The 57671-nt window shown below is 71.2% G+C and carries 49 protein-coding genes (2 of these 49 only partly in view); 17 read left to right on the top strand and 32 right to left on the bottom strand.

All coding sequences use genetic code 11. The annotated features are described in order from the left end of the window. From AB0I32_RS05025 to AB0I32_RS04980, 10 genes are all read right to left on the bottom strand, one after another. Positions 1–640, bottom strand: partial view of an L-ribulose-5-phosphate 4-epimerase gene (locus AB0I32_RS05025; RefSeq protein ID WP_357503486.1) — the 5' portion only. Its footprint begins 131 nt before the window's first position; only the first 640 of its 771 coding nucleotides appear in the window; it begins with the start codon at positions 638–640; its stop codon lies beyond the left edge, outside the window. Next, positions 637–2304 carry an FGGY-family carbohydrate kinase gene (locus tag AB0I32_RS05020; RefSeq protein WP_357503484.1) on the bottom strand — a complete coding sequence of 556 codons (1668 nt, stop codon included), beginning with the start codon at positions 2302–2304 and terminating at the stop codon, positions 637–639. The genes AB0I32_RS05025 and AB0I32_RS05020 overlap by 4 nt, the downstream gene beginning before the upstream one ends. Before the next feature lie 231 nt (positions 2305–2535). Further along, positions 2536–3939 carry an RICIN domain-containing protein gene (locus AB0I32_RS05015; protein WP_357503482.1) on the bottom strand — a complete coding sequence of 468 codons (1404 nt, stop codon included), beginning with the start codon at positions 3937–3939 and terminating at the stop codon, positions 2536–2538. 138 nt (positions 3940–4077) lie between these two features. Further along, complete coding sequence (locus tag AB0I32_RS05010; RefSeq protein WP_357503480.1) at positions 4078–5427, bottom strand: sugar ABC transporter substrate-binding protein; 1350 nt, start codon at positions 5425–5427, stop codon at positions 4078–4080. A 58-nt stretch (positions 5428–5485) separates the two neighbouring features. Further along, positions 5486–6349 carry a carbohydrate ABC transporter permease gene (locus AB0I32_RS05005; protein WP_357503477.1) on the bottom strand — a complete coding sequence of 288 codons (864 nt, stop codon included), beginning with the start codon at positions 6347–6349 and terminating at the stop codon, positions 5486–5488. Continuing rightward, positions 6349–7152, bottom strand: a complete 804-nt coding sequence (locus tag AB0I32_RS05000) for a sugar ABC transporter permease (protein ID WP_357503537.1) — start codon at positions 7150–7152, stop codon at positions 6349–6351. Before AB0I32_RS05000 ends, AB0I32_RS05005 begins: the two co-directional genes overlap by 1 nt. A gap of 430 nt (positions 7153–7582) precedes the next feature. Continuing rightward, the gene (locus tag AB0I32_RS04995) at positions 7583–8584 is read right to left on the bottom strand and encodes a LacI family DNA-binding transcriptional regulator (protein ID WP_357503535.1); all 1002 of its coding nucleotides are present in this window, start codon (positions 8582–8584) and stop codon (positions 7583–7585) included. 46 nt (positions 8585–8630) lie between these two features. Continuing rightward, a complete protein-coding gene (proC, locus tag AB0I32_RS04990) occupies positions 8631–9434 on the bottom strand; it encodes a pyrroline-5-carboxylate reductase (protein WP_357503475.1) in 804 nt (267 codons plus the stop codon). A gap of 22 nt (positions 9435–9456) precedes the next feature. Then, complete coding sequence (locus AB0I32_RS04985; protein ID WP_357503473.1) at positions 9457–10110, bottom strand: hypothetical protein; 654 nt, start codon at positions 10108–10110, stop codon at positions 9457–9459. 115 nt (positions 10111–10225) lie between these two features. Next, positions 10226–11185: a phosphatase PAP2 family protein gene (locus AB0I32_RS04980; RefSeq protein ID WP_357503471.1), complete on the bottom strand. Its 960-nt coding sequence runs from the start codon at positions 11183–11185 to the stop codon at positions 10226–10228. Between the two features lie 110 nt (positions 11186–11295). Between AB0I32_RS04980 and radA the strand changes: the two genes are divergently transcribed. Together radA and disA are read left to right on the top strand one after the other, a co-directional pair. Further along, positions 11296–12753, top strand: a complete 1458-nt coding sequence (gene radA / locus AB0I32_RS04975; RefSeq protein ID WP_357503469.1) for a DNA repair protein RadA — start codon at positions 11296–11298, stop codon at positions 12751–12753. Between the two features lie 59 nt (positions 12754–12812). Further along, a complete protein-coding gene (gene disA, locus AB0I32_RS04970) occupies positions 12813–13889 on the top strand; it encodes a DNA integrity scanning diadenylate cyclase DisA (RefSeq protein WP_357452367.1) in 1077 nt (358 codons plus the stop codon). 34 nt (positions 13890–13923) lie between these two features. Here the strand turns inward: disA and AB0I32_RS04965 are convergent, their stop codons facing one another. Beyond that, positions 13924–14673 (bottom strand): hypothetical protein, encoded by a 750-nt coding sequence (locus AB0I32_RS04965; RefSeq protein WP_357503467.1) that lies wholly within the window; start codon positions 14671–14673, stop codon positions 13924–13926. A 215-nt stretch (positions 14674–14888) separates the two neighbouring features. Here AB0I32_RS04965 and AB0I32_RS04960 point away from each other — a divergent pair, with 215 nt between their 5' ends. Beyond that, the gene (locus tag AB0I32_RS04960; protein WP_357503465.1) at positions 14889–15785 is read left to right on the top strand and encodes an A/G-specific adenine glycosylase; all 897 of its coding nucleotides are present in this window, start codon (positions 14889–14891) and stop codon (positions 15783–15785) included. A 61-nt stretch (positions 15786–15846) separates the two neighbouring features. Here AB0I32_RS04960 and AB0I32_RS04955 read toward each other — a convergent pair whose 3' ends face one another. Continuing rightward, the gene (locus AB0I32_RS04955) at positions 15847–16380 is read right to left on the bottom strand and encodes an amino-acid N-acetyltransferase (protein ID WP_357452267.1); all 534 of its coding nucleotides are present in this window, start codon (positions 16378–16380) and stop codon (positions 15847–15849) included. 195 nt (positions 16381–16575) lie between these two features. Here AB0I32_RS04955 and AB0I32_RS04950 point away from each other — a divergent pair, with 195 nt between their 5' ends. From AB0I32_RS04950 to glpK, 3 genes are all read left to right on the top strand, one after another. Beyond that, a complete protein-coding gene (locus tag AB0I32_RS04950; RefSeq protein ID WP_357503463.1) occupies positions 16576–18321 on the top strand; it encodes a glycerol-3-phosphate dehydrogenase/oxidase in 1746 nt (581 codons plus the stop codon). Between the two features lie 103 nt (positions 18322–18424). Next, a complete protein-coding gene (locus AB0I32_RS04945) occupies positions 18425–19156 on the top strand; it encodes an MIP/aquaporin family protein (protein WP_357503461.1) in 732 nt (243 codons plus the stop codon). 49 nt (positions 19157–19205) lie between these two features. Further along, positions 19206–20720, top strand: a complete 1515-nt coding sequence (glpK, locus tag AB0I32_RS04940) for a glycerol kinase GlpK (RefSeq protein ID WP_357503459.1) — start codon at positions 19206–19208, stop codon at positions 20718–20720. A gap of 198 nt (positions 20721–20918) precedes the next feature. Here the strand turns inward: glpK and AB0I32_RS04935 are convergent, their stop codons facing one another. Further along, positions 20919–21512 carry a helix-turn-helix domain-containing protein gene (locus AB0I32_RS04935; RefSeq protein ID WP_357503457.1) on the bottom strand — a complete coding sequence of 198 codons (594 nt, stop codon included), beginning with the start codon at positions 21510–21512 and terminating at the stop codon, positions 20919–20921. After that, positions 21496–22206, bottom strand: a complete 711-nt coding sequence (locus AB0I32_RS04930; protein WP_357503455.1) for a hypothetical protein — start codon at positions 22204–22206, stop codon at positions 21496–21498. Before AB0I32_RS04930 ends, AB0I32_RS04935 begins: the two co-directional genes overlap by 17 nt. Before the next feature lie 104 nt (positions 22207–22310). On the opposite strand from AB0I32_RS04930, the gene AB0I32_RS04925 reads away from it, so the two are divergent. Next, on the top strand, positions 22311–23606 hold the full coding sequence (locus AB0I32_RS04925) for an alpha/beta fold hydrolase (RefSeq protein ID WP_357503453.1): 1296 nt from the start codon (positions 22311–22313) through the stop codon (positions 23604–23606). A 7-nt stretch (positions 23607–23613) separates the two neighbouring features. On the opposite strand, the gene AB0I32_RS04920 is transcribed toward AB0I32_RS04925, so the two are convergent. Then, positions 23614–24228, bottom strand: a complete 615-nt coding sequence (locus AB0I32_RS04920; RefSeq protein ID WP_357503451.1) for a hypothetical protein — start codon at positions 24226–24228, stop codon at positions 23614–23616. Between the two features lie 144 nt (positions 24229–24372). Next, positions 24373–25872: a helix-turn-helix domain-containing protein gene (locus AB0I32_RS04915; RefSeq protein WP_357503449.1), complete on the bottom strand. Its 1500-nt coding sequence runs from the start codon at positions 25870–25872 to the stop codon at positions 24373–24375. Positions 25873–26048: 176 nt separating this feature from the next. Here AB0I32_RS04915 and AB0I32_RS04910 point away from each other — a divergent pair, with 176 nt between their 5' ends. Continuing rightward, entirely contained in the window at positions 26049–27962 is a 1914-nt protein-coding gene (locus AB0I32_RS04910) for a phosphoenolpyruvate carboxykinase (GTP) (RefSeq protein WP_357503447.1), read from the top strand. Positions 27963–28093: 131 nt separating this feature from the next. Here AB0I32_RS04910 and AB0I32_RS04905 read toward each other — a convergent pair whose 3' ends face one another. Then, positions 28094–28576 carry a hypothetical protein gene (locus AB0I32_RS04905; protein ID WP_357503445.1) on the bottom strand — a complete coding sequence of 161 codons (483 nt, stop codon included), beginning with the start codon at positions 28574–28576 and terminating at the stop codon, positions 28094–28096. Positions 28577–28695: 119 nt separating this feature from the next. Beyond that, positions 28696–29829: a tryptophan--tRNA ligase gene (gene trpS, locus AB0I32_RS04900; RefSeq protein ID WP_357503443.1), complete on the bottom strand. Its 1134-nt coding sequence runs from the start codon at positions 29827–29829 to the stop codon at positions 28696–28698. Between the two features lie 243 nt (positions 29830–30072). Here trpS and AB0I32_RS04895 point away from each other — a divergent pair, with 243 nt between their 5' ends. Then, positions 30073–30579, top strand: a complete 507-nt coding sequence (locus AB0I32_RS04895) for a tRNA (cytidine(34)-2'-O)-methyltransferase (protein WP_357503441.1) — start codon at positions 30073–30075, stop codon at positions 30577–30579. A gap of 22 nt (positions 30580–30601) precedes the next feature. Here the strand turns inward: AB0I32_RS04895 and AB0I32_RS04890 are convergent, their stop codons facing one another. From AB0I32_RS04890 to AB0I32_RS04865, 6 genes are all read right to left on the bottom strand, one after another. Continuing rightward, the gene (locus AB0I32_RS04890; RefSeq protein WP_357503439.1) at positions 30602–31345 is read right to left on the bottom strand and encodes a hypothetical protein; all 744 of its coding nucleotides are present in this window, start codon (positions 31343–31345) and stop codon (positions 30602–30604) included. Positions 31346–31388: 43 nt separating this feature from the next. Beyond that, a complete protein-coding gene (locus AB0I32_RS04885; protein ID WP_357503437.1) occupies positions 31389–32057 on the bottom strand; it encodes a ThuA domain-containing protein in 669 nt (222 codons plus the stop codon). A 32-nt stretch (positions 32058–32089) separates the two neighbouring features. Then, the gene (locus tag AB0I32_RS04880; RefSeq protein ID WP_357503532.1) at positions 32090–32425 is read right to left on the bottom strand and encodes a ribbon-helix-helix protein, CopG family; all 336 of its coding nucleotides are present in this window, start codon (positions 32423–32425) and stop codon (positions 32090–32092) included. Between the two features lie 5 nt (positions 32426–32430). After that, entirely contained in the window at positions 32431–32709 is a 279-nt protein-coding gene (locus tag AB0I32_RS04875; protein WP_357452215.1) for a hypothetical protein, read from the bottom strand. An 85-nt stretch (positions 32710–32794) separates the two neighbouring features. Next, positions 32795–33676, bottom strand: a complete 882-nt coding sequence (locus AB0I32_RS04870; RefSeq protein ID WP_357503530.1) for an NAD(P)-dependent alcohol dehydrogenase — start codon at positions 33674–33676, stop codon at positions 32795–32797. 86 nt (positions 33677–33762) lie between these two features. Further along, positions 33763–34260: a nitroreductase family deazaflavin-dependent oxidoreductase gene (locus AB0I32_RS04865; RefSeq protein WP_357503435.1), complete on the bottom strand. Its 498-nt coding sequence runs from the start codon at positions 34258–34260 to the stop codon at positions 33763–33765. A gap of 104 nt (positions 34261–34364) precedes the next feature. Between AB0I32_RS04865 and AB0I32_RS04860 the strand changes: the two genes are divergently transcribed. Next, the gene (locus AB0I32_RS04860; RefSeq protein WP_357503433.1) at positions 34365–35117 is read left to right on the top strand and encodes a TetR/AcrR family transcriptional regulator C-terminal domain-containing protein; all 753 of its coding nucleotides are present in this window, start codon (positions 34365–34367) and stop codon (positions 35115–35117) included. Positions 35118–35122: 5 nt separating this feature from the next. Here AB0I32_RS04860 and AB0I32_RS04855 read toward each other — a convergent pair whose 3' ends face one another. Both AB0I32_RS04855 and AB0I32_RS04850 read right to left on the bottom strand, forming a co-directional pair. Continuing rightward, positions 35123–36349: an FAD-dependent oxidoreductase gene (locus tag AB0I32_RS04855; RefSeq protein ID WP_357503528.1), complete on the bottom strand. Its 1227-nt coding sequence runs from the start codon at positions 36347–36349 to the stop codon at positions 35123–35125. A gap of 221 nt (positions 36350–36570) precedes the next feature. After that, positions 36571–37626 carry an aldo/keto reductase gene (locus AB0I32_RS04850; protein WP_357503431.1) on the bottom strand — a complete coding sequence of 352 codons (1056 nt, stop codon included), beginning with the start codon at positions 37624–37626 and terminating at the stop codon, positions 36571–36573. Between the two features lie 70 nt (positions 37627–37696). On the opposite strand from AB0I32_RS04850, the gene AB0I32_RS04845 reads away from it, so the two are divergent. Further along, positions 37697–39895, top strand: a complete 2199-nt coding sequence (locus AB0I32_RS04845; RefSeq protein WP_357503429.1) for a hypothetical protein — start codon at positions 37697–37699, stop codon at positions 39893–39895. Positions 39896–40099: 204 nt separating this feature from the next. On the opposite strand, the gene AB0I32_RS04840 is transcribed toward AB0I32_RS04845, so the two are convergent. After that, positions 40100–41020, bottom strand: coding sequence for a glycoside hydrolase family 19 protein (locus AB0I32_RS04840; RefSeq protein ID WP_357503427.1), 921 nt, complete (start codon positions 41018–41020; stop codon positions 40100–40102). Between the two features lie 146 nt (positions 41021–41166). Beyond that, positions 41167–42213 (bottom strand): LacI family DNA-binding transcriptional regulator, encoded by a 1047-nt coding sequence (locus AB0I32_RS04835; protein ID WP_357503425.1) that lies wholly within the window; start codon positions 42211–42213, stop codon positions 41167–41169. A 308-nt stretch (positions 42214–42521) separates the two neighbouring features. On the opposite strand from AB0I32_RS04835, the gene AB0I32_RS04830 reads away from it, so the two are divergent. From AB0I32_RS04830 to AB0I32_RS04820, 3 genes are read left to right on the top strand one after another with little or no spacing between them, the layout of a single operon-like run. Next, positions 42522–44774: a discoidin domain-containing protein gene (locus AB0I32_RS04830; RefSeq protein ID WP_357503423.1), complete on the top strand. Its 2253-nt coding sequence runs from the start codon at positions 42522–42524 to the stop codon at positions 44772–44774. Between the two features lie 46 nt (positions 44775–44820). Next, positions 44821–46230 carry a DUF1996 domain-containing protein gene (locus AB0I32_RS04825; protein ID WP_357503421.1) on the top strand — a complete coding sequence of 470 codons (1410 nt, stop codon included), beginning with the start codon at positions 44821–44823 and terminating at the stop codon, positions 46228–46230. Beyond that, the gene (locus tag AB0I32_RS04820; protein WP_357503419.1) at positions 46227–48452 is read left to right on the top strand and encodes a discoidin domain-containing protein; all 2226 of its coding nucleotides are present in this window, start codon (positions 46227–46229) and stop codon (positions 48450–48452) included. Before AB0I32_RS04825 ends, AB0I32_RS04820 begins: the two co-directional genes overlap by 4 nt. Before the next feature lie 220 nt (positions 48453–48672). Here AB0I32_RS04820 and AB0I32_RS04815 read toward each other — a convergent pair whose 3' ends face one another. The 4 genes from AB0I32_RS04815 to AB0I32_RS04800 all read right to left on the bottom strand — a co-directional run bounded on the left by AB0I32_RS04815 (position 48673) and on the right by AB0I32_RS04800 (position 53670). Next, complete coding sequence (locus AB0I32_RS04815; RefSeq protein WP_357503417.1) at positions 48673–50271, bottom strand: altronate dehydratase family protein; 1599 nt, start codon at positions 50269–50271, stop codon at positions 48673–48675. A gap of 168 nt (positions 50272–50439) precedes the next feature. Continuing rightward, complete coding sequence (locus AB0I32_RS04810; RefSeq protein ID WP_357503416.1) at positions 50440–51792, bottom strand: extracellular solute-binding protein; 1353 nt, start codon at positions 51790–51792, stop codon at positions 50440–50442. 50 nt (positions 51793–51842) lie between these two features. Continuing rightward, positions 51843–52793, bottom strand: a complete 951-nt coding sequence (locus AB0I32_RS04805; protein ID WP_357503414.1) for a carbohydrate ABC transporter permease — start codon at positions 52791–52793, stop codon at positions 51843–51845. Continuing rightward, complete coding sequence (locus tag AB0I32_RS04800; RefSeq protein ID WP_357503526.1) at positions 52786–53670, bottom strand: sugar ABC transporter permease; 885 nt, start codon at positions 53668–53670, stop codon at positions 52786–52788. The genes AB0I32_RS04805 and AB0I32_RS04800 overlap by 8 nt, the downstream gene beginning before the upstream one ends. Positions 53671–53979: 309 nt before the next feature. On the opposite strand from AB0I32_RS04800, the gene AB0I32_RS04795 reads away from it, so the two are divergent. The 3 genes in view from AB0I32_RS04795 to AB0I32_RS04785 are tightly spaced (at most 27 nt apart) and all read left to right on the top strand, a layout consistent with a single transcriptional unit that may run on beyond the window. Continuing rightward, positions 53980–56040, top strand: a complete 2061-nt coding sequence (locus tag AB0I32_RS04795) for a DUF6807 family protein (protein ID WP_357503412.1) — start codon at positions 53980–53982, stop codon at positions 56038–56040. After that, positions 56037–57194 (top strand): Gfo/Idh/MocA family oxidoreductase, encoded by a 1158-nt coding sequence (locus AB0I32_RS04790; protein ID WP_357503410.1) that lies wholly within the window; start codon positions 56037–56039, stop codon positions 57192–57194. The genes AB0I32_RS04795 and AB0I32_RS04790 overlap by 4 nt, the downstream gene beginning before the upstream one ends. Positions 57195–57221: 27 nt before the next feature. Next, positions 57222–57671, top strand: the beginning of a protein-coding gene (locus AB0I32_RS04785; protein WP_357503408.1) for an AEC family transporter. The gene runs 714 nt beyond the window's last position; only the first 450 of its 1164 coding nucleotides appear in the window; the start codon lies at positions 57222–57224; its stop codon lies beyond the right edge, outside the window.

Here is a 57671-nt window from a genome sequence, read left to right as displayed (position 1 = left end):
CGCCGAGCTGGCGGGAGATGTGCACCGTACGGGCGACCTCCTCGACCATCACGGCGGCCTTCACGGCTGCCTTGGCGTCGCGACCGATGGTGAACGGCCCGTGGTTGCGCATCAGGACGGCGGGGCTGCGGTGGCCGCTGAGCGTCTCCACGATGCCCCGGCCGATCGAGTCGTCGCCGATGATCGCGAACGGCCCGATCGGCACGGGGCCGCCGAACTCGTCGGCCATCATCGTGAGCACGCAGGGCACCTCCTCGCCGCGCGCGGCCCAGGCGGTCGCGTACGTCGAGTGCGTGTGCACCACACCCCCCACCTCGGCCATGTGCTGGTACACGTAGGCGTGCGCTGCGGTGTCCGACGACGGCGATCGCGTCCCGTCCACGAGGTTGCCCTCGAGGTCGCACACGACCATGCCTGCGGGGGTGAGGTCGTCGTAGGAGACGCCGGAGGGCTTGATGACGAACAGGTCGGCGCTGCCGTCCGGCACGTCGGGGTTCGGCACGCGCTGCGACACGTTGCCCGCCGTCCAGACCACGAGGTCCCAGCGCGGCAGCTCGGCGTGCAGGTCGGAGACGACCACGCGGACGCGCGCCACCTCTTCCTGGACTGCCTGCGAGTAGTCGGTCAGTGCCTTGCTCATCGGTCGCTCTCCTGCGTCGTGTCTCGGGTCCGGAGCGTCTCGACGGCGGCGCGCTCGATCGCGAGGCCCGCGCTGTAGCGCTCCAGGTAGGCGGAGAAGCCCGCCACGTCGTCGGCATCCGGCTCGACGACGTCGAGCGCGGCGTCCGCGAAGACCTCGGCGCCGAGGTAGGCGCCAAGGCTCTGCTCGGGGGCGGCCGCACCGTGCGCGGACGCCCGGTACGCGGCGAGCACCGCGATGCCCCAGGCACCGCCCTCGCCCGCCGTATGCCCCACGGCCACCGGCGCGCCGAGCGCGGCGGCCAGCAGGCGCTGAGCCACCCCCTCGGTCCGGAACAGGCCGCCGTGCGCGAACATGGAGTCCAGCCCCACCTGCTCCTCGTCCAGCACGCGCATGCCGAGGCTCAGGGTGCCGAACACGCTGTAGACCTGCGTGCGCGCGAAGTTGCCGAGGGTGAGCCGGCTGTCGGGCGTACGCGTGAACAGCGGGCGGCCGGCCTCGAGGCCGGTGATGGGCTCGCCGGACAGGTAGTTGTAGGCGAGCAGGCCGCCGCCGTCGGCGTCGCCGTCCAGGGCGGACCGCAGCAGCGCCCCGAACACGGCGTCCGGGGCGGCAGGCTGCCCGAGAGCCGTGGCGAACTGGCCGAACAGCTCGGCCCAGGCGCCGAGCTCACTGGCCCCGTTGTTGCAGTGCACCATCGCGACGAGGTCGCCGGCCGGGGTGGTCACGAGATCCAGCTCCTCGTGCACGCGCTCCAGCGGCTTCTCCAGGACGACCATCGCGAAGATGCTGGTCCCGGCGCTCACGTTGCCCGTGCGGGGCGCCACGGAGTTGGTGGCGACCATGCCGGTCCCTGCGTCGCCCTCGGGCGGGCACAGAGGGATCCCGGGCCGCAGCGTTCCCGTGGGGTCCAGCAGCGCTGCGCCCTCCGGGGTCAGCGCGCCCGCGTCGGCTCCGGCGGGGAGGACGCGGGGCAGCAGCTCGGTGATGCCGAGGCCCGGGCCGCGGTCGCCCACCAGCTCGTCGAGCTGGGCCAGCATCCGCTGGTCGTAGTCCTTGGTCGCGGGGTCGATCGGGAACATGCCGGAGGCATCGCCGACGCCGAGGACCTGCTGCCCGGTCAGGCGCCAGTGCACGTAGCCGGCCAGCGTGGTGAAGTGCCGCACCTGCGCCACGTGCGGCTCGTCGTCGAGGATCGCCTGGTACAGGTGGGCGACCGACCAGCGCTGCGGGATGTTGTATCCGAACAGGCCGGTCAGCTCGGTAGCTGCGCGTTCGGTGCTGGTGTTGCGCCAGGTCCGGAACGGCACGAGCAGCTCGTCGGCCTCGTCGAACGCGAGGTAGCCGTGCATCATCGCCGAGACGCCCAGTGCGCCGACGGTGGTGAGCCGCACGCCGTACTGCCGCTCGACGTCGGACAACAGCGCTGTCACCGACTCCTGCAGACCCGACCACACGGCGTCCAGCGAGTAGGTCCACACGCCGTCGACGAGCTGGTTCTCCCAGTCGTGGCTGCCGCTCGCGAGCGGCACGCCCGCCGGCCCGACGAGGCATGCCTTGATCCTGGTGGAGCCGAGCTCGATGCCGAGAGCGGTCCGCCCCTGCTCGATCGCCTCCCGGAGGCCGGCGAGCCGTTCCACTCCTTCGTCCTGCCGCTCCACCATCGTGGGCCGCTCCGTCCTGCCCGCATCGTCGCGTGGCGTCGTTCGTGTAGCCGTCGGTCGACCGTCACGGTAAGCCGTGGCCTGACCGCCCACGGCGATGTTAGCGCTCACACGATACGTTACGACAACCGGGTAAGGACAGGTCCGTCTTGAGAACGACCTGGGGCGCCGAACCGTGCCCGGTTCGGCGCCCCACGTTATCTCGGAACAGGCTTCAGGACCGGTGCGCCGTCAGCCGCGGGTCCACTGCTGGTTGTTCGCACCGTTGCAGGTGTACGTGATCAGTGCCGCACCGTTCGCGGTCGAGCCGCCGTTGACGTCCAGGCACTCGCCGGTCGCGCGCGACCGGATCGTCACATAGCTGCCCGACGCCGCGACCACCGACCACTGCTGGTTCGTCCCCGTGCCGCAGCCCTGCTGGGTCACCGTCGTGGCGTTCTCCTGCACGCACAGCGCGCTGTGCCGGGCCACGAGGTTGTAGTAGCCGCTGCCCGCACTCCGGAACCAGAAGCGCTGGTTGCCCCCGCTGTTGCAGTCGTACTGCTTGATCTCGGCACCCGCGGCGTACGACTGGCTCGTCACGTCGGCGCACTTGCCGGAGTGCCGTGCGGTGAGCGACTCGAACGGACCGCCCTGCCCGGTGATCGTGCCCGCCGCCGCGTCTATCGAGAGCTCCGGGAAGTAGCCGAACGACATGGAGGTCGACGTCGGGAAGGTGATCGGCGCCCACACGTACCGGGAGCCGTTGACGTTGGTGCCTATCGAGTTGCCCCAGCGGTCACCCATGTACAGGTAGGACGTGCCGGACGTGCCCTGCACCGGCAGGACGAACGTGGTCTGCGAGCCGTACGCGGTGGCGTCACCGGCGTTCTGCATCGCCGACCAGCCGGACGCCAGGTTGCTGGTCGTCGCGTACTTCTGCTGGTTCGGGTTCCAGCCCGTGGCGCCGGAGGTCAGCATGAAGTACGTGCTGCCCCGCTTGAACAGTGCCGGTGCCTCGCGGTGACCGCCCGGCCACGGGTTGGCGACCAGGCTGGCAATGTCCGTGTAGTCGCTGGTGAGGCGGTAGATGTGCAGGTCGTAGTTCTCGTTGGCGGCCGAGTACATGTAGCCGTCGCCGTTCGTGTCGACGAAGACACCGATGTCCCTTGACATGTGCCCGAGCGGCCGGAAGCTGCGCTGGTAGGTGTAGTGGCCGTCCACGGTGTCGCTCACGGCGACCGCTGCCCGGGCCTCCGAGTAGTCGGTGCCGTTCTCCTTGTGCATCCACATCACGAACTTGCCCGTGGCCTGGTTGTACATCACCTTGGGTCGCTCGATGTTGGCCATGCCGAGCTCCGGGTGGCTCGCCTCGGTGAGCACGTGGTTACGGAACTCCCAGTGGACGAGGTCCGTCGACCGGTACGCGGAGACGTACCGGAACGTGTTGTCCGCGTTCCGGTTCTCGCCGAACCAGTAGTAGTACTGACCGACCTTGACCACACCGCCGCCGTGGGCGTGCAGCGGGTTGCCCGACGTGTCGGTGAACTGGGTCGCGTTGACGACCGTCTCGGGCTGGGCCTGGGCGGAGACCGCGCCGACAGCGGTCGCCAGTACGCAGGCCAGGGCGGCGAGGGCAGCATAAAGACGCCTCACGGGTACCACACTCCTTCATCGCAGTGCAGGGATCGGGGGTAGTGCAGGGCGGTGCGGTGGTGCGGTCTCGCAGAGCGGGGATCCCGTTGCCGGGATCCCCGCCCGCTCAGAACTTCGGTGTGTCCGACGCCGGTGGCGTCAGCCGTTCACCGTGAATCCCTGCCCGGTGCCGTAGGAGACGTTCTCCTCCTGCCAGGCGGCCAGCCCGTCGAGGAGCGACGACTTGTCGAGCCAGGCCTGGCCCACCGTGTCCGCGAAGATGCTGTTCGCGTACGACTGCCACGGCAGGTACTGCCAGCCCTCGTTGACGTCGGCAGCACCGGCGCCGAGCACCTCGTTGATCTTCTGCCCGCCGAAGTACTCGGACTCGTAGCCCAGGAACTCCTCGGACTCGAGGTGCTCGACGGTCGCAGGGAAGCCACCGGTCTCCATGAAGGCCTTGATCGACTCGTCGCTCGAGTTGAGCCACTTCAGGAACCCTGCGGCGAGCAGCTTGTTCTCCGACGCCTCGGGGACGGACTCCGTGCTGCCGCCGTTCTCGGCGTTGGTCGGGGTCCCGTCGTACGTCGGCATGGGGGCCACGCGCCACTTGCCCTTGCCGTCGGGCACGCCGTCCTCGAGGATGCCGGGCATCCACGCGCCGAGCGCGACCGACGCGATGGTGCCGTCGCCCAGCGCCTGGTACCACTCGTCGCTCCAGCCGGGCAGCTGGCAGATCAGCTCGTCGTCGATGAGCGGCTGGTACATCTCGGCGAACCGGGTGGTGCCCTCGTCGGCCAGGTCGATGGTGACGTTCTCGCCGTCGTTCTGGAACGGGGTGCCGCCGGCCTGCCAGATCATGCTGGTCGTGAAGCCCGGGTCACCGGAGTCGTTGGCCAGGCAGCGGTCGGGGTTGTCCGCCTTGATGGCCCGCGCGACCTCGATGTACTCGTCCCAGGTGGTGGGGACCTCGACACCGGCCTCGTCGAACACCTCCTGGTTGTAGAAGAACGCCATGGGGCCGGAGTCCTGCGGCAGGCCCCAGATCCCGCCGTTCTGCGACACCGAACCCCAGGTCGACGCCGTGTACAGGCTCTCGAGCTCGTCGAACCCGTACGCGGTGAGGTCGGTCAGCTGGCCGGGGAGCTGGAACTGCGGGACGGACTGGTACTCGATCTGGACGACGTCGGGCACGCCCTTGCCCGCGGCGATGGCGTTCTGCAGCTTGGTGTTGGCCTCGCCGGCCCCGACCGTGTCGACGAGCTTCACGTCGACCTCGGGGTACGCCTTCTCGAACTCCTCGATCTGCTTCTCGGCCTGCGGGGTCCACGTCCAGTAGGTGACGCTGCCGCCCTCCTGGAGCGCTGCCTCGATCTCCTCGGCGCTGGCGCCCTCGCTCCCGCCACCACCACCGCCGCCTTCCTCGCCGCCCGAGCAGGCGGTGAGAGAAGCGGCCAGCAGGGTGGCCAGGGCCCCGAGCGCGACACGTCGGTTGCGGGTGATGGTCATGGTCTTCCTTCTTCCACGTCGTCGTAGTTCAGGTCTTTCGATGTTTCCGGCACATCGGTCATGCCTTCACGCCGCCAGCGCTCAAGCCCGACTGCCAGTACCGCTGGAGCACCAGGAACACGATCACGATCGGCACGATCGTCAGGAACGAACCGGTGATGACCAGGTTGAACACCGGCTGGGCCCCGATACCCGACGCATCGGCCAGCCACTGGTACAGGCCGAGCGTCAGGGGGTACAGGTCCGGGTCGTTGAGCATGATCAGGGGCAGGAAGTAGTTGTTCCAGGTGGCGACGATCGCGAACAGCGCCACCGTCACGATGCCCGGCGCGAGCAGGCGGAGCGAGATCGTGAAGAAGGTGCGCCACTCACCCGCGCCGTCGACCCGAGCGGCCTCCAGGATCTCCGTTGGCACCGCCTCCGCGGCGAACACCCACATGAGGTAGAGGCCGAACGGTGAGACCAGCGAGGGCAGGATGATCGCCCACATGGTGTTGGTGAGGCCCCACTGGCTGAACAGCAGGAATGTGGGCACGGCGAGGGCGGTGCCCGGCACGGCTATCGACCCGAGGATCGTCGCGAACACCGCGTTGCGGCCGCGGAACCGGTACTTGGCCAGGCCGTATCCGGCCGCCGTCGCGAGGATCGTCGCGCCGCCGGCGCCGACGACCACGTAGACCAGCGTGTTCCCGAACCACTTGAGGAACACACCGTCGTCGTGGGTCACGACCTGCTGCAGGTTGTCGAACAGCGCGAACGGACCCGAGAACCAGAGGCCGAACGAGCTGAGCAGCTCGGGCTGCGTCTTGGTGATGCTGAAGAGCATCCACGCCAGCGGCAGCACCGAGTAGACGAGCAGCACCCCCAGCAGGACCGTCAGCGTGACCGACCTGCGCGGCCGAAGGTAGGAGTAGCCGGCCATCACACGTCCCTCCGTGTCCCACGAAGCTGCACGACGTACGCGATGATCGCCGTCACGACGCCCATCACGATCGCGACGGTTGCCGCGTAGCTCACCTGGTTGCCCTCGAAGCTCAGGTTGTACGCGTAGATGTTGGGTGTGTAGTACGACGAGATCAGTGCGGGCTGGATCTCCTTGAGGATGGTCGGCTCGTTGAAGAGCTGGAAGCTGCCAAGGATCGAGAAGATCGTCGCGATGACGAGCGCCCCCCGGACCGCCGGCAGCTTGATCGCCTGCACGATGCGGAACTGGCCCGCTCCGTCGATGGCGGCGGCCTCGTAGACCTCTGTGGGCACCGTCTTGAGCGCCGCGTACAGGATCAGCATGTTGTAGCCCACGAACTCCCACGTCACGATGTTGCCGATCGCCGTGAGGATCCACTGCTTCGTGTACGGGTCGATGAGGGCGAAGCCCACCAGGTCGTTGACGCTCCCGGTGAGGCCGAGGCGGTCGTCGTACATGAAGCCCCACATCAGCACCGCGACGACGCCGGGCACCGCGTACGGCAGGAACAGCGCGACCCGGAAGATCTCCTTGCCGTGCAGGCGGCCGCTGTCGATCGCGAGCGCCGCGATCAGCGAGAGCGCCAGCATGATCGGGACCTGGACCAGGAGGAACAGCCCGACGCGGCCGGCGCCGTCCCAGAGCTTGGGGTCGGAGAACGCGGTCACGTAGTTGTCGAGCCCCGCGAAGGTCGTACCGCCCATGAGCTGGTTGCGGAACAGGCTCAGGTACATGGAGTAGACCAGCGGGGTCACGATCATCAGCGCGAACACGACAAGGAACGGCGCGACGAAGCTCCAGCCTGCCGCGGACACGCGGAGACTCGGGGAACGACGGCGACCTAGCAGAGGTTGGCGACGATCTGGCGCCAATGGGCGGCTGCCTGGCACGGGCGGCACCCCTTTCCCCGGACAGCAGCGTCCGGACTCACCTGGACGTCAATGTCCTTGGCACGCGTCGGGCAACAATGTTGCTCCACGACGGAATGTGAACGTAAACATCCTCGTGCGCGGTGACTCTGCCACTGCGCTGCGGACGTGTCAACGCCTCACTCAGCGGTGGGCCGACGACGTTGCGCAACCGCAACTTTGGGGTCCGGTCCAAACGATTTCGTCCGCGCACGTCCAGTTCTAGACGTCAGATTCCGCGCGACCGCACGCGCCCCCGGTCTCTCCCTGGGGCGCCGTGCCCTTACGCGCGCGGAGCCGCCGCGCTCCTGCGCACGACGAGCTCTGGTGCGATCAGCTCTGCCGCGGGCTTGGCGCCGTCCATCGCCGCGAGGAGCAGCGCGACGCTCCGCCGGCCCAGGTCGACGAACGGCTGGCGCACGGTGGTCAGGGGCGGGATGAAGTGGCCGGAGCCGTCGACGTCGTCGAAGCCCACCACCGAGACGTCGTCGGGCACGGAGACGCCGCACTCCCAGAACGCCCGCAGCAGGCCGAGGGCGAGCTGGTCGTTGGCGGCGAAGACCGCCGTCGGGCCGGTTCCTGCCTTGACCCGCTGCGCCAGGTCCAGGCCCACCATGTAGCCACGGTCCGCGCTCCAGCCCGCGATCACGGGCTCGGGCACCGGCAGACCGTGCTCGGTCAGGGCGGCCCGCCAGGCCTCCTCACGCTCGACGGCGTCCAGCCAGTCCGGCGGACCCGCGACGTGCAGGATGCGCTTGTGCCCCAGCTCGATCAGGTGCTCGACGGCGAGCCGGGCCCCGGCCCGCTGGTCCACCGCCAGCGGGATCGTCGGCACATCCGGATCCAGCTCCCTGGCGGCGATGAGGACCACCGGCACGGGGGCGCGGAAGGACTCCACCGCGTCGGCCACGTCGGTGTGCGGCGCGATGACGACGATGCCCTCGACCGCCTGGTCCATGAAGTGCTCCATGGCGTTGTGCATGGTCGCGGCGTCGTACCGGCGCAGCGTCGCGACACTGACGTACCAGCCCTGCTCGCGTGCTGCCTCCTCGACCGCGATCAGCGTGCTCGACGGGCCGAACAGCGGGGACCCGGTGGTCACCACACCGACGGTGTCCGAGCGCGCGGTGACCAGGGCCCGCGCCGCGCTGTTGCGGCGGTATCCGAGCTCGGCGATCGCCGCCAGCACCTTCTCCCGCGTCGCCGGGCGCACGCTCCGGTGCCCGTTGAGCACACGGGAGACTGTCTGGTGGGACACGCCGGCGAGCGCCGCGACGTCGGCCATTGCCGGCGGTCGCGCCACCGCGGGTCGTGAGATGGTCACGGGAGGATCATCCACCCAGCTCGCGGGCGCGGTCACGCGCGGCGGTCGCCGCGGTCAGGAACGAGGCGCGCACACCGCCGTCGTCCAGGGCGCGGAGGGCCGCAGCGGTGGTGCCGCCCGGCGAGGTGACCTTCTCCCGCAGGAGCACCGGGTGCTCCCCCGACTCGTCCATGAGGCGGGACGCGCCGAGCAGGGTCTGGACCGCGAGGCGGCGCGCGACGTCACGCGTCAGGCCCAGCAGGACGCCTGCCTCGGCGAGGGCGTCGGCGACGTAGAAGACGTACGCGGGGCCGGATCCCGAGATGGCCGACACGGCGTCGAGATCCTTCTCCGCCGCGCGCACGACGGCACCCGTGCCGGCGAACAGGTGCTCGACCGCCTGCAGATGGGCCTCCGTCGCGGCGGCGCCGGGCGCGATCGCCGTGATGCCCGCACCGATCGCCGCGGGGGTGTTGGGCACCGTCCGCACCACGGGGGTACCTGCGGGCAGCCGCTGCTCGTAGAACGCAGCCGGGTGGCCGGCAGCGACCGTGACCACCACGGCGCCGGGCTCTATCCCGTGCGCTATCTCGTCGAGCAGGGCGCCGACGTCCTTCGGCTTCACACCCACGAGCACCAGACCCGCACCCCGGACCGCCGCCACGTTGTCGCTGGTCGTGGCGACCTGGTAGGTCTCGCGCAGGTGCTGGGCCCTGGCCTCGGTACGCACGGTGGCCACGGCGTCGGCCGGCGCCCAGCCCGCGGACAGCGCACCCGCGAGCACCGCCTCGCCCATGTTCCCCGCCCCGAGCACTGCAAGTCGCTGGTTCACGAGGCCATTCTCCCCTGCTCGCTCACAGGGGGAACGCCGCGTAGAAGTCCTCCATCGTGTCGGCCGGACCGGACGCCCGCAGCACCACGGTCCCGTTCTGCCAGACGACGACGGCCTTGCCACGCTTCGCCGGCACTATCGCGTACTGCCCGACGACCTTCTTGCCGACCTTCACGTCGCCCTCGCTCTCGGGCTCGCCCGCCGACCTGGTCCAGGCGGCGGCCGCGGTGGCCGCCTCGTCCTCCGTCGCCCACTGGCCCGCCAGGAGCGCCACCTCACCCGTGTCGCCGTCGGCGTACTCGGCGTTCCAGGCCTCGAGCGCGCCATCGCCCTTTGGCTCCTTCGCCTCGGTGAGCGAGCCGAGCGCGAACTGGAGCACCGCGGACGGGAGCGCCTTCTGGAAGGCGGTCTCCTCGCCGCTGCGCTCCATCGCCTTGACCGTTGGGGTCGGTACGGCGGCGGTGACCGTCACCGTGGGTACCGGCTGCGGCGTCGCCTCGCTGCGCCAGAAGCCCGGCCACACGAAGCCGGCCACGAGCACCAGGATGAGCCCGATGACGAGCAGGCCGACGACCACCACGAGCCGTCGCCTGCGGTACACGGCGGGCGATGCCTTCCTCGCGGCCACCGACGCGGTCGCGCCGGTGCGCGGTGAGTTCGCGCGCTGGTCGGTCATGTCCTTGCTCCCCCGTGCTCTGTCCACCGGGTGCGTCACGGTGGCTCAGCCGAAACCTTATGTCGGGGCACTGACATTCGGGCGGAGGCACGCCCGGTGTTGGACGAGCGTCCGGTCAGGCCCGACGGCTCCCTGCCGCCGTCCGGCACACCCAGAGCAGCACGGCGAACCCGAACGCCGAGATCGCGCACACCGCGAGAAGTCCTCCGAGGTAGGCGGTCAGGCCGTCGTCCCACGGAGCCGCGGCCCCGAAGCGGCCCTCGGTCGCCACGGCCGCCAGGACGGAGAGCACCGCCATCGGCACGGCGACGGTCCCGAGGAGCGCGATCACCGGCAGCGCCGCGCCGACGCCGCCCCCGGCCGTGCCGACGTCGTCCGGGCCCGCCCACCCGGTCGGTGCGAAGGCGCACACCAGCGAGGTCCACGCCACCACGACGAGCACCGCCGCGACGACGTCGGACGGGCGGTGCCAGCGGTCCGCGACCGTCGCCAGGCTCATGGCGCAGGTCGCGGCGGCGCCGGCGAGCGCGGTCGCCGGCCGCCGGCTGCGTGGGACGACCAGCAGGAGCGCCGCCCAGGCCGCTGCCACCACCGTGACGTGGCCGCTCGGCAGGGTGTTGATGTCCCGGTTCCACTCGCCGACGAGGCCAGTGCGGTAGAACACCCCGTCCTTGATCACCTGGGTGGTCAGGTTCGACCCCACGATCACGACGGCGGCCAGGCCGGCGGCTGTCGGTCTCCGGCGCAGCAGGCCGGTCCCGCACGCCACCAGGAACCCGGTCACGAGCCAGGGCGGCGAACCGAGGAGCAGCACCGGCTCCACCAGGTGGTTGACGACGTCCTGGAACCGGTCGGCCGTGACGAAGACCCGCTCCTCGACACGCTGTCCGGGCCACGTGGTGACCATCGCCCACCAGACGAGCCAGGTGCCCAGCGCGGCGGCGAAGGCCACCGTCAGGCCGGCGGTCCGGGCCGTCGGACGGCGCGGGCCGGACGGGCCGGAGCGGGACGCGGAGCGGTGGGGGTCGGTGCGCGATCCGTCGTGGCGCGCCAAGCGCCCTTCGGAGGTCGGCATGGTCGAAAAATACCTGATGCCGGACGTCGTCACTGTCAGCAGCCCCGTCGGAATCGCCCTCTGTGTCCCCGCCGGCACCACTGTCAGTGGCGGCACGTACGGTGGCGCACGTGACCTCATCGACCTCCAAGCGGGCACGGCCCGCGTACCGCTGCACCGAGTGTGGCTGGACCACCGTCAAGTGGGCCGGCCGCTGCGGGGAGTGCCAGGCGTGGGGCACCGTGAGCGAGGAAGGGCCCGCGCCGTCCGGGCCGCGCACGGCCGCCGTGTCGCCCTCCCGCGAGCCCGCCCGGCCCATCGCGGACATCGACGTGGAGTCGGCACGCGCCAACCCGACCGGCATCGGGGAGTTCGACCGGGTGCTCGGTGGCGGGCTGGTCCCGGGCGCGGTGATCCTGCTCGCGGGTGAACCGGGTGTGGGCAAGTCGACCCTGCTGCTCGACGTCGCGAGCAACGTGGCAGACGGCGTCCTCGGACCCAACGGGTTCGAGTCGCCCCGCACCGTGCTGTACGTGACGGGTGAGGAGTCCGCAGGCCAGGTCCGGCTGCGGGCCGAGCGCATCGGTGCGCTGTCGGCCACGCTGCTGCTCGCGGCGGAGACCGACCTGGGGACGGTGCTCGGCCACCTGGAGGTGAACCAGCCCGACATGCTCATCGTCGACTCGGTGCAGACCATCGCGTCCGGGCAGGTGGACGGCGCACCGGGCGGCGTGTCGCAGGTGCGGGAGGTCGCCGCAGCGCTGATCGCCGTGGCGAAGGAACGGCAGATGCCCACGATCCTCGTCGGCCACGTGACCAAGGACGGCTCCGTCGCCGGTCCGCGCACACTCGAGCACCTGGTCGACGTGGTGTGCCAGTTCGAGGGCGACCGGCACTCGCGCCTGCGCATGATCCGCGCGGTGAAGAACCGGTACGGCCCGACCGACGAGGTCGGCTGCTTCGACCTCTCGGAGAACGGGATCGTCGGGCTGCCCGACCCGTCCGGACTCTTCCTGTCGCACGCGGGCTCGGGGGTCGCCGGGTCCTGCATCACGGTCACGCTGGAGGGACGGCGTCCGCTCGCCGTCGAGGTGCAGGGGCTCGTGGCCCCGAGCCCGCTGAGCAACCCGCGCCGCGCGACGAGCGGCGTCGACTCCAGCAGGCTCGCCATGATCCTCGCCGTGCTCCAGCGCCACGGCGGCCTCCGCCTGGCCGACCAGGACGTCTACGCGTCGACCGTGGGCGGCGCCCGGATCACCGAGCCTGCCTCGGACCTCGCGGCCGCGCTGGCGCTCGTGTCCGCACGCGACGGCCGGCCGCTGCCGGGTGCCACGGTGGCCATCGGCGAGGTCGGCCTGGCGGGCGACCTGCGCCCGGTCGCCGGCCTGGACCGCCGGCTGGGCGAGGCCGCACGCCTGGGCTTCGCGCACGCCGTCGTGCCGCACGGGACCGGGGTCAAGGTGCCCGAAGGACTCAAGCTGGTCGAGGCCTCGCACATCCGCGACGCCGTGGAGTGGGCCCAGTCGGCGGGCGGGTCGACCGGCAGGTCGGCGGGCGGCAGATCACTCCGCGCAGTGGACGACGATTGACCGCTTCGTGAAACGAACTGCTTGTGACCCAGCGCACAGCGTAGGATTTCTTCGTGGCCATGACCTCCTCGCACCCTGACGAGCTGCTCCGGGAGACCTTGGCCGCTGTCGCGCCCGGGACCGAACTCCGCGACGGGCTCGAGCGCATCCTGCGCGGCCGTACCGGCGCGCTCATCGTCCTGGGCCTCGACCCGACGGTCGAACAGATCTGCTCGGGCGGCTTCGCGCTCGACGTCGACTTCTCCGCCACGCGCCTGCGTGAGCTGTCCAAGATGGACGGTGCGGTGGTGCTCGACCGGGCTGCCACCCGTATCCGGAAGGCCGCTGTGCAGCTGCTGCCCGACCCGACCATCGAGACCACGGAGTCCGGCACGCGGCACCGCACGGCCGAGCGGGTCGCCAAGCAGACCGGCTTCCCCATCATCTCCGTGAGCCAGTCCATGCGGATCGTCGCCCTCTACGTGGGCGGGCAGCGGCACGTGCTGGAGGACTCGGACACGATCCTCGGCCGCGCCAACCAGGCCCTGGCGACGCTCGAGCGGTACCGCGCCCGCCTCGACGAGGTGTCGGGCACGCTGTCCGCGCTGGAGATCGAAGACCTGGTCACGGTGCGTGACGTCTGCTCGGTGGTGCAGCGCCTCGAGATGGTCGGCCGCATCTCCGACGAGATCGCGGGCTACGTCATCGAGCTCGGGGTGGACGGCCGCCTGCTGGCGCTGCAGCTCGACGAGCTGATCGGCGACGTCGGCTCGGACCGCGAGTTCGTGATCCGGGACTACGTGCTGGGCCGCAAGGACCGCACGCTCGCCGACGTGCAGGCCGAGCTCTCCGCGCTCACGTCGCAACAGCTGCTCGACATGGGGCAGATCGGCCGGATCCTTGACCTGCCCGGCGGCGGGGACGCGCTCGACGCGGCAGTGGCGCCGCACGGCTACCGGCTCCTGTCCAAGGTGCCGCGACTGCCGAACACCACCATCGAGCTGCTCGTCGGCCACTTCAGCAGCTTGCAGAAGCTCCTCGCCGCGAGCGTGGACGACCTCATGTCGGTCGACGGTGTCGGCGAACAGCGTGCCCGGACCATCCGCGAGGGCCTGTCCCGGCTCGCGGAGTCCAGCATCCTCGAGCGGTACGTCTGACTGCACCCGCCACCGGCGCCGGCCGGTAGCGGCGTCAGGGCTTCTTGTCGGCCGCACCGCTCGGGTCGGGTGACGCGCTCGGGTCGGCCGAGGCCTTCCCGGACGAGCTGGCGGACGGGCTGCCCGACGGCGACGGCGACCTGCTCGGCTCCGGCACCGTGTACGTCAGCTGGATGACATCGCTGGAGGCGCCCTCGGCGCCCTCGAGCGTGACCTGGGCCGTGTACTGGCCGGCGGACAGCTTGGGCTGACCGGGCTCGCAGCCGGGCACCGACCGGGAGTCCGACCAGCTCACGTCAGTGACGTCGACGTCGCCGGGGCCGAGGAGGAGGAGCCGCTCCTCCTCGTCGACGCAGTCGGCCGACGACCACGCACGCTCCGCCGTCGGCTCGCCCACCTCGCCCTCGTAGACGGTGACGGCGAGGTTGTGCCGGGAGGCGTCGACCAGGCACTGCACCTCTCCCTCGTTCCGCAGGGAGACCGTGAACCCGACTCGCACGCCGGGCGTGACGGCGACGCGGTCCGCGGCGAGGCCCAGGTCGAGGTCCTCGGGCGCGCACGGCGCCGCCGCGGCGTTCGGGTCCACGGGAGCCGGCGGGTTCTCCTTGGCCGAGACGATAGGCGCCTCGGACCGGGGCCAGGTGACGGCCGCGCCGACACCGCCGACCACCAGGACGGCCAGCACCGCGATCACGCGCCCGAACCGGCGCGGGCGTCCGGCGACGGGTGCCTGTTCCCCGCCATGCCCCTGGGTGCGCTCGGCTCGATCCGGCGTACTGACCACCTGCTGAACCTCTCGCTGAGTCCTGGAGAAACCGTCTGACGTGCGTTGACACCCCGCAGCCACCAAAATACGACGTCGCGCACCGCCTCGGCGGCAGCCGCGCCGCCGAGTCGGTCACGTGTCCTGATTCACTGGCTTTGTGTGGGTCCGGTGCGGCACGGCGCGGGCAGTGCCCGGCTTCGGCCGAGCGCACCGGTGCGGCAGGATGAGACACCGTGACAGCACGGGAAGCAACACGGCGTACCGAGGTGCGCTCCGGCGTCGTGCAGTGGTTCGACGGCGCCGCGCGCGATCTGCCCTGGCGCGCACCCGACCGGACGCCGTGGGGTGTGCTCGTCAGCGAGGTGATGCTTCAGCAGACCCCCGTCGTGCGCGTCGAACCCGCCTGGCACGCGTGGCTGGAGCAGTGGCCGACACCCGCGGACCTCGCGGAGGCGCCGACCGCCGACGTGCTGCGCGCCTGGGGCCGGCTCGGCTACCCGCGCCGCGCGCTGCGGCTGCAGGAGTGCGCCAAGGCGATCGTCGAACGACACGACGGCGTCGTACCGCGCACCGAGGAGGAGCTGCGCGCACTGCCCGGCGTCGGCGAGTACACGGCCGCCGCGGTCCTGGCGTTCGCGTACGGGAAGCGGTCGGTGGTGGTGGACACGAACGTGCGCCGGGTGCTCGCACGGGCGGTCGGGGGGACTGCCCTACCCGCGCCGTCGTACACGGCGGCCGAACGTGCCCTGGCGACCGCGCTCGCGCCGCCCGACGACTCCGAGGCTGCCCGCTGGGCCGCCGCGTCGATGGAGCTGGGCGCACTGGTCTGCACCGCGAAGGCGCCGAAGTGCGGTGCCTGCCCGGTCGCGGGGCTGTGTGCGTGGCGACGCGCGGGCTCACCGCCGGACGCGCACGCCGACCGGCGTCGTACCCAGGCCTGGGCCGGTACCGACCGGCAGGCGCGCGGCCGGGTCATGGCCGAGCTCCGGCAGGCGGCCGAGCCCGTGGACCGGGCCCTTCTCGCCTCCCTGTGGCACGACCCGGCGCAGCTCGACCGCGCGATCGCCGGCCTGATCGAGGACGGCCTGGCGGAGCAGGACGAGGCGAGCCGCCTCCACCTGCCGAGGTAGAGCGTGCGTCCGGACGCACGCTCTACTTCGGCGAGGGGCGGGGCGGCTAGGGGGGCGCGGGTCAGAGTTCCAGGAGCATGCGGGAGTTGCCCAGGGTGTTGGGCTTCACGCGGGCCAGGTCGAGGAACTCGGCCACGCCCTCGTCGTACGAGCGCAGCAGCTCCGCGTACACCTCCGGGGTCACGGGGGTGCCGTCGATCTCCCGGAACCCGTGGGCGGCGAAGAAGTCGACCTCGAACGTCAGGCAGAACACGCGACGCAGGCCCAGCGCTCGCGCCCGCTCGATCAGCGCCTCGAGCAGCGCGTGCCCGACCCGGCGGCCCCGCCAGTCACGGTGCACGGCCAGCGTGCGCACCTCGGCGAGGTCGTCCCACATGACGTGGAGCGCCCCGCAGCCGACGGCGGCGTCGCCCGCGGCGCCGGCCGGGTCGGTCGCCACCAGGAACTCCTGGACCGCCTCGTAGTACCCCACCATCTCGTACGGCCGGAGGATGCGCTCCTGGCTGAGCGGCTCGACGAGATCACGGATGGTGCGCACGTCGGCGGGGAGGGCTGGTCGGATCACGGGCGCGGTCCGCGACTCGGATGTCGTCACGCCGACACACTACGGCCGGAGCCGTGAGCCGCGCCCGGAGCCCCCACCAGGCGGGCATACCAGCCCACGACCGAGGCGCGCAGACCAGACGAATCGAAGGGCGAATCGGAATGTGAGCAAGAGAACCTCCCAACACACCCCACCTCACAGGGCAAAGGTGTTGCCAAGTGACGGAATGCGTGGTGAGTTTGGCGCATGGCATCCACACGGCTGACCGCAGACGCGAGAACACAGGCGCTGGCCGCACTGGAAGCCAGCGTGAGTCCCTCGGCCGAGCTCGACGTCCTGGTGATCGGAGGCGGCGTCACCGGCGCCGGCATCGCGCTGGACGCGGTCACGCGCGGGCTGTCCACCGCCGTGGTCGAGGCGCAGGACTGGGCGCAGGGCACCTCCAGCCGCAGCAGCAAGCTGGTCCACGGCGGACTGCGCTACCTGCAGATGCTCGACTTCGAGCTGGTCCACGAGGCGCTCACCGAGCGCGACCTCCTGCTCCGGGACCTCGCACCGCACCTGGTGCGACCGGTCCCGTTCCTGTATCCGCTGGAGCACCGCGTCTGGGAGCGCGCCTACGTGGGCGCCGGCATCCTGATGTACGACGTGCTCGCGACGCTCACGCCGGGCCGCCGCCCGATGCCGTTCCACCGGCACCTGAGCAAGAACCAGATGGAGGCCAAGTTCCCGGACCTGGCGCACGACGCCGCCGTCGGCGCCGTCCAGTACTGGGACGCCTCGGTCGACGACGCCCGCCTGGTCGCGACCCTGATCCGCACCGCCGCGAGCTACGGCGCGCACGCCGCGAGCCGCACCCAGGTCGTGAGCCTGACGCAGGGCGCGACGGGCGCGGTGAACGGTGCGGTGGTCGTGGACCTGGAGACGGGCAAGGAGATCACCGTCCGGGCCCGCTCGGTCATCAACGCGACAGGCGTGTGGACCGAGGAGACCGAGGCCCTCGCGGGTTCCGAGGGCGGGCTCCGGGTGCTCGCCAGCAAGGGCGTGCACATCGTCGTCCCGCGGGAACGCATCCGTGGGAACGCCGGGCTGATCCTCCAGACGGAGAAGTCCGTGCTGTTCGTCATCCCGTGGAGCCGGTACTGGATCATCGGGACCACCGACACCCCGTGGAACCTCGACCCGACCCACCCCGTCGCCACGAGCGCCGACATCGACTACGTGCTCGACCACGCCAACGCCGTGCTGGCCCATCCCCTGACCAGGGAAGACATCATCGGCACGTATGCGGGCCTGCGCCCGCTGCTCCAGCCGGGCACCAAGGCCGGTACGAGCAGCGCGAAGGTCAGCCGCGAGCACACCGTCGCCTCGCCGACGCCGGGCCTCACCGTGATCGCAGGCGGCAAGCTGACGACCTACCGGATCATGGCCAAGGACGCCGTCGACTTCGCGATCGGGCAGCGCTCGGCCGCACTCCCCTCGATCACGCACCAGATCCCGCTCACGGGCGCCGTCGGGCTGCGGGCCGTGCAGCGGCAGGCGCGCACGTGGGGCAAGCGGTTCGGCTGGACTCCCCCGCTGCTCGACCACCTGCTGCACCGGTACGGCGCGAACCTCGCCGAGATCGTCGAGCTGTGCGACGCCGACCCCACCCTGGCCGCACCGCTCGAGCACGCCCCGGCCTATCTCCGCGCCGAGGCCCACTACGCCGTCAGCCACGAGGGCGCCCTCCACCTGGAGGACGTGCTGGCGCACCGCACGCGACTCGTCTACGAGATCGTGGACCGGGGCACGGAGGCGGCCGCGGAGGTCGCGTCCGTCGTCGCGCCACTGCTCGGCTGGGACGCGTCCGACGAGGAACGGGAGGTCCGCGCGTGGCAGGAGCGGATCGAGGCAGAACGCCATGCCGAGGAAGCACCCGACGACGAGGCTGCCGAACGGGCACGCCTGGCCACCCCTGACGTGGCTGCCATGCAGCCGCTCCGAAACTGAGGATCCCAGGACACCACTACCAGACCGCCGACGGCTACCGCAGAGGCACCGCCGGGTTCACCCCCGTACGCCGACAAGGTAGTCGGCAGAAAGCGAGTCAGTGATGAACGCATTCACGGACATCATGGTGCCGGAGTTCCTCGGCACGATGATCCTGATCCTGGCCGGTGCCGGCGTCGTGGCGAACGCGATCCTGCCGAAGAACAAGGGGTTCAACGGCGGCTGGCTGATGATCAACTTCGGCTGGGGCCTCGCGGTCTTCGCCGGCGTGTTCGTCTCGATGGACTCGGGGGCGCACATCAACCCCGCGGTGACGCTCGGCATCCTGTCCAGCGGGGCCGAGGAGTTCGCCGAGGGCGTCCCCGCCAACTTCGTCAACATGCTCTTCTACTGGGTCGCACAGCTCGTCGGCGCCTTCGTCGGTGCCGTCCTCGCGTACCTGGCGCACAAGCAGCACTTCGACCTTGACGCCGATCCGGCCGTCAAGCTCGGCGTCTTCTCCACGGGCCCGGAGATCCGCTCGTACGCGTGGAACTTCGTCACCGAGGTGATCGCCACGTTCATGCTGGTCTTCGTGATCCTGTCGTTCGGCAACTCGCCCGTCGACCTGGGCCCGCTCGCGGCCGCCCTCCTCGTGGTCGGTATCGGCGCAAGCCTCGGTGGCCCCACCGGGTACGCCATCAACCCGGCGCGTGACTTCGGCCCGCGCATCGCACACTTCGTCCTGCCCATCCCGGGCAAGGGCTCCAGCGACTGGGCCTACTCGTGGGTGCCCGTGGTCGGGCCGCTGGTAGGCGGCGCGCTCGGCGGCCTGGTCGCGGCCGCCGTCTCCTGATACGACGCGGCACACAAGCAGACTGAAACAGACAAGGGAGTCAACACCGATGGCTGACTACGTACTCGCGATCGACCAGGGCACCACGAGCACCAGGGCGATCGTGTTCAACCACGCCGGGACCATCGTGTCCACCGGCCAGCTCGAGCACGACCAGATCTTCCCCAAGGCCGGCTGGGTGGAGCACAAGCCCGACCAGATCTGGGACAACACCCGCCAGGTCGTCGGGCTCGCGCTCACCAAGGCGAACCTCAACCACACCGACCTCGCCGCGGTGGGCATCACCAACCAGCGCGAGACCACCGTGGTGTGGGACAAGACGACCGGCAAGCCGGTCTACAACGCCATCGTCTGGCAGGACACGCGCACGCAGGCCATCGTCGACGAGCTGGCCGGGTCCGAGGGCGCTGACAAGTACAAGTCGATAGTCGGCCTGCCGCTGGCCACGTACTTCTCCGGTCCCAAGGTGAAGTGGATCCTCGACAACGTCGAGGGCGCGCGGGAGGCCGCCGAGCGCGGTGACCTCCTGTTCGGCAACACCGACGCGTGGGTCCTGTGGAACATGACCGGCGGGCCCGACGGCGGCGTGCACGTCACCGACGTCACGAACGCGTCGCGCACGATGCTCATGGACCTCGACACGCTGTCCTGGCGTGAGGACATCGCGGCGGACATGGGCATCCCGCTCTCGATGCTGCCCGAGATCCGCTCCTCCTCCGAGGTGTACGGCAAGGGCCGCCCGCGGGGGATGGTGCCCGGCGTGCCGATCTCCGGCATCCTCGGCGACCAGCAGGCCGCGACGTTCGGGCAGGCGTGCTTCGAGGTCGGTACCGCCAAGAACACGTACGGCACCGGCAACTTCATGCTGCTCAACACCGGCACCGAGAAGGTCCCGTCCGAGAACGGCCTGCTCACCACCGTCTGCTACAAGATCGGCGACGCGGCTCCGATCTACGCCCTCGAAGGCTCCATCGCCGTCACGGGATCGCTGATCCAGTGGCTCCGCGACAACCTGGGTCTGTTCCACGACGCGCCCGACGTCGAGTGGTACGCCCGCAAGGTCGAGGACAACGGCGGCGCCTACTTCGTGCCCGCGTTCTCCGGCCTGTTCGCGCCGTACTGGCGGCCCGACGCCCGCGGTGCGCTCGTCGGCCTGACCCGGTACGTCAACCGGAACCACATCGCGCGGGCCGCGCTGGAGGCGACGGCGTTCCAGACCCGCGAGGTGATGGACGCCATGAACGCCGACTCCGGCGTGGACCTCACCGAGCTCAAGGTCGACGGCGGCATGGTCGCCAACGAGCTGCTCATGCAGTTCCAGGCGGACCAGCTCGGCGTACCCGTCATCCGGCCCGTCGTCGCGGAGACGACGGCGCTCGGTGCGGCGTATGCGGCGGGCATCGCGGTCGGGTTCTGGAACGGTGAGGCGGACGTGACCGCGAACTGGGCCGAGGACCGGCGGTGGGAGCCGTCCATGGAGGAGGAAGAGCGCGAGCGTCAGTACCGGAGCTGGAAGAAGGCCGTGACGAAGACGTTCGACTGGGTGGACTCTGACGTTTCTTGAGTTTCGCCGTTCTCCGTGGCTGGGTCCGCGGAGGGCAAGGAAGGCCTTGTCCGGCAGCGTTCACGCGCCCCAGGGGGCGCTCCACTTCGGGAACGTCTTACTGCCGGACAAGGCCTTCCTTGCCCTCCGCTCGTCTTTCGCGTCACCTTGTTCGTGGGGTTCGTCCACCAGTCGGTTGGGTGGGATTGGCGGGGGTGGTCAGGGGGATAGGAAGCGGCGGGCCGTTTCTAGCAGGATCGGTTTCTCGGTGTGGGCCTTGAAGGCTTGTTCGTCGGCGATGCGGCCGAGGAAGCCGTCGGTGAGCAGGTAGAGCCATGAGGTGATGCGGGCCGGGGTGAGGTCGGTCCGGATCTGCCCCGCTTGCTGGGCCTTCTCGACCCAGGGCAGCAGCAGGTCGCGCTGCGTCCGGGCGTCCTCCTCGAGCTTGGCGGCGACGTCCGGCTGCTGCATGATGCCGCCCACCGCGCGGACGAAGCCCGGCATCCGCGGGTCCGCGGCGTCGTCCGCGCCGCGTTCGACGATGTCGAGAAGGACGCCGAGCGGGTCGGTGCGGCCCGCGTAGAGCTCCGTCTGCTCGCGGACCTCCTGGATACCGAGCGTCAGGATCGCGAGCAGCAGCTCCAGCTTGGTCGGGAAGTAGTGGAAGAACGTGCCCGACCCGATACCCGCCCGCCGGCAGATCTCGGCGGTCGTGGCACCGTCGTACCCGCGCTCGGCGAAGACCGTCAGGGCGGCGTCGATGATGACGAGCCTGCGCGCCTCGTGGCGCGCGGGGTCAACGGTCCGTGCCACGCGCGGCGTCGTCCGCCGATGCCGCCCGGCGCACCTGGATCCGGTCGTCGCGGACACGCGCCACCAGTCCGAGCGCTGCCAGGTCGTCGTCCGCCTTGCGGAGGCCGGCGGCGTCCTTGCGGTCCTCGAGCCGACGGCGGAGCGCCTCGTTCTCGGCGGCGGTGAAGCCGGGGCGGCCGTCGAGCCAGCGCTCGAACCGCTCCTCGTAGGGGTCCGCGTCGCGCCACGGCCAGCGGTGCTGCTCCAGTGCGGCCTGGACCTTTGCCCAGGACAGGGTGTCCGCGTCGAGCCGGGCGCGGAGCCCGCCGTCCGGCCGCAGGAGCACGAGGTACCTCGTGTCCCGGAACGCGGACCCGACGTCGGACCGCTCGATCCACACCTCGCGCTCCTCCTGCCGGTGTTCCAGGTGGTCGTCCGCGACGCTCAGGGCGGGTGCCTCACCCACTGTCATGAAGGCGATGAACGCGCCGCCGAGCAGGCCGAGCCCGCCGAGGATGCCGAGGGTCCAGGCCAGCGGCATCGACTCGACGAGCTCGAGCAGCCTGGGCACCGGCAGCGGCGTCGCCTCGATCAGGCCGGCGAGGCCGCCGGCCAGAGCGGACGCGAACCAGCCGAGCACGAGGCCGATCACGAGCACGCCCAGGCCGAGCAGGACGGGTAGTGCGGGGTGCTGGCGCACCTCTGTGGTCGTCATGGGTCAATTATTGGAGCACACACTCCACTAATGCAACGGGTTTTGCCCGGGACCGACCCGCGTGCTCCTGTTGAAGGATCAGTCCGCACCGATAACGTGAGCCCGTGCCCATCAGCTACACCCTTCCCGGCGTCCACATCACCGACCACTCCGTCGACGTCCCGCTCGACTGGTCCCAGCCCGACGACTCGCCGACGATCTCCGTGTTCGCCCGCGAGCTCGTTGATCCCACGCGCCGCACGGAGGACCTGCCCCTCCTGGTGTTCCTGCAGGGCGGACCCGGCGGCAAGGGCCCGCGACCGACCGGCCCGGACGGCTGGGTAGGCACCGCACTGAAGCGGTTCCGCGTGGTGCTGCTGGACCAGCGCGGCACCGGACGCTCCAGCGCGGTCCGGGCGGCCTCGCTCGGCGCCCTCGGCACCGCCGAGGAGCAGGCGGAGTACCTCAGCCACTTCCGCGCGGACAACATCGTGCGCGACGCCGAGCACGTCCGGAGGACGCTGTTCGACGGCCGCCGCTGGACCTCGCTGGGCCAGTCCTACGGCGGGTTCATCACCATGACCTACCTGTCGTTCGCGCCAGAGGGCCTGAACGCGAGCCTGGTCACCGGCGGCCTGCCGGGCCTCACGGCGTCGGCCCGCGAGGTCTACGAGCGCACCCAGCCACGCGTGGTCACCAAGAACGAGCAGTTCCGCGCGCGCTACCCGCATGTGGTGAAGACCCTCGGCCGCATCGCCGACCGGCTCTCCACCGGGAACGTGACGGAGCCGGGCGGCGACGTCCTGACGACCCGACGGTTCCAGACGCTCGGCATGGACCTCGGCATGCAGCCCGGGTTCGAGCGGGTGCACTGGATCCTCGACGAGGCGTTCGACTCCCCGCACGGCGGTCCTCTGACCGACACATTCCTCGCCACGGTCGCGGCCGAGACGTCGTTCGCGACCAACCCGCTGTACGCGGTGCTGCACGAGTCGATCTACGCCCAGTCCCACACCGGCCCGACGGCGTGGGCCGCCCAGTCGGTCCGCGACGCCGACCCGGCCTTCGCCGAGAGCGCCCGGCCGCTGCTGATGACCGGCGAGATGATCTACCCCTGGATGTTCGCCGAGATCAGCGCCCTGCGCCCGTTCGAGGCGGCCGCGCACGCCCTCGCCGAGCGGCAGCACTGGCGCGACCTGTACGACCTGCACCGCCTCGCCGAGAACGAGGTGCCCGTCGAGGCCGCCGTGTACTTCGACGACATGTTCGTGGACTCGGGGCTCTCGCTCGAGACGGCGGCGCACGTGGGGAACGTCGAGCCGTGGGTCACCAACGAGTTCGAGCACGACGGCCTGCGCCTCGGCGACGTGCTGTCTCGGCTGCTGGACCGTCTGGACGCCCGGGGCGGGCCGCTCCGCTGAAGGGTCGTCAGCCGCGCAGCGCCGGCACCGAGGCGACCACGTAGCCGTCCACCTCGACGACGTCGCCGGCTCCCAGCTCCGGCTTGCCCGCCGGGACGCAGAGCGTCACCTGGAATCCCGCCGTCTGCACCCGTGCGGCGGTGAAGGCCTGGCTGGTGCGGCCGACGGCGCGCTGCTCGATCGCCAGCACGACGCCGGTCAGGTGTGCGGTCGCGTCGGTCGACAGGGCATACGCCCCGGTCGGCTCGAAGCTCAGGTCGGGCACGCCGTCGTCGGCCCGGCCGAGCACCTGGACCGAGTTGCCCAGCACGACGACGGACACCGGACCCTCGACCGGCGACGACGCCGAGCCGAGCAGGGCGAGCTCCTCGAGCTGGCAGGCGATCTCGGTGATCACCTCGTCGTCCTTGTTCACCAGCTCGGCGAGCACGAGCCCGCCGTCGACGGCCTGCGGCTCGGAGATGATGGCGCCGGGCGCCGCGTAGAACGTCGGCGTGACCACCCGGACCAGGTCGCCCTCCGTGGTGATGATCAGGCGGGCACCGGACGCGTCGGTCCAGATGTGCACGCCGACCTCGCCGTCCTTGGCGATGGTCTCCGCCTCGGCACGGGCGGATGCCACCAGGTCGCGAAAGTCGCTACGTCGCCAGACGTCCAGTCCGATGCAAGCCAGGTTCGATGCCACGGTTGCCTACGCTAACCCGGCAGTGCTCGAACGACTCGGCAGAAACTCCGGTCCCGGCGACACTCCGGCGACACTCCGGCACTAGTCCGGCGCGTGCTTGTCCAGGAAGGCATACACCTCTGCGTCGTCCACCCCGGGGAACGCACCGCGTGGCAGCGCGGCGAGGATCTGCTGGTGCATGCGCCCGGACGGCCAGGCCTCACCGGACCAGCGTTCGGTGAGCTCGAGGGCCGGGCGCTGGCAGCACGCCGGGTCCGGGCACGTGGAGACCCGCCGCACCTGGGTGGCCCGCCCGCGGAACCACTTGGCGTGCGCGTACGGCACCCCGACGGTGATCGAGAAGGCGCCGGACCCGCCGTCGGGCCCGCCGGACGGCGACATCGAGCCGGTCTGGGTGGAGCACCAGAAGGTGCCGGCCGGTGTGTCGGTGTACTGGTAGAACTCGGTGGCCCGGTCGCGCCGCTCGAACGCCTCGCGCGCCGCCCAGCGCCGGCAGATCAGCTGCCCCTCGATCGCGCCCGTGACGTCCTGCGGGAAGGGGAGGCCGTCGTTCGCGTAGCCGCGGAACAGCGCGCCGTCGGCACCGACCCGCAGGAAGTGCAGCGGGATGCCGAGGTGGTGCGTCGCGAGGTTGGTGAGCCGCATCGCGGCGGCCTCGTGCGTGATGCCGAACGCGTCGCGGAAGTCCTCGACCGCCAGGTCCCGGTCCCGCTTGCGTGCCTCCAGGAACGGGACCGCCACGAACTGCGGCGCGAGGCACGCGGCGGCGAAGTACGTGATCTCGACCCGCTGGCGCAGGAACTCGCCGTACGAGCGCGGCCGGTCGTGCTCCAGCACCCGGTGGGCGAGCGCCTGCAGCGCGAGGGACCGCAGCCCGTGCCCTCCAGGGGTCGACGCCGGGGGCAGGTAGATGCGCCCGTTCCGGAGATCCGTCACCGAGCGGGCGGACCGCGGCAGGTCGTCCACGTGCAGCAGGGTGAAGCCCATCTGCTCCGCCATCCGCGCGACCGTACGGTGCGTCAGCGCGCCGCCCGTGTACCCGGCGGCCTTGACCAGCTGTTCCGCGACCGCCTCGAACTGCGGGTAGTGGTTGTCGCGTGCCTCCCGTTCCAGGCGCAGCTCGGTGTTGGCGCGGCGCGCCTCCTCGGGTGTCGCGATGGCCAGCTGCTCACGCCGCGCCAGCTCCTCGTGCAGGCCCACGAGCTGCTCCAGCACGGGCATCGGCAGCTTCTGGCTGGGCTTGACGGCGGGCACGCCGAGGGTGGTGAACAGCGGTCCGCGCTGGGCCCGGTCGAGCGCGATCTCCAGGGCGGCGCGGCGCGACGGCGGCTCCGCGCTGAGCAGCTCGCTCATCGGCACGCCGAAGGCGTCCGCGATCGACCGCAGGAGCCCGAGGCGTGGTTCACGCCGCCCGTTCTCCACGAGCGACAGCAGGCTGGGCGCCGAGCCGACCTTCTCGCCGAGCGCGTCAAGGGTGAGCCCGTGCGCGGTGCGCAGGTGCCGGATGCGGCGCCCCAGGGTGATCAGGTCGGTCTCGCCGCGCGATGTCGACTCGTTCGAGCTGGGCACGTCGCCTCCCATCGTGTGATGGCCGTCACCCGGAGACGTCCGGGACAGACCAACAGGAACCCACTCCTTCACACTACGTGAAGATCGGCGATTCTTGACAGCCCGAGGACTGGAATTCGGGCGGATCCACACACAAGAGTGGAAACAAGCCCGCCACCGTGGCCAGCCGTACGACGATCGGAGCGCACATGTCCGTCCTCGCGAACCCCCGCCGAACCCGGCTCGTCGCCGAGCTCGTCGCCGACCTGACGACCGGCCAGGGCTCCAGCACGTCCTCCGAGACGCGGCTGCGCGCCGTGCCGCCGGTCGGAGAGCAGGACGTGCGCGCCTGGGTGGCGAGCGTCGCCGAGCTCACGCAGCCGGACGAGATCGTCTGGTGCGACGGCTCCGCCGCGGAGAAGCAGCGCCTCATCGACCAGATGCTGGCAGCGGGCACGCTCCTCGAGCTCAACCAGGAGAAGCGTCCTGGGTCGTACCTCGCCCGTTCCCATCCCGCCGACGTCGCCCGTGTCGAGTCCCGCACGTTCATCTGCTCGCAGAACGAGGAGGACGCAGGCCCCACCAACAACTGGGTGGCTCCTGCCGAGATGCGCACCGAGTTGAAGGGCGTGTTCGAGGGCTCGATGAAGGGCCGCACCATGTACGTGGTGCCGTTCTCCATGGGTCCGGTCGGCGGCCCGATCTCGCAGGTGGGCATCGAGCTCACGGACTCGCCGTACGTCGTCGTCTCGATGCACGTCATGACTCGTGTGTCCGCCGAGATCCTCGACCTCATCGACGCCGGGCAGCAGTGGGTCCCCGCGGTGCACTCGGTGGGCGCACCGCTGGCCGACGGCGAGGCCGACGTCCCCTGGCCGTGCAGCGACACCAAGTACATCGTCCAGTTCCCGGAGACCCGGGAGATCTGGTCGTACGGCTCCGGCTACGGTGGCAACGCCCTGCTGGGCAAGAAGTGCTTCGCGCTGCGGATCGCCTCGGCGATGGCGCGCGACGAAGGCTGGCTCGCCGAGCACATGCTGCTCATCCGCATCACGTCGCCCGAGCAGCGCCAGTACCACCTGGCCGCCGCCTTCCCGAGCGCGTGCGGCAAGACGAACCTGGCGATGCTGCAGCCCACCATCCCGGGCTGGAAGGTCGAGACCCTCGGCGACGACATCGTCTGGATGCGCCCCGGCCCCGACGGCACGCTGCGCGCCATCAACCCCGAGGCCGGCTTCTTCGGCGTCGCGCCGGGCACCGGCATCGACACGAACCCGACCGCCGTCGCGACCTTCGACCGCGACACGATCTTCACGAACGTCGCCCTGACCGACGACGGTGACGTCTGGTGGGAGGGTCTGACGCCGGAGGCACCCGAGCACCTCATCGACTGGCAGGGCAACGACTGGACGCCCGCCTCCGACAAGCCGGCGGCCCACCCCAACTCCCGCTTCACCGTGGCCGCCGCCCAGTGCCCCACCATCGCGGACACCTGGGAGGACCCGGCGGGCGTGCCGGTCGACGCGATCGTCTTCGGCGGCCGCCGCGCCACCAACGTGCCGCTGGTCGCGCAGTCGTTCGGCTGGGAGCACGGCGTGTTCATGGGTGCCACCATCTCGTCGGAGCGCACGGCCGCCGCCGAGGGCGCCCTCGGCGAGCTGCGCCGCGACCCCTTCGCGATGCTCCCGTTCTGCGGCTACAACATGGCCGACCACTGGGCGCACTGGCTCGAGGTGGGTGCGGGCATCGAGGAGTCGAAGCGCCCCACCATCTTCCAGGTCAACTGGTTCCGCAAGGGTGACGACGGCCGCTTCCTGTGGCCCGGGTTCGGCGAGAACTCGCGCGTCATCGAGTGGATCGTCGGCCAGGTCGAGGCCGGGCGCGGTCTGCGACCCGACGCCTCCGTCGCGTCCCCTGTGGGCAGCCTGCCCGCCCCGGGCACGCTGAACCTGGCCGGCATCGACGTGCCGGATGCCGACCTGGCCGCCCTCTTCGAGGTCCCTGCCAACCCGTGGCTGGCCGAGGCCGAGCTGACCGAGGAGTTCTTCGCGCAGTTCGGCGACCACACCCCGGCAGCGCTGCATGCCCAGCTGGACGCCCTGAAGGAGCGTCTGGCCCGCTGACTTCGGGCGGCCGGCGACGCGACAACCCTGGGTGGCTACCCGTCGCGCCGTCGGCCGTCCGAACCAAGTTCCCCGGCCGGGTTATTGAGGCATCCCGGCCGGGGATCTCTTCTGTCCGGGTCGACCCTCGATCAGCCGCAGTGGCCGGGGAGGGAGACGATCCGGGTGGAGCCGCCCCAGACGATGGCGCCCCTGGCGGCGACGCAGTCCCCGTTCACGCCGCGGATGTACGCCTTACCGCTGCGGTAGCGAGAGGTGCCCGACGAGCTGGCGATGAGCTCCCCGTTCCAGATGGTCACCGCCGTGGTGGTCTGCCGGCCCCAGGCCGGGCCCGCGTGCACCACCTGGGCGCACTTCGTGGCCGTGCTGCGGTTGTGGTAGAGGTTCGCCCACGCGACGGTGACGCCACCGGCCTTGATGGCCCGGTGCCTGACGAGGGTGCCACCGCACGTGTCCGCTGCCTGCGCGGCCGGTGCGGCAACGACCGGAGCCGCGCTGACGGGCGACGCCACCGCGGGCACCGCCACTGCCGCGGCACCGGGCAGTGCCAGGGTGAACGCCGTGACCAGAGCCATGGCCCGCTTGCCCCAAGGCTTCCGAAGTGCAGTGATCATGTCTGTCCCCTTCGATCGACATGCGCGACGATCGCACGCACGGCAACCCTAGAGCCCGCTGCCCGGGACCCCTCCCGGCTGGGGTCCACCCGCGCGGCCGGTTGCACCCGAGCGGCCCGTCAGTACCGCATGCCCATCAGGCCGCGGACGTCGTCGAGGGTGCGGTCGGCGATCGCGTTCGCCCGGGCGTTGCCCCGCGCGAGCACCTCGGCGAGGTACCGCGGTCCCGCCGAGGCGAGCTCCCGGCGTCGGGCACGGAGAGGGCGCAGGCCCTCCACCACCGCCTCGCTGACGATCTCCTTGAGCCGTCCCGCGCCGGCCGGACCCACCTCGTCGGCAAGGGCCTCCGGCGATGCCCCGGTGAAGTGGGCGCCGATCTGGAGGAGGTTCGCGATCTCGGGCCGACGGTCCGGCTCGTAGGTGATCACGCGGTCGGCGTCGGTCCGGGTACGCCTGAGGTAGGCGACCGTCTCGTCCTCGGACGCGCGCAGCTCGAGCGCGTTCCCGCGCGACTTGGACATCCGGTGGCCGTCGCTGCCGAGGATCGTTGTCGACGGCGCGATGAGCGCGTCCGGTTCGGGGAAGTACGGCCGCGCCGCCGCGTACCGCTGGTTGAAGCGCCGGGCCACGGTGCGCGTGATCTCCAGGTGCGGCAGCTGGTCCACACCGACGGGCACGAGGTTGCCGTGGCAGAACAGAATGTCGGCGGCCTGGTGCACCGGGTACGTGAACAGCAGGCCGGAGATACCCCGCTTCTGGCGTGCCTGTGCGGCCTCCGCCTCGGCCTTCACGGTGGGGTTGCGCTCCAGCTCGGCGACGGTGACCAGCGACAGGAACGGCAGCAGCAGCTGGTTCAGCGCGGGCACCGCCGAGTGCGTGAAGACGGTGCTGCGCTCGGGGTCGAGCCCCGCCGCGAGGTAGTCGAGCAGCACCTCACGGACGGTGGCGGGCAGGTCCCCTGCGTCGTCCCGGTCGGTGATGACCTGGTAGTCGGCGACAATCAGGAACACCTCGACGCCCAGGTTCTGCAGGCGCACGCGGTTGGCGACGGTGCCGAGCAGGTGCCCGAGGTGCAGCGCGCCCGTTGGGCGGTCCCCGGTCAGGACGCGGTACTCCCCCGGGCTCCGGGCGATCCGGCCCTCCAGGACGGCGCTGCGTTCGCGGGCCGCCGCGGCGGACCGGGTGGTGCTGCGCGGTTCGCGGGGGGTGCCCGACGACGGGGTGGTCGCCTCGGGCGTGGTGGTGACGGACATGGGGTCTCCTTCGGTCAAGGAGCTGCCCACGCACGGCGTCGGGCACAGAGAAGTCCCGGGCTGCGGCGAGCAGCTCGGGACGTGTGTGCGGGTGGGCGCGTCAGGTCACGGCTGCGAGTGCAGCCGCCACCAGCTCAGCCCGTGCGTCATGCGCCCAGGCTATGCGGAGGTCCGGCGCCGAGCAATGCCCGCGGTGTCTGCGAGCGGGACGACGCTCCGCCGTCGGGCAGCGAGAATGGGTGCGTGCCGCACTCCGCCGATGCCCCCGCGCTGCCAGACACCCCGCTCGCTCACGTCGTGTACTTCGAACCCCGCATCCCCGGGAACACCGGGTCCGCGATCCGGCTCGCGGCGGTGACCGGGGCCCGGCTGCACCTGGTGGAACCGCTGGGCTTCGACCTCTCGGAGGCCAAGCTGAAGCGCGCGGGCCTCGACTACCACGACCTCGCCGTCATGGACGTGCACCCGTCGCTGGACGCGACGCTCGACGCCCTGCCGGAAGCCCGCGTCTTCGCGTTCACCACCCGGGCCACCACACGTTTCACCGACGTCGAGTACCGGCCGGGCGACGTCCTGCTGTTCGGGCCCGAGCCCACCGGCCTGCCGCCCGAGGCGCTCGCCCACCCGCGGGTCACCGACGAGCTGCGGATCCCGATGCTGCCCGGGCGCCGGTCGCTCAACCTGACGAACGCGGCGTCGATAGCGGTGTACGAGGTGTGGCGGCAGACGGGGTTCGCCGAGGGGGCGTGACGGGCACAGGTGCGTTTCCGCGCTACGGCCGGACGACGAGCACTCGGCCCGGCGCCAGCTCGTACCTGCCCGCCCGCACGCCCGGGCTCGCAGGGCCGGCCTGGGCGACGACCGTGACGGGCGGCTCGGCCACCACCCGCTCCGACGTCGGGAACCACGTGCGGCCCGGGCTGACCAGGATGAGCATGCCGTCGATATGCCCGGCCGGGCTGAACGTGGCCGAGCCGTCCGGGTAGCGGCCGATGCCGGCGTCGGTGAGGCGGTCGGCCGTGCCGGTGACGTCGGGCACGGCGACGCCCACCTCGCTCACGGAGAGCAGGTCACCGGGGCCGAACGGAAGGTGCTGAGCACCGGGCACGTGCGGGCTTGAGGCCTTCGCACCCGACGTGTTCCCAGCGCTCAGCGGCTGGGGCAGAGCACGGCGCGCGATGACCTCGAGGACCGACCGGTCCGGACCGGGGAAGTAGAGCGACCGCGCGTTCCAGGCCGGCTGCGCCTCGAACTCCGTGCGGTCGCCATCGCTCAGCAGCCCTGGACCCGCCGCGAGGAAGGCCCGGGCCGCGTCGAACCGCGCGTCGTCGATGAGGAAGGCGTAGTGCTGGTCGCCCTCGGCGTCGGCGTCCTCCCGGAACCGGACCACCGACCGGCCGACAGTGACCTCCACCGCGCCGATCTCCTTCCGCACCGGTAGGCGAAGGACCGTCTCGTAGTACGCGGCGGTCTCCGCGATCGATCGGGTCACCGTGTCGACGCTCATGATCTGCATACGGCTCAGCCAACAACCTCAACCTTGATTGAGGTCAACCCCGCTACGTGAGCAGCCAGGACGCCGAGCGGCGCAGCAGCTGCTGGTGCCCCGACGAGGCGTACGAGCGGGCGTCGTGGCCCAGGGCCGAGTACACGCTGCGCCCGCCGTGCGCGTCGTTGACCCACAGGATCGGCTGCTCGGCGCCGTCGTCGTCCGGGGTGGTGCCGAGGACCCGCGCGGCCGGGGCCACCTGCAGGCGGCAGTACCGCTCGTCGAAGGCCTCGACGGCGTCGAGGCCCTCCGTGACCGGGTGCCCCTGTGCCAGCTCGAACCGCGCCTGGCCGATGGGCGGGTGCATCGACTCGCCCGGCACCCAGCGACCGCCGAGCACCGCGGACCAGTCGGGCGCGTCGTAGAACGTGTTCGCCGCCTGGTGCAGGCCGAGCACCGCTCCCCCGGCCCGCGCCCAACCCGCCAGCCGGGCGTGGAAGGCGAGCCAGTCGTCGTCGGACCCGTCGAACTCGGGGTCCCGGCGACCCGAACCGCCGTTCACGACCAGCAGGTCCACGGAGTCCAGATCGTCCAGCGCGTCCCGGAAGAGGCCCCGGACCTCGACGCCACCCAGGTCACCGATGATCCCGGCGACCACGTGCGACGTCGCCGCGTGATCGTGCCAGGGGTCCTCGTAGCGTCCGCGGCCGGCCAGGATGAGGATGCGCTTTGTCGTCACGATGCGATCCTGCCACGACGCCTGTGGCAGTCTCAGCCCGCGTCGCGGAGGTAGCGGTCGAGAGCCTCGCGGACAAGCGTGCTTCGGCTGACACCCCGCTGCTTCTCGAGCTCGTCCAGAAGCAGGTCGAGGTTCTCACTGATTGCGACATTGAGCCGGGGCGACCGCGTTCCCTTCGGCCCGCCGCCGAGCCGTGGGCGGCCACCGACGTTGCGTTCGACCTGCTCGACGTCTACACCGGCGGCCTCGAGCAGCGCGCGGCCGGCAGCAGCCGCATCGTTGCCCCGCCGCACTCGACGCGGCTTGAGCTCAGCATTCTCGGCCCACTCGACGAGCGAGTCCTCGTGCGGCAGTTGCTTGTCAGTCATCGTGATCACTTCCCCGTCTCCTCATCGAAACCAACGCTCAGACGCGTGCTCTCACGCAACCGCATCACATGAAAAACGTTGATTCCGCTCGGCGGTGTCACCGTCACCATCACTTCCAAGGTCCCGTACCTGCTGGGACCGATGTAAAGCGTCGGACTGCTTTGAAACCCCTCCCTCGGAGGTTCGAAGTCTTCGTAGACCGCCTCAGCATGAAGCATCGCGTAGAGCGCTTCGTCGTGGGGGATCCCATGCTTGTCAGCGCTAGGCGCCCAAGTCACTGCCACCCAGGTATTGTCATACTAAACCTGTTCGGCACGCGCGGGGAACCGCCCCATTCGTCGCAAGAGCCTCCGCTCACGACGCCGTGGCCTACGGCACCACCAGGATCTTGCCTCGCGCCGCTCCCGACTCGAGGCGCCGGAACGCCTCGACGGTGTCGTCGAGACCGTAGCGCCGGTCGATCCGGGGCAGCACGTCGCCGGCGACGAGGAGCCGGGCCAGCTCGTCCAGGTCGGCCCGCTGGTTGGGACGCCAGAAGAACGTGGACATCCGGGTCCCGGTCAGCCTGCCGACCAGCGGACCGAGCAGCGCCTTCTCCGCGAACGAGCTGATCCGCCGCGCGATCAGCACGTACCGCCCGCCCGGCGCCAGAGAACGCCGGAGCGCCGCCAGGGACCGGGTGTCGGCGATGTCGAGGACGACGTCGAACCGCCCGTCACCGCGCGTGAAGTCCTCGCGGGTGTAGTCGATCACCTCGTCTGCACCCAGCTCCCGGAGGAAGTCGAGCTTGTCACCGTGGTCGACGGCGGTCACCACGGCTCCGCGCGCCTTCGCCATCTGCACGGCGAACGGCCCCACGCAGCCGCCCGCCCCGTTGACCAGCACCCGCTCACCCGGCCGGATCGGCTCGGTGGCGCGCAGGCTCTGCAGGGCGAGCGTCCCCGAGTGCGGCGCGGTGGCGGCGGCCCCGAACGACAGGGCGTCAGGCAGTGGTGACAGGGCCGACGCCGGGACGCGCACCCGGTCGGCCAGCGCGCCGTGCCCGAGGTCGAACAGGTCGGCCCAGACCCGGTCGCCCGGCCGGAGGCCGGTCACGTCCGGCCCCACCTCCTCGACGGTCCCCGCGACGTCGACCCCCACCCGGCGGTTGGTCGGCCGGGTGAGGCCGGTGCCGAGGCGGGCGAGGCGCGGGACGCCGAGCAGGTGGTCGAGGTCCGCCATGTTCAGAGAGGAGGCGGCGACCCGGACCACGACTTCGCCGGGGCCTGGGACAGGGTCCTCGACGGTCGACACCCGAAGGATGTCGACCGGGCCGTACTCGTCCCGGAGCACGGCCCTCACGTGGTGCCGCCCGAGGCGACCGGCACACGCCGGAGCGCGAGGAAGTCGGTGACGCCGAAGAGGCGGGCGACCCCCCGGTCCCGCTTGGACAGGTAGGGCAGGGCGTCGGCCGGCGCGACGACCTGCGGGGCCACCTGGTATGTGTGCCCCTCGACCCGCAGCTCCGCGGAGCCTGCCGCCCGGATGTTCCGCAGCCAGTCCACGTCCGGCCCGTACGGGAGGTAGACGAGGAAGTCGTCGTCCATCGGATACACGCCGATCGGCGTCGCGTACGGCGCGCCCGAGCGTCGGCCGACATGGCGGATCACCGCGGCGGAGGCGCCGGGCTCGCCTGCTGTCCGCAGCTCGATGGGGCGGCCGAACCGCTTGCTGAACCTGCGGATGGCGCCGAGCCCGCGGCGGTTCTTGGTGCGCATCGACACCACGAGGGCGAGGAACCCAGCGAGTGCCACCACCAGCAGCCCTACGACCGCCCAGAGGATCCAGGTCCACATGACGTCCACCTTCTCGAAGAGGCTTACGGTGTAAGCCTTACGACGTAAGGTAGGCCGCGGCGCCGAGCCCGTCAAGGGTTCTGCCGACGTAGGATCGCGAGACCATGACTTCACCCAGGACGACGGGCACGGCCCCACGGAGCGCCCTGACGCGCGCCCGGGTGCTCGAGTCGGCGGTCGCTCTGGCCGACCGCGACGGCCTCGGGGCGCTCACCATGCGCAGCCTGGCCCGCGAGCTCGGGATCGAGGCGATGTCGCTCTATCACCACGTCGCCAACAAGGAAGATCTGCTGGACGGCGTGGTCGACGTCGTCGCGGCGGAGATCCAGGACGCCGTCGGCCGGCTGGAGCCCCTGGCCGACGACGCGCCCCGGTCCTCGTGGAAGCCGGCGATGCGCCGGCAGATCCTCACGGCCCGGTCGGTGCTGCTCCGCCACCCGTGGGCGTCGACCGTCCTGGAGACCAGGAAGTCCTTCAGCCTGCACGTCGTGCGGTACTTCGACTCGCTGATCGGCCTGATGCGGCGTGGTGGCTTCTCCTACGACCTGGTCCACCACGCCATGCACGCGCTGGGCAGCCGCGCGCTCGGCTTCTCCCAGGAGCTCTTCGAGCCCGACGGCGCCACCGCGGGCTCGGCCCCCGGCGGCGGCGCCAAGGAGGGCGCCGACGACGCCGCCACCGCGATGCTCATGCAGATGGCCGACCAGGTGCCGCACATGGTCGAGATGCTCGCCGCCGTCAGCCACGACGACGCGGACCCCACCCTCGGCTGGTGCGACGACCAGACCGAGTTCGAGTTCGGCCTGGACATCATCCTCGACGGGCTCGACCGCCTGGCCGAGCGCGAGAGGCACTGACCCAGTCAGCGCAGGGGGTCGAACGGCCGGATCTCCTCCGGCACCTGACCGGTGGTGATCAACGCCGCCAGCGCCCGGCCCGTCGCCGGGCCGAGCAGCATGCCCCACATGCCGTGACCGCCGGCCACGTAGACGCCGGGTGCGGTCGTCCGGCCCACGAGCGGCAACCCGTCCGGCGTCACCGGCCGGGAACCCACCCACTCGTCCTCGCGGGAGTCCAGGTCCACACCCTCGAACAGGCCACGGACGGAGCTGACTATCGCGTCGACGCGGGCGGGCTGGAGCGGCTCGTCGGGCCCGCGGAACTCCATGGTCCCGGCGATCCGCAGCCGCCCCTGGTAGGGGGTGCAGGCCACGCGCCTGGCCGGGAAGTAGACGGGGTGGTCGATCGGCGGACCCTCCACGGGCACGCTGAACGAGTAGCCTCGTCCGGCCTGAACCTGGGTCCGCACCCCGAACCGCTGCGCCAGCTCCGGGAGCCACGCGCCCGTGGCGAGCACCACGGCGTCGGACGTCATGGTGTCGTGTCCGTGGACCGTCGTCTCGACCCCGCCCGGAACCACGCGGACACCATCGACCCGGGCGTCCGAGAGCACCTTCGCGCCGCGCGCGCTGACCGACGTCGCGAGGGCCTGCACGTAGGCCCCCGGATCGATGTACCGCTGACCCTCGAGCGTCCAGGTCGACTGCACCGCCCGGGAGAGGTGCGGCACGCGGACGCCGTCGGGCATCCTCGAGAGCCGGATCTCCCGGCCCGCCCGGGCCGCTTCGCGCAGCTCGTGCACGAACGGGCGTGACTCCCGCTCCCGCTCGAACCCGACCACCCAGCGGCTCGGGTGCGACGTCGCGTGCACGCCACCTGCCTCGAGCTCGTCGTACGCCTCGAGCGCGACCCGGTCGATCGGGGTCAGGGCTGCCATGGCGCGCTGCCACGCGCCGTGCGTCGCGTTCGCCATGAAGCGCGCGAGGAAGGCCCACAGGGCGCCGTCGAACCGGAAGGGGACGCTGAGGGCCGCGCTGGGATCCAGCAGCGCCTTGGGTCCGTAGGCCCAGAGCGACGGGTCCGCCAGCGGCATCACCAGGCCGGGGGTGAGCCAGCCGGCATTGCCCCAGGACGCCCCGGCCGCGACGCCGTGCCGGTCGAGGACCGTCACCTCCACGCCACGTTCCTGCAGGTGCCAGGCGGTCGCGAGGCCGACCATGCCGGCTCCCACGACTGTCGCGGTCTTCATCTCGGACACGCTCGTACTCCTTCTCTCCAGGGCCGTACCTCGGTACCCCTCCCCGTCGAGCGGTGAACCCTCCCATCGTCCCGCCACAGGATCGATTCGGCGCGACAGCTCAGTGAAGTGCGGTGAAACGTGTGGTGTGGATTCGCTGCAGACGGCGGGCCGACGTCGGGCAGGCACCGGGCCGGCGCATGACGGGCGCCGGCCCGGTGCCGGGTGTGACGTCAGGCGAGGGGCTGCGCCAGGGGTTCGATCGCCGCGATCTCGTCCTCGGTGAGAGGGCCCGCCGAGAGCGCCGCCACGTTGTCCTCGAGCTGCGCCACCGACGACGCGCCGATGAGCGCCGAGGTCACGCGCGTGTCCCGCAGCACCCAGGCGAGCGCGAGCTGCGCGAGCGTCTGGCCGCGACCCTCGGCGATCTCGTTGAGCGCCTTGGCGCGGCCCAGGTAGTCCTCGGTGAGTGCGCCGGACGAGAGGAACGGCGAGTCCGAACGGGCCGCACGGGATCCCTCCGGCGCCGCACCCGCGAGGTACTTGTTGGTCAGCAGGCCCTGCTGCAGCGGGGAGAACACGATGGTCCCGACCCCCAGCTCACCGACGACGTCGAGCAGCGACTCGCTCTGCCTGCCGTCGTACGGGTCCTCGTGGGCGGGGTTCTCGATGTGCCGGTTGAGCATCGAGTAGGACGGCTGGTGGATGAGCAGCGGGACGCCCAGGTCGCCGAGGATCCGCGCCGCCTCGCGCGTCCGCTCCGGCGAGTAGTTGGAGACGCCCGCGTACAGCGCCTTGCCCTGCTGGACCGCCGACGCGAGCGCGCCCATGGTCTCCTCGAGCGGCGTCGAGGGGTCCGGCCGGTGGTGGTAGAAGACGTCGACGTAGTCGACACCCATCCGGGCGAGCGACTGGTCGAGGCTGGCCAGCAGGTACTTGCGCGACCCGTGGTCGCCGTACGGACCGGGCCACATGTCGTAGCCGGCCTTCGTCGAGAGGATCAGCTCGTCGCGGTAGGGCTTCAGGTCGGCAGCGAAGTGCCGTCCGAAGTTCTCCTCGGCCGACCCGTGGGGCGGGCCGTAGTTGTTCGCCAGGTCGAAGTGCGTGATGCCCAGGTCGAGCGCGCGGCGCAGGATGGCGCGCTGGGTGTCGAACGGGCTGGTGTCACCGAAGTTGTGCCAGAGCCCGAGGGACAGTGCGGGCAGGTCCAGGCCGGAGCGGCCGGTCCGGCGGTAGGTCATGGTGTCGTAACGGTCCTCTGCTGCGAGGTACCGGGGTTCGAGAGGCATGCCGTCATCGTGGCACGGATGGTGGGGGACCTGTCCGCCCGGACCACCGTTCCGTGCCACGATGCGCGTCATGTCCCAGCAGATCTTCGACCTGGTCGTCCGGCGGACCTGGCGAGTTCCTCTCACGGCGGTCTCCTCCGGCGACGCCGCCTCGGTCGCCCGGCGGTTCGACGGCGTCCTCCTCACGTTCGGCTACAAGGCGTCGGGCCGCCTGCTGAGCTATCTGGGCACCCTGGCGCCGCAGGACGCGCGCCTGGTGTCGGTGCAGGTCCTGGCCGTGGTGCAGGAGGCGGTCGGCGCCCACACGCAGCACAACCCCTACTTCCGGGACTTCCCGCGCAACGTGCCCGACACGCTCGACTTCTGGGTGTCCTGCCTCGAGGACGCCCTGCGGGACGCGCCCGGAGCCCCGGACGTCGGGGCGATCTTCGCGCGCCGCGGGTTCGACCTGCTCGCCCTGCCGCGTTACGGCAGGTACCAGCACACGTACGAGGAGATGGTGGCGGCGCACGACGCGTTCCTGCCCGCGCTCGGTGACCGCCGCACGGTGCTCGACGTGGGCGGCACGCTCGACGAGGAGGCGCACGGCCTCTACCGCCACCTCGCGGGGAGCACCACACCGCTGTCCGACGCCGACCTCGCGGCGCTCGCGCTGCTGGCCCAGTACTGCGCCGGCATGGAGCAGCCCGCGACGGTCCCGCTGCGATCGGCGCGCGCGATCGTCAACGCGACGCACGTCCTGTACGGCAGGGAGCCCGAGATCGATACCGTCACCGACGTGCTGCGGCTGGCCTGTGCGCTCTCGGGCGGCGACGTGACCCTGGAGACCTCGACCCGGTTCCGCTCGCTGCCGCGTCCGGTCCGGCGCACGCTGCTCGCCGCTCTCGACGCGGTCGTCGGCGCGGCGCCCGCCAAGGTCGGCGACGTCGGGACGCACCGCGAGGCGTGGAAGCGACTGGGCGAGCGGCTGCATCCGCACGAGCACACGGGACCGGGCGCGCGGGTCTTCGCCGTCGCCCGCGGTGAGGACGACGTGCCCTCCCTGCCCGCGCGCGTGGAGCGGGCGTTCGCCTCGGGCTCGCGGGCCGAGGCGCTGCGGCTGCTCGCGGCGGCACCCGGCGCGCTCGTCCGGCGCGCCGACCACCTGCTGCGGTCCGCTGCCGACGACGCCGAGGCGACCGCCGTGGTCGACGCGCTCGAGCGGGCGCTGCCGGAGGTGTCCGGCCGGGTCGTGCTCGGCCTCCGAGAACACCTGGAGAACCGTCGCCCGCAGGCCGGGCCGAGCGGGAGCGGACGGCCGCGCGCGGGACACCCGAGCGCCGGCCGACGGGTCTTCGTCAACCGTCGCGGCGGCGCGTGGGCCTCGTCCGACGAGCGGTCGGACCTCCCCCAGGATGCGGTGACCGCGCTGGTCCGGGCCTGTGACGCCGAGGTGCTCCGCCGGGTGCCGAGGCCGCAGGACCTGGTGGTCGACCCCGACCTCCTCGACGTGGCGCTCCCGCTGTCCGCACGGGCCCGGCCCGACGGCGCCGGGGTGCTCCCCCGCGGTTCGCGGACGCGCGTGACGGGCGAGCTGCTGCGGTTCTTCGTGCACTGGCGGGAGGCGAGCCGGACGACGGACCTCGACCTGTCGTGCCTGCTGCTGGACCGTGACTTCACCGACGCCGAGCACGTCTCGTGGACGCGGCTGCGTGGTGAGGGCTTCGTACACTCGGGCGATCTCACCGAGGCACCCGGCGGCGCCACCGAGTTCGTGGACGTGAGCACCCGCCGGATCAGGCGGCCCGTCGTCGTGCCAGAGGTGCACGTGTACTCGGGCGAGCGGTTCGACCAGCTGGCCGAGGGGTTCTTCGGGTTCATGTCACGGGACGCCGCGCAGGCCGGTCTGCCGTTCGAGCCGGCGACGGTGCGCCTGAAGTCCGACCTCACGGGCGAGGGGCGGGTCGTGATCCCGGCCGCCTTCCTGCGCGGCGAGGACGGCTGGGAGGCGCTCTGGCTGCACCTCAACCTGAACGGCTCACCCGGCTACAACACGGTCGAGGAGCACCGGGTCACCACGACGACGCTGGTCCGCGCCATCGCAGCACGCCGGTACCTCACCGTGCGCTACCTGGTGGAGCTGCTCCGGGCCGACGGCGTGAAGGTGCACCACGAGATGCCGCAGGGCACCGGACCGGTCACCTACCTCGGGTTCGGCGCCCCGGAGGAACTGCCGGCGGGCTCCCGCGTCGTGACACCACAGAGCCTGCTCGACCTGGTACCGGCCTGACGTCTAGGGTGTCCCCCGGACGAGGCCATGTGGCGGCTTCCTTCTCCCTCTCTGGAAAACCTAGTCGCCACGCTCTCCTCGTCCTCCATCTTCGGTTCAGCACAGCGCCTGCTGCCAGTCGAGTCGTGCTCCTGGCAGCAGGCGCTGTGCTGAACGGCGTCGATCGCGTCAGCCCTCGATCGCGTCAGCGGACGTCGACCCGGGTCAGCAGTGGAGGTTGCCGCCCGGGTCCACGCCCAGCGCGCTCGTGAAGCGCAGGTACGTGTCGACACGGCTCTGCACCTGGGCGGGGTTGCCGCCGTTGCACTCGATGCTGCCGTTGATGCTGCGGATGGTCTCGCCGAAGCCGCGGCTGTTCACGATCGCCGCGTGCGGCGTCATGGTGCCCGGGCCGTTCTGGGTGTTCCAGTACCAGAGGCCGGTCTTCCAGGCGATCGCCGAGTCGGTCTGCACCAGACGCGGGTTGTTCAGCAGGTCGATGCCGAGCGCGTCGCCCGCCGCCTTGTAGTTGAAGTTCCAGCTCAGCTGGATGGGGCCCTTGCCGTAGTACTGGTCGCGGCCGGCCGGGCAGCCGTAGGGCTGGGAGAGGTCGCAGTAGTGCGGGTAGTTCGCCGTGTTCTGCTCGACGATGTGCACCAGGCCACCGGTCTCGTGCGAGACGTTGGCGAGGAACGCGGCGGCCTCACGCTTCTGGATGGTCTCGCTGCCGCTGTTGGCGAAGCCCGGGTAGGCGCTGAGCGCGGCGACGAGCCCGGAGTACGTGTAGAACGAGTTCCGGTTCGGGAAGAACTGGTTGAACTGGGCCTGGCTGACCGGGAAGCCCTCGGCGCCGGGCGGGTCGACGGGCGGCTCACCGCCGCCGCAGGTGCCGGTTCGCTCCCACACTCCCCATTCGCCGGTGGTGCCGGGCGTCTCGCCCTGCGTCCACCACTTGGCTCGCCAGGCGGCGCCGGCGTGCGTGACCTGGTTGCCGCCGACGTAGACGGCGCTGCTGCTCCAGGCAGCAGCGCTGCAGCTGGCCACAGCGGCCTGGGCTGCCGGTGCGGGGGCCGCGGCTGCTGCTCCTGGGGCCAGGAGCGCAGCGACGAGAGCTGCGATCAGTAGCGGTGCGCGACGAGATCTCACGGGGAACCACCTCGCTTCCGGTTCTGGGTCATCGGGCTTCGACGACCGATTTGTTCAGGAACCTAGCAAGGTCGTGGACGCGTGAGAGTGAGGGATTTCCACACGAACGACTCGTACGTGGTGGACGGCGGGACAGCGCGTGCCGCTCAGGCCGAGTCGCGGACCACCAGGACCGGCTCGAAGATCGCCGAACGCACCATCGGCTCGTCGGCATCGATCTGCTCCAGCAGCATGCGCGCCATCTCCTCCGCCATCTTCTCCACCGGCTGACGCACGGTCGTGAGCCGGGGCCGGGTCTGCACCGCCACGGGGCTGTCGTCGAACCCGACGATCGCCACGTCCTCGGGGACCCGCCGGCCGTGGGTCTGCAGCACGTGGATGGCGCCCTGTGCCATGAGGTCGTTCGAGACGAAGACTCCATCGAGGTCCGGGGCGGTCGCCAGCAGCGCCGCCATCGCGACCTCACCGCTCTCGAACGTGAAGGATCCCTCGACGCTCGGGACGAACGCATGCCCGCGCCGGGCCGCTGCGTCACGGAAGCCGTCGAGCCGGTCCCGGGCGGACGGGACGTCGACCGGCCCCGAGATCACCCCGAGCCTGCGGCAGCCGCGGTCGAGCAGATGGTTCGCCGCGAGGCGGGCGCCGTCCGCGTTGGCCAGGTCGACGTAGCTCGCCGGGATCGCGTGGCCCGGCCTCGCGAAGAGCACTATCGGGCTCCCGGCACCCAGCAGATCCTCGGGCAGCGGGTCGTCGGCGTGCGTCGACACGAGCAGCGCCCCGTCGGCGTTGCCGAACCGCAGGTAGGAGACCACCTGGGCGCGCGTCTGGTCGTTGTCGGCGAACATCAGGACGGGGTGCACGTCGTGCGGCCGGAGCGTCCGGACGAGAGATCCGACCACCCGCCCGAAGAACGGGTCGGAGAAGACGCCCGACAGGTCCAGTTCGGTGTCCGGATCGGCGTCGGCACCCGAGATGACGACGGCGACAGTGCCCGTACGACGCGTGACCAGGGAACGCGCCGCGCGATTGGGCACATAACCGGTCTCGGCCACGGCCTCCAGGACCACCTCCTGCACGGCGGGCGCGACCTTGCGCTTGCCGTTGATCACGCGGGACACGGTCGCGCGGGAGACGCCGGCGACCTTCGCCACGTCCTCCAGAGTCGGCGCCGGACGCCGCAGATCCTTGCTCACAGGCTGACGGTAACAGAGTAAGAGCGCTCTCCCAGGGACCTCGGCCGGGTGACATGACGGTCGTCCGGATTGCGCCGACGCCGTCGCAAAGCCGCGGCAACCTGTTCCATCAGGTACCAAACGCCGCCAACGCCAGTTAGAAGTGTGGCGCCCCAACCCTTGACGTCCCGCCGAGATGAGGTCAAGGATTGGCGGCGTAAGAGCGCTCTCCCAACTCGCGGCGCACCGGAGCGACGCGAAGGCAGGCTCAACGACGACCCCGCCCCGGCCCGCACCTTGGCCGACGAGCGGACGGAGAGGAAGACCCCATGATCACCACCGGATCACCCGGCGCGCGGGCAGCCCTGCTCGGACGCGGCCTACGCGCCGGAGCCGCTGCCCTCGCGACCGGTCTGCTGGCGGCGACGGCGCTGATCGCGCCCGCGACGTCGGCCCATGCCGCACCGGTCCTGCTGTCGCAGGGCCGGCCCGCCACCGCGTCCTCCGTCGAGAACGCGGACTACACGCCCGCGAGCGCCGCCGTCGACGGCGACCTGGGCACCCGCTGGGCGAGCGAGTTCAGCGACCCGCAGTGGATCCGGGTCGACCTGGGGCGGTCGGCCGACCTCGACCGCGTGGAGCTGGTCTGGGAGTCGGCGTACTCGACGAGCTACCAGTTCCAGGTCTCGGCCGACGGAAGCTCCTGGTCCACCGTGTACTCGACCAGCTCGGGTGACGGCGGTACGGACGCGTTCGCCGTCGACGGGACCGCCCGCCACGTGCGGCTGCTGTCCACTGCCCGGTCGGGCGGCTACGGCAACTCGCTGTGGGAGCTGCGCGTGTTCGGCGAGGGCGGCGGGACGGACCCGGGCGATCCGGGCGACCCCGGCGACCCGAACTACGTGGACCCGGGCCACCCCAACGTGCCCGTGCGCGACTCCGGTCCGAGCAAGATCGAGGTGGTGGGCGGCAACGGCGCCTGGGACCTGCAGGTCGACGGCCGGCCCTACACCGTGCGCGGCTTCACGTGGGGCCCGTCGTTCAGCGCGGCCGACCACTACATGCCGCCGCTCGTCGCGATGGGCGCCAACACGATCCGCACCTGGGGCACCGGTGCGGACACCCGCCAGCTGCTCGACTCCGCCGCCGCGCACGATATCCGGGTGGTCATGGGGTTCTGGCTGCTGCCCGGCGGCGGCCCCGGGTCCGGCGGCTGCATCGACTACCGCAGCGACACCGCGTACAAGTCCGAGACCAAGGCCGACATCCTGCGCTGGGTCGAGACGTACAAGAACCACCCCGGCGTGCTCATGTGGAACATCGGCAACGAGGCGATCCTGGGCCTGCAGAACTGCTACTCCGGTACGGAGCTGGAACAGATCCGCAACGCCTACGCGGCCTTCGTCAACGAGGTGAGCGTGGCCGTGCACCAGGCCGACCCGAACCACCCGACCACGAACACCGACGCCTGGGCGGGTGCCTGGCCGTACATCGAGCGCAACGCCCCGGACCTCGACCTGCTGTCGATCAACGCCTACGGCGACGTGTGCAACATCCGCGAGGCGTGGGAGACGGGCGGCTACGACCGTCCCTACCTGCTGACCGAGGGCGGCGCGGCCGGCGAGTGGGAGGTGCCGGACGACGCCAACGGCGTCCCGGAGGAGCCGACCGACCTCGAGAAGGGCGCTGCGTACGTGGACTCGTGGCGGTGCCTGCGGGAGCACGAGGGCGTCTCGCTCGGCGCGACGTTCTTCCACTACGGCATCGAGGGCGACTTCGGCGGCGTGTGGTTCAACATCCTGCCGGGCGACAACAAGCGCCTCGGCTACTACTCGATCGCGCGGGCCTGGGGTGTCGACACCTCCGCGATGAACACGCCACCGCGCATCTCCGCCATGAGCGTCCCTGGCTCGACGGCGGTGGAGGCCGGTGAACAGTTCACCGTCTCCGTGGACATGACCGACCCGGACGGCGACCCGATCACGCCCAACGTGATGCTGAACAGCAAGTACATCAACAACGCGGGCGGCATCGCGCAGGCGCAGTTCACGCAGACCGCTCCCGGCACGTTCCGGGTCACGGCGCCGGAGATGCTCGGCGTCTGGAAGGTCTACGTGTTCGCCGAGGACGGCGAGGGCAACGTGGGCGTGGAGACCAGGTCGTTCCGTGTCGTCGCGCCTCAGGTCGACGGCACGAACATCGCCCGGGGCAAGACGGCCACGGCGTCGAGCTTCGACCCGTGGAACGGCGACTGGACGCCCGGCCGCGCCGTCGACGGGGACCCGGCGACGCGCTGGGCCAGCGAGTGGGGGCCGTCCGCCTGGTACCGGGTGGACCTGGGGTCGGTGCAGTCGTTCGACCACCTGCAGCTCGTCTGGGAGACGGCCTACGGCAAGTCCTACGAGATCCAGACCTCGAACGACGGCAGCACCTGGAACACCATCCGGACCGTCACGGGCGGCAACGGTGGCGTCGACAGCATCGACGTCTCCGGGTCCGGCCGGTACGTGCGCCTCAACCTCACCGAGCGCGGCACCGAATGGGGCTACTCCCTGTACGAGGTCGGCATCTACCAGCGGTGACACGGCAGTGACGTCAGCAGCCAGAACCAGAAGTGAAGGAGGAACCATGCGCACAGCACTCCGCACACCCCGCGTCCTCGCGGGCGCACTCGCCACGGCACTGCTCGCCTCGACCCTGAGCGCGGCCGCGACCCTTGGTGCCACCACCGCCGTCGCCGAGCCGAACACGCTCCTCTCGCAGGGCGCGCTCACGGCGGCCTCGAGCTCGGAGTCCGGGGGCCTCGGCCCGCGCTTCGCGGTCGACGGCGACCGCACGACCCGCTGGGCCAGCGCCCAGACGGACAACGAGTGGATCCGGATCGACCTCGGCCGCTCCTACGACCTCGACCACATCGCACTGGAGTGGGAGGCCGCGTACGGCGCGGCGTTCCGGCTCCAGGTCTCCGCCGACGGCAACGCGTGGAACACCGTCGTGACCGAGTCCGCCGGAACGGGCGGGACCGAGGTGTACGACGTCGCGGCCACGGGTCGCTACGTGCAGCTCGTCGGTACCGCCCGCGGCACCGGGTACGGCTACTCCCTGATCGAGTTCCAGGTGTTCGGGGACGGCGAGGCCGGCGGCCCCGAGGATCCGCCGCCCTTCCCCGGCGACGAGGTCACCCACCACGAGTTCCAGGCGAACTGCACGTTCTCGCACTTCCGGCCGGACGACTCGATCGTGTACCCCAACCAGCCCGGTCGGTCGCACCTGCACACGTTCATCGGCAACCGGTCGACGGACGCCTTCACCACGCCGGCCAGCCTGCTCGCGAACCCGGCGAGCACGTGCACGGTTCCGCAGGACAAGTCGGCCTACTGGTTCCCCGCCCTGACGAAGGGCGGCGTCCCGGTCGAGCCGAACATCCCCCTGACCGTCTACTACAAGTCGGGCATCGACGACTACACCGACGTCGTGCCGTTCCCGGCGGGGCTCCAGTTCGTGACGGGCGACATGATGGCCACCGTCGACCAGTTCCGGACCGCACCGGGCGCCGTCGAGGGCTGGGAGTGCGGCGACATCTCCAAGAGCTGGGAGATCCCGGCCTACTGCCCGCCGGGCACCCAGCTCAACATCAGGTACCAGGCCCCGAGCTGCTGGGACGGCATGCACCTGACCCCGGAGGAGTCCGCCCACATGGGCCACGGCACGCACATGGCCTACCCGGTCTCGGGCCAGTGCCCGCTGACCCATCCCGTGGCCGTGCCGATGCTCGAGTTCAAGATCGCCTGGCCGGTGAGCGGTGACATGTCCGACGTCGCGCTCGTGAGCGGGTCCGACCAGTCCTGGCACTACGACTTCGTCAACGCCTGGGACCCCGAGGTGCTCCGCCGCCTCGTGGAGCAGTGCATCAACGGCGGCCTCCAGTGCAACCCGCGTGGCTACGACCTGTACAAGCCGCACCGCGGCACCGTGCTCGACGAGAACTACCAGCTCGTGCCCGAGACCACGGCGGCACGTGCGGAGGTGGCTTCATGAGGGCGGGCCGGCACGGGCGGATCTGGCTGGCGGCCGTGGCGATCGCGGCCTGCGTGGGGGCACCGCTGACGGCGGCGGCCGCACCGGCGTCGCTGACGGCGGCGCGACCGGCGTCCGCCCCCGTGGCGGGACCGGACCGGGCCGCGGCGGCGGCCTGCGGCACCACGAACGCGGCGCTCGGGCGGACGGCCACTGCGTCGTCCACCGAAGGGCCGTTCGGCGCGGCCTCCGCCGTGGACGGCAACGTCGGCACCCGCTGGAGCAGCGCGGCCTCCGACCCGCAGTGGATCCGGGTCGACCTCGGCTCGGTCCAGGACCTCTGCCGTGTCGAGCTCTCCTGGGAGACCGCGTACGGCAGGGACTTCCGGATCGAGGCCTCCGACGACGGCACCACGTGGCGGACGCTCAAGACCGTCACGGACGGGACCGGCGGCAACCAGTCCCTCGACGTCGCCGGTTCGGGCCGGTACGTACGGCTCACCGGCACCGAGCGGGGCACGGGGTACGGCTACTCGCTCTGGGAGCTCAGGGTGTTCACGGGCGACGGTGGCAGCACGCCCGGCGACCCGATCCCCGGCGGCGGTGACCTCGGACCGAACGTGCACGTCTTCGGTCCGGACACGCCGGTGAGCCAGGTGCAGGCGGCGGTCGACGCGGTCTACGACCAGCAGGAGTCCGACCAGTTCGGCGACGGGCGGCACCAGTTCCTGTTCGAGCCCGGCACGTACCCGGTGCACGTCAACGCCGGCTTCCACACCTCGATCGCGGGGCTGGGCGCCCGCCCGGACGACGTGAACATCACCGGCGGCGTCTGGGCCGACGCCGAGTGGTTCGAGGGCAACGCCACGCAGAACTTCTGGCGTTCCGTCGAGAACCTCGCCGTCACGCCGTCCGGCGGCGACATGCGGTGGGCCGTGTCGCAGGCGGCGCCGATGCGCCGAGTGCACGTCAAGGGCAACCTGATGCTGCACTCGTCGCGGTACGGCTGGGCGTCGGGTGGCTACATCGCCGACTCCGTCGTCGACGGCCAGGTCCGCGCCTGGACCCAGCAGCAGTGGTACACCCGCGACTCGACGCTCACGGGCGGCTGGGCGGGCACGCTGTGGAACATGGTGTTCTCCGGCGTGGAGAACGCACCGCCGACGTCGTTCCCCGAACCCGCCGTGACCACCCTCGCCACCACCGGGATCATCCGGGAGAAGCCGTACCTGTACCTCGACGGCGACGACTACGAGGTGTTCGTGCCCTCCGCCCGGGAGGGCACCCGGGGCGCGACCTGGCGGTCCGGCTCGACGGTGGGCGCCTCGGTGCCGCTCGACGAGTTCTACGTGGCTCGCCCGGGCGACTCCGCCGCGCGGATCAACCAGGCGCTCGACCAGGGCCTGCACCTCCTGCTCACGCCCGGGATCTACGAGACCACCGGGACGATCGAGGTGGACCGCGCCGACACCGTGGTGCTCGGGCTCGGGTACGCCACGATCGTGCCCACGGCCGGGCAGACGGCGATGCGGGTGGCCGACGTGGACGGCGTCCGGATCGCGGGCGTCCTGTTCGACGCCGGCGCCACCGAGTCGCCGTCGATGCTCACGGTGGGCACCGACGGGTCCACCGCGGACCACGCGGACGACCCGATCTCGCTGCACGACGTGTTCGTCCGGGTGGGCGGGGCGCACGTCGGGCGGGTGGACCAGGCGATCGTCGTGAACGCCGACGACACGATCATCGACCACATCTGGTCCTGGCGGGGCGACCACGGCGAGGGCATCGGCTGGAACGTCAACACGGCCGACAACGGGCTGGTGGTCAACGGTGACGACGTGGACGGGTACGGGCTCTTCGTCGAGCACTACCAGGAGTACAACACCCTGTGGAACGGGGAACGCGGGCGCACGATCTTCTACCAGAACGAGCTGCCGTACGACCCACCGAACCAGGCGGCCTGGAACCACGACGGCATCAGGGGCTGGGCGGCGTACAAGGTCGCCGACCACGTGACGCAGCACGAGGCCTGGGGTCTTGGCTCGTACTGCGTGTTCACCTCGGACGCGTCCATCACCTCGGACAACGGCTTCGAGGTACCGCGGACGCCAGGGGTGCGGATGCACTCGCTGCTCACCGTGTCGCTCGGCGGGGTGGGTACGTACGAGCACGTCATCAACGGCGTCGGCCCGCGCGCCGCCGGGACGGAGACGGTCCCGGCCAAGGTGGTGAGCTACCCGTAGCCGGGCGACCGGACCGAGTGCCGTGATGACCATGCACCTGCTGCCAGGCGGAGCCCGATCCTGGCAGCAGGTGCATGGTCGTCTGCGGGCCGATCCGGCTCAGCGGAGGGTCTCGGCGCGGCGGTCCACCGCTTCCTTGGCCTCGAGCAGACCTCCATGACCAGGAGGGTAACCGTGTGCCCCCGGGGGCCGGCCACCACAGTCCGGCGAGGTCAGGCGCTCAGGTGACGGCGCCCATGTGCCACGGGATGAACTCCTCGGCGCCGATCCCGAGCTCCTCGCTGACGGTCTGCTCCCCCGACGCGACAGCCAGGATCCGGTCGAAGATCTGCCGGCCCACCTCCGCGACCGTGGCGGTGCCGTCCACGACGACGCCCGCGTTGATGTCCATGTCCTCGGACATCACCGAGTACATCGGGGTGTTGGTCGCCACCTTGATGGACGGCGTCGGGCGGCAGCCAAAGACCGAACCGCGGCCCGTGGTGAAGACGACGACGTTGGCGCCACCGGCGACCAGACCCGTGACCGACACGGGGTCATAGCCGGGTGTGTCCATGAACCCGAACCCGCGCTCGGTGATCGGCTCGGCGTACTCGTAGACGGCGCCCAGGTCGGCCTGGCCGCCCTTGGCGACCGCCCCGAGCGACTTCTCCAGGATGGTGGTGAGACCGCCGGCCTTGTTGCCCGGCGACGGGTTGTTGTCCAGCGTGCCACCGCCCGCCGCGACGTAGCCCCGCCACCAGTCGATGCGGTCCAGCAGGCGCTGCGCCACCTCGGGCTTCACCGCCCGGGCGGTCAGCAGGTGCTCGGCGCCGTACACCTCGGGGGTCTCCGCGAGGACCGACGTCGCTCCGTACGCGACCAGCCGGTCCGAGGCCCAGCCCAGCGCGGGGTTGGCCGTGATCCCGGAGTAGCCGTCGGACCCGCCGCAGTTGAGGGCAAGCACCAGCTCCGAGACGTCGCACTCGACGCGCTCGCGCGCGTTGACCAGCGGCAGCATCTCGCGGACAGCGGCGGCGCCCGCCCGCACGGAGGCCCGCACGCCGCCGGCCTCCTGGATGGTCAGCGAACGCACGACGGTGTCGTCCGGGATCGCCGCGAGGAGCCCCTGCTTCGCGTCGTCGGGCGGACCGACGGTGGGCATCCCCAGGTCGGCGACCTGGCCCGACCGGGCCGACAGCGCGGCGCCCGGCACCATCTCGCAGCCCAGGCCGAGCACCAGCAGGCCGGCGACGTTCGGGTGGGCGGCGTACCCGCGCAGCGTGCGCAGCAGGATCTGCCCGCCCTCGGAGTCCGGCACCAGGCCGCAGCCCGAGGTGTGGGTCAGCGCTATGACGCCGTCGACGTTCTCGAACTCGTCGAGCGCCGCGCCGCTGAACTGGTCGGCGATCATCTTCGCGGTCGAGGCGGAGCAGTTCACGCTGGTCAGGATCGCCACGAAGTTACGGGTGCCGACCCGCCCGTTCGCGCGCCGGAAACCGCGAAAGGTGGGGCGGGCGCCGTCGGGCACCGGGAGGTCCGTGTGGGTGCCGCCCAGGGGTGCCTCGCGCGTGCCCTCCTCGAAACCGAGGTTGTGCGAGTGCACGTGGTCGCCCGGGGCGATGTCGGCGGTCGCGACCCCGATGACCTGCCCGTACTTGTGCACCGCGGCGCCGGCGGGCACCGGACGGAGCGCGATCTTGTGGCCCCGCGGCACCGGCTGCCCGACGGCGACCGGGCCCGTCCCCGGAGCCGAAGCCTCGGCGCCCGGGCTCAGGTCACGGGTCGCGACGGCGACGTCGTCCCCCTCGCGCAGGACGAGCAGATCAACTGGGGACACTTCGGCACTCCTTCGTGTGAACCGTTTCATCGTAGCCGGACCGGCCCGGGCGCTCCCGCGAGGTAGACCGTGCGTCCGGACACACGCTCTACCTCGCCGACCAGCGATCCGCGAGGTAGAGCGTGTGTCGGGGACACACGCTCGACTTCGCGGGACGGCCGGGGGTCGTCAGTCGGCTATGGCCGCGTTGACCTCTTCGATGAGCTGCGTGGCCGCCTCGTCCGGGGTGATGCGCTCGAAGAGCACCTCGGTGTTGACGCGCTCCATGATGTCCGCGAGGTCCGCGGAACCGTGCGGCGGCACCGGCGGGGTGTCGACGATCTCGTCCTCGATGTCCGCCATGAAGTCGGCGACCTTCTGGTCGGTCGGCGACAGGTCACCGAGGATCGACTCGCGCACCTCGGTGTTCGCCGGCAGGCCACGGTCGGTCAGCATGATCTTCGCGGCCTCCTCGGAGTTCAGGAGGAAGTCGACGAACTTCGCCGAGGACTCCGGGTACTCGGTGTCGGCGGAGATCGAGTAGAACATCGCCGGCTTGTAGTACATGCCGGTGCGCTCGCCCTCGGACTCGCCCGGCAGGCGCAGCAGCTCGAGCTCGTGACCGGACGAGTCGGACAGCGCGCCCAGCTGGTTGGTCCACCAGACACCCATGGCGCCCTGGTTGGTACCGAGCAGACCGCCCTCGGGGCCGGCCGCCTGGTACTCGACGGTGCGGGCGGCGTCGGGCTGACCGCCACCCTTCATCAGGTCGAGCGAGACCTGGAAGAAGTCCGCGATGGTCTCCTCGGAGACGCCGAGCTCACCCTCAGGGGTGAACAGCGACTCACCGCGCTGACGCGCCATCACGTTGAGGCCGGCCTCGTTGAAGCCGTAGTCCTGCGTGCCCCACACGCCGTCGCCCGCACCCTTGGAGATCGCGTTCGCCGTGGTGACGTAGTCCTCCCAGGTCCACGTGGTGTCGTCAGGCAGCTCCACGCCGGCGTCGGCGAAGATCTCCGGGTCGGCGACGAGCGCATAGGCGTTGATGCCGGTCGGGATGCCGTACTGCGCACCCTCGATCTGACCGCCGGCCAGGACGCCCTCGTCCACCTTCGACGTGTCGATGTCCAGCGCGCTCAGGTCGGCGAGCACGTTCTTCGTCGAGTAGTCGGAGATGTAGCGCTCCTCCTGCGTGATGACGTCCGGGGTGTCGCCGGCGGCCACCGAGGTGGCGAGCTTGTCCCAGTAGCCGTCCCAGTCGGTGAAGTCGGGGACCACCGTGATGTCGGGGTTCTCCGCCTCGAACGCGTCGATGATCTGCTGCGTGGACTCGTGGCGGGTGTCGGAACCCCACCAGGAGAACCGGATCTCGCAGGGGCACTCCTCGGCGGCGGCCGGCGGGTCGTCGTTGCCTCCCCCGCCGATACCCGAGTCGCCGCCCCCGCACGCCGCGAGGGTCAGCGCCACGGCCGCGATGCCCGCGGCCGAGCCTGCGAGACGCTTGCCGCGCCTCGTTCGTAGTCCGTTGCCGGTGGTGCTCATGAAATTTCTCCTTCGGTGACGTTGACGTCGTTGTCGGATCGAGGGCAGAACTATTTGATTCCGGTGGTCGCTATGCCCTTGACCAGGTATTTCTGTCCGAAAAGGAAGGCGATGAAGACGGGTATGAGCGACACGATCGACATCGCGAAGAGCGATCCCCACGAGCTGTTGCCGGTGGAGTCGACGAACGTGCGCAGGGCGATCGGCACCGTGTACATCTCGGGCCGGGTCAGGAAGATCAGTTGGCTGAAGAAGTCGTTCCAGGTCCAGATGAACGTGAAGATGGCGGTGGTGGCGAGGGCCGGCATCGACAGCGGCAGCATGAGCTGCAGGTAGATGCGCAGGTGGTTGGCGCCGTCGAGCGTCGCCGCCTCGTCCAGCTCACGCGGGATGCCGCGGAAGAACTGGACCATCAGGAAGATGAAGAACGCGTCGGTGGCCAGCAGCTTCGGCACGATCAGCGGCAGGAACGTGTTGATCCATTCCAGCTGGGAGAACAGCACGTACTGCGGGACGATCACCACGTGGATCGGCAGCATGATCGACATGAGCATGACCGCGAACCACAGGCGCTTCCCCTTGAACTCCAGCCGCGCGAACGCGTAGGCCGCCAGGGAGCACGAGATCAGGTTGCCGAGCACCGACCCGAGCACCACGATCGCCGAGTTGATCAGGTAGTGGCTGAACGGGTGCAGGAGCGCGTTCCACCCGTCCGTGTAGTTGGACAGGTCGATGTCGGTGGGGATGAGTCCCGGCTCGCGGAAGATCAGCGCGTTCGGCTTGAACGAGCTGGCCACCATCCAGAGCAGCGGGTACAGCATCACGAAGCCGAAGGCGATCAGGCCCGCGTGCTTCAGCACGCTGCCCACCTTGGCTCGCACCTGCCTGCCGCGAGGGCGGACGGTCGGACGGCGGTCCTCGGTACGGGGAGGCACGTCGCTGTCGGACGGCGGCAGTGCGGCCGTCGGCACGGTCTTTGTGGACGTCGAGGCGTCAGTCATCGTAGAAGACCCAGTACTTGGAGGCGAGGAAGTTGACTACCGTCATGCCGCCGATGATCAGCAGCAGGAACCAGGCCATCGCCGACGCGTAGCCCATGTCGAGCGACCCGAACCCCTTGAGGTAGAGGTACAGCGTGTAGAGCAGCGTCGAGTCGGACGGGCCGCCGTTGCCGCCGCTCACCACGAACGCCCTGGTGAAGGACTGGAACGCCTCGATGAGCTGCAGCACGAGGTTGAAGAAGATGATCGGCGTCAGCAGCGGGAGCGTGACCGACCGGAACTGCCTCCACTTCGAGGCGCCGTCGATCGAGGCGGCCTCGTAGTACATCTGCGGGATCTGCCGCAGGCCGGCCAGGAAGATCACCATGGGAGCGCCGAACGTCCAGACATTGAGCGCCATGAGGGTGCCGAGCGCGTAGTCCGGGTGCGAGACCCAGCCCTGGCCCTCGACGCCGAACAGCGCCAGCACCTGGTTGACCAGGCCGTCCGCACCGAAGATCTGCCGCCAGAGGATGGCGATGGCCACCGACCCGCCGAGCAGGGAGGGCAGGTAGTAGACGGAGCGGTAGATGGCGAGCCCGCGCATGCCCTTGTCGAGCAGCAGCGCCAGACCCAGGGCCGCGGCGAGCTGCAGCGGCACCGAGACGAACACGTAGGTGAACGTGACGCCGAGGGAGTTGACGAAGCGCGGGTCCTCGAACATCCGGGTGTAGTTCTCGAAGCCCACCCACTCGGGTGCCGAGAGCAGGTCGTAGTCCGTGAAGGACAGGTACAGGGACGCGCCCATGGGTCCGGCCGTGATGAGCGCGAGCCCCACGAACCAGGGCGCGAGGAAGAACAGCGCCCAGCGGCCGTCGCCCTTCCTGCGCGGGCTCACGGCCTTCTTGCTCTGCGAGAGCTCCTGGATCACTGACACGTGCTCACCCCCGCGCAGCTGGACGGGGGCTCGGACCACCAGGGTCCGGGCTCGCGGTTCGGGTGATGCATCGGATTGTCCTCCCGGATCGTCGTCGATCCCCGGCCTCTTCGGTGAGAAACCGGTCTCTGGTGGAGGAACGTACCACACGAGGAACCGGTTTCCCATGGTGTACCGTCACATCGGGAAACCGGTAGCAGGGGTGCCGCGCCGAAGAAGGCGCAGGACGCCCCGCGCACCGGTCGGACAAGGGTGACGGACGGAGAGCAGATGGTCAGCGGCAGCGCACGGGGCGCCGGTCAGCGCACAGGTCAGCGCCGTGTCACGGCCACGATCGGGGATGTCGCGACGGCGGCCGGCGTGTCACGGGCAACCGTCTCGCGCGTGATGAACGGGCGGAGCACCGTCGACGCGACCATCGCGGAACGCGTGCGGGTGGCGGCGGCAGGACTGAGCTACCGGCCCAGCAATGCCGCGCGGAGCCTCGCGCTCGGCCGTACCCAGACCGTGGCCCTCGTGGTGCCCGACCTCGGCAACCCGGTGTTCCAGCAGATCCTGCGCGGCGTCATGGACGGGGCGGCCGAGGACGGCTACCGCGTGCTCGTCGCGGACACGGTCGAGGACGACCAGCAGGAAGGCGCCATCGCGCTGGAGGCCCGCATGCGCTGCGACGCCCTGGTGCTCGTGTCGCCGCGCATCGGGGACGCCGAGCTGGCTGCGCTCATCGCCGACGTCGAACCGGTTGTCCTGGTCAACCGGGAGACCGGTGGAGCGGCGCCCAGCCTGGTCGTGGACTACGAGGACGCCGCTCTCCAGGTGGTCGAGCACCTGGTGGCGCTCGGCCACCGCCGCATCGTCTACCTCGGCGGCCCGGTGCGCAGCGCCTCCGACGAGCTGCGCCGCGCAGGCCTCGCCCGCGCCCGGCAGCAGCACGCAGACCTCGAGATCCTCGACCTGCCCGCCGGACCGGACATCCAGGCAGGCCATGCCGCGGCTCCCGCCGTCCTCGCCACCCGAGCCACCGCAGCGGTGGCCTTCAACGACCTCGTCGCGTTCGGCCTGCTCGCAGGCCTGAACGAGGCAGGAGTGGCCGTGCCAGCCGACATCTCGGTGGCCGGCTTCGACGACATCGAACTGTCCCGCTACGCCACACCCGCGCTGACGACGGTCGCGGTGCCGCAGGCCGAGCTCGGCCGACACGCCTGGAGGGAGCTGCACGCCGTGATCGACGACGACGCCCACCCCGCAAGCTCTGCCCGATTCACGCCCAGCCTGGAGGTGCGCGGGAGCACCGGGCCCGTACGTCAGGGCCCGGAACGTGTGCACATCACGGACGACGACGTCGCCCGCGCACAGCGGGAGGAGATCCCCACCGTGCCACCCACTGCCGCCCCCACCTGGTCCGTACCCGCCGATCCCGACGCCGAGGCGGTCACGCTGACCTGCGGTGACGGGTTGGAGCTGGTCCGGCGCGACGCGGGCGACCGGATGCCGAAGGTGCACGCCCCGCGTCCCTACCTGCACCCGGTGCACACCCTGGCGGGCGTGCCGCTCACCGAGGTGAGCCCGGTCGACCACCGGCACCACTACGGCGTCGGTATCGCGGTGCCCGACGTGAACGGGACCAGCCACTGGGGCGGCCGCACCTTCATCGAGGACGTCGGCCCGACGCTGCTCAAGAACCACGGCCGCCAGACGTCGGAGGGCATCCGCGTCGAGGCCTCACCCACCGCCCGCCCGCCCGGTACGGGCGCCGAGGCCGGCGAGGTCCTGGTCGAGGACGTGCTGTGGTCCGACGAGCACGGCGAACCGCAGCTGCGCGAGGAGCGCCGCATCACCGCGCGCCTGCTCCCCCAGATCCCCGGGTCCCCCGCCGCACCCGGCTGGGTGCTGGACTGGCGCTCCACGCTGCACGCCGACCACGGCCCCCTGGAGATCCGTTCTCCCGCCACCAACGGCAGGCCGGGTGCGGGCTACGGCGGCCTGTTCTGGCGCCTGCCCATCGCCGAGAGCACGTCCGTCATGTCGGCGGGCGGCGCCGGTGAGAACCGTGCGCACGGCAGCTCGTCCCCGTGGGTGACGTTCGTGCAGCGGCACGGCGGCCGGTCCACGACGCTCCTGCTGGTGCAGCCGGGCCAGGTCCGGCCGTGGTTCCTGCGCAGTGCCGAGTACCCCGGCGCCTGCCCGGCGCTCGCCTGGGACTCGCCCCTGCTCGTCCCCGCGGGCGGCTCCCTGCAGCTCGACCTGGTCGCCGTCCTGCTCGACACGGAGCTCACGAGCTCGGCAGCCGCCGCGCTCGCGGCCCACCTGACCGACGGAGGCGAACGGTGAGCCTGCCGAAGATCGCGGTCGTCGGCATCCACGGTCACGGCAGCTCGCACCTCCGCAAGGTCGCGGACCTGGAGAACAGGGGGCTGGCGCGGCTGAGCGCCGTTGTCGACCCGCGGGAGCCCGACGACGCCCCGGCGTCGTGGTTCGCGAACCTGGGTGACCTGCTGTCGGCGGACGCCGACGCGCTGCCCGACGTGCTGATCCTCTCCACACCCATCCACACGCACCTGCCGCTCGCGCGGGCCGCGATGGAGGCGGGCATCGACGTGCTGCTCGAGAAGCCGACCACCGCCTCGCTCGCCGAGCACGCCGAGCTCGTGGCCGTCGCGGAGCGGACCGGACGGCTGTGCCAGGTCGGGTTCCAGACCTTCGGGTCGCACGCGCTGCCCGCCGTCGTCGACATGATCGCGCGCGGCGAGGTGGGGCAGGTGACCGGGATCGGCGCGATCGGGACCTGGGTCCGGACCGCCGCGTACTGGGCGCGCTCGCCCTGGGCGGGGCGGCGCCGCATGGGTGACCGCGCGGTGGTCGACGGCGTGGTGACGAATCCGCTCGCGCACGCCGTGGCGACCGCCCTGTGGGTCGGCGGCGCCCGGAACAGCACGGACATCGCCTACGTGAACACCGACCTCTGGCGGGCCAACCCGATCGAGGCGGACGACACCTCGTCGCTGCGGGCCGTCGGCACGGACGGGACGCGGTACGGGTTCGGGCTCACGCTCTGCGCGGCGGAGCGCACCCCGGCCCGCGTCCTGGTGCTGGGGACCGAGGGCGAGATCGAGCTCGAGTACGAGCACGACGTGGTGCGGCTGCGCACCGGACGCGTCGTCGCGGAGAAGCAGTACGGCCGGACGGACCTGCTGGAGAACCTCCTCCTGGCCCGCACCGGGGAACGGCTCCTGTGCGACGTGCGGGACACCGGCGCCTTCATGCAGGTGCTCGAGGCGGTGCGGACCGCCCCCGACCCCGCGCCCATCGGCGACGCGTACGTGGACTGGGCGGACGACGTCGCCGCGGCTCCCGGCACGCAGGGCAACCCGGAGGGCGACTCACGCCATCCGGTGGTGGGTGACGTCGCCGAGTGGTGCGAGCGGGCCGCACGCGAGCAGCGCACGTTCACGGAGCTCGGCGCCCCCTGGACAGTCGGGAGCTGATTCACCCGACCGTGGGAGGGTGCTCGCGTGTTGTCCGTCCTGACTGCCATCGTGTCCATGGGTTGCATCGTCGCGCTGGGCTGGGTGATCCAGCGGCGTGGCCTGCTCGCCGGCCACCGGATCTCCCGCGGCACCAGCCAGGACGCCCCGGTCGACGGGGCGGCAGACGGCGCAGGAGCACGCGCGATCCTGGCGACGCTGTCGTTCACCATCTGCGCCCCGGCGCTGATGTTCAGCACGCTCGCCGGCACCGACCTCGCGCACGTCCTCTCGCGCGGGGCCACCGTCACCTGGGCCACCACCGCGGCGCTCGCCCTGTTCACGGCCGCGGTGGCCCGGTGGGTGCTCCGGCTCCCCGCGGGCCCGGCCGCCGTGACGACGCTCGCCGCCGTCTACGTCAACGGTGGCAACATCGGCATCCCGCTCGCCGTCTACCTGTTCGACGACGCACTCGCCGTTGTGCCCACCCTGCTCTTC

The sequence above is a fragment of the Promicromonospora sp. NPDC050249 genome, assembly GCF_040656015.1.
Classification (GTDB): domain Bacteria; phylum Actinomycetota; class Actinomycetes; order Actinomycetales; family Cellulomonadaceae; genus Promicromonospora.
Note: the sequence above shows the minus strand (reverse complement) of the source record. Positions and strands in the feature narration are given on the sequence as shown.

Coding starts and splice junctions, on each gene's coding strand:
- AB0I32_RS05020 (WP_357503484.1), bottom strand. CDS start 2,304: ATGGTGGAGCGGCAGGACGAAGGAGTGGAACGGCTCGCCGGCCTCCGG.
- AB0I32_RS05010 (WP_357503480.1), bottom strand. CDS start 5,427: ATGACCATCACCCGCAACCGACGTGTCGCGCTCGGGGCCCTGGCCACC.
- AB0I32_RS05005 (WP_357503477.1), bottom strand. CDS start 6,349: ATGGCCGGCTACTCCTACCTTCGGCCGCGCAGGTCGGTCACGCTGACG.
- AB0I32_RS05000 (WP_357503537.1), bottom strand. CDS start 7,152: ATGATCGTGACCCCGCTGGTCTACTCCATGTACCTGAGCCTGTTCCGC.
- AB0I32_RS04995 (WP_357503535.1), bottom strand. CDS start 8,584: ATGGCCGACGTCGCGGCGCTCGCCGGCGTGTCCCACCAGACAGTCTCC.
- AB0I32_RS04985 (WP_357503473.1), bottom strand. CDS start 10,110: ATGACCGACCAGCGCGCGAACTCACCGCGCACCGGCGCGACCGCGTCG.
- AB0I32_RS04980 (WP_357503471.1), bottom strand. CDS start 11,185: ATGCCGACCTCCGAAGGGCGCTTGGCGCGCCACGACGGATCGCGCACC.
- disA (WP_357452367.1), top strand. CDS start 12,813: ATGACCTCCTCGCACCCTGACGAGCTGCTCCGGGAGACCTTGGCCGCT.
- AB0I32_RS04950 (WP_357503463.1), top strand. CDS start 16,576: ATGGCATCCACACGGCTGACCGCAGACGCGAGAACACAGGCGCTGGCC.
- AB0I32_RS04945 (WP_357503461.1), top strand. CDS start 18,425: ATGAACGCATTCACGGACATCATGGTGCCGGAGTTCCTCGGCACGATG.
- glpK (WP_357503459.1), top strand. CDS start 19,206: ATGGCTGACTACGTACTCGCGATCGACCAGGGCACCACGAGCACCAGG.
- AB0I32_RS04930 (WP_357503455.1), bottom strand. CDS start 22,206: ATGACGACCACAGAGGTGCGCCAGCACCCCGCACTACCCGTCCTGCTC.
- AB0I32_RS04915 (WP_357503449.1), bottom strand. CDS start 25,872: ATGGGAGGCGACGTGCCCAGCTCGAACGAGTCGACATCGCGCGGCGAG.
- AB0I32_RS04910 (WP_357503447.1), top strand. CDS start 26,049: ATGTCCGTCCTCGCGAACCCCCGCCGAACCCGGCTCGTCGCCGAGCTC.
- AB0I32_RS04905 (WP_357503445.1), bottom strand. CDS start 28,576: ATGATCACTGCACTTCGGAAGCCTTGGGGCAAGCGGGCCATGGCTCTG.
- trpS (WP_357503443.1), bottom strand. CDS start 29,829: ATGTCCGTCACCACCACGCCCGAGGCGACCACCCCGTCGTCGGGCACC.
- AB0I32_RS04890 (WP_357503439.1), bottom strand. CDS start 31,345: ATGCAGATCATGAGCGTCGACACGGTGACCCGATCGATCGCGGAGACC.
- AB0I32_RS04880 (WP_357503532.1), bottom strand. CDS start 32,425: ATGACTGACAAGCAACTGCCGCACGAGGACTCGCTCGTCGAGTGGGCC.
- AB0I32_RS04865 (WP_357503435.1), bottom strand. CDS start 34,260: ATGTGGACCTGGATCCTCTGGGCGGTCGTAGGGCTGCTGGTGGTGGCA.
- AB0I32_RS04860 (WP_357503433.1), top strand. CDS start 34,365: ATGACTTCACCCAGGACGACGGGCACGGCCCCACGGAGCGCCCTGACG.
- AB0I32_RS04855 (WP_357503528.1), bottom strand. CDS start 36,349: ATGAAGACCGCGACAGTCGTGGGAGCCGGCATGGTCGGCCTCGCGACC.
- AB0I32_RS04850 (WP_357503431.1), bottom strand. CDS start 37,626: ATGCCTCTCGAACCCCGGTACCTCGCAGCAGAGGACCGTTACGACACC.
- AB0I32_RS04845 (WP_357503429.1), top strand. CDS start 37,697: ATGTCCCAGCAGATCTTCGACCTGGTCGTCCGGCGGACCTGGCGAGTT.
- AB0I32_RS04830 (WP_357503423.1), top strand. CDS start 42,522: ATGATCACCACCGGATCACCCGGCGCGCGGGCAGCCCTGCTCGGACGC.
- AB0I32_RS04825 (WP_357503421.1), top strand. CDS start 44,821: ATGCGCACAGCACTCCGCACACCCCGCGTCCTCGCGGGCGCACTCGCC.
- AB0I32_RS04820 (WP_357503419.1), top strand. CDS start 46,227: ATGAGGGCGGGCCGGCACGGGCGGATCTGGCTGGCGGCCGTGGCGATC.
- AB0I32_RS04810 (WP_357503416.1), bottom strand. CDS start 51,792: ATGAGCACCACCGGCAACGGACTACGAACGAGGCGCGGCAAGCGTCTC.
- AB0I32_RS04805 (WP_357503414.1), bottom strand. CDS start 52,793: ATGACTGACGCCTCGACGTCCACAAAGACCGTGCCGACGGCCGCACTG.
- AB0I32_RS04795 (WP_357503412.1), top strand. CDS start 53,980: ATGGTCAGCGGCAGCGCACGGGGCGCCGGTCAGCGCACAGGTCAGCGC.